We start from the raw sequence: 57,671 nt of genomic DNA on the forward strand, positions 1-57,671 counted from the left end.
CCCAAGAAACCGCCTCTGGCAAGCCAAAACAACCCCATAAAAAATAAAAAGACGCCCACTTTGTATCAAAATGAGCGTCCTAGTGGTGTAAATGGTCGGTTCAGTAAAAAAATGAGGATTTGCTATGACTATGATGGATGTTCCTGCTGAGGAATCTGCTGCTGGCGCATTGCGCCGTGAGTTTATTGATGATGATTTACTTGATCGCTTGGTGGCGTGTTCTGGTGAGCGTGGCGTGGAGTTGACTGGTGAAGGCGGGTTTTACCGGAGTTGATTAAAGCTGTTCTTGAACGCGGTATGAAGGCTGAGCTGAGGGATCATCTGGGTTACGACAAGCATGATCGGACCGGGTATGGTAGCGGTAATTCGCGTAATGGCACCACGGCTAAAACGGTTCATACCGGAGGTTGGCCCGGTTAAGATTGATCAGCCAAGGGATCGGGCTGGCAGCTTCAAATCGTGTCTGTTGCCGCCGGGTCAGCGGCGCTTGGCGGGTCTTGATGGCATAAAGCACGTGCTTGGCATTTGGGTGCAAGCAGCCGAGGGCGCTAAATTTTGGGCTGGTGTGTGCGCTGAACTGGCCAACCGTGGCGTCAAAGATGTGTTAATAGTCGCCTGCGACGGGCTAACTGGTTTCCCCGAGGCTATCGCGGCGGCTCCAAGGCCTATCTACACAGCGGTTAACGAAGACAGCGCGCTGGAGGCGTTGGATGTCTTCGAGAAAAGCCAGTGGGGCCAAAAATATCCGGCCACACTAGCGGCTTGGCAACGAGCCTGGGACAGGTTCATCCCGTTCCTTGCTTTCGGCCCGGCTACCCGTAAAGCAATCTACACCACCAACAGTATCGAGTCACTGAATTACCAGCTACGTAAAATCATCAAAACCAGAGGTCATTTCCCCTCCGATGCAGCCGCTGTCAAACTCATATGGCTAGCGATAACAAATATCGAAGACAAACGAGCCAGACACCGAGCAAGGTTGCAATTATTCCAATCGAAAGCGCAGGATACGTACAGTGCAATTCAGGGCACACTAGACGCGTCGGATTTAGATTCTAATTAAGCACGCCTTTGGTTATCGTGTGTATCTGATCGGCAAAGCTAGATGTATCCGAATCGTGTGTAACCACTATCACCGCGGCACCGTCATCAGCAGCTGATCGCAACAAACTCATTACCAGTCCGGTAGACTCCTCATCTAAATCTCCCGTGGGCTCGTCTGCTATGACCACCTCAGGGATGTTTATCAATGTGCGCGCTATTATTACACGGCGCGTCTCACCCCCAGATAGTTCCCGCGGGTAAACCTCACTTAGGCCCTCAATTTGCAAAGCTTTCATTAATGATTCAGCCCGCGCATTGACGTCGTAAGGTTTTTCTATACCCCGTTCTTTAGCGATCATCGCCGGTAACAAAATATTTTCACGAACGTTAAGACTAGCGATAAGCGTTTCCTGCTGCGTAGCATATCCAATGCTGCTGCCACGCAAAGTCGAAAGCTCAGAATCATCCAAGTCAGCTAAAAGCTGGCCGCATATGCGCACCTGCCCTCTAGTTGGTTGCAACAATCCAGCAAGCATATTAAGCAAGGTGCTCTTCCCATTACCGGATCTGCCCTGAATTATCACCAACTGCCCGCCACTAACCTGTAAATTTGCCTCTTCCACAGCGTTAAAATAGCTTCCACGCCGGTAAAACTCACGGGTTAATCCACTGGCTTGCACAACAATAGAATTCGCCATTATCCCTCCCTTACCTTGCCTCACGCAAAGTCAAATAAGTCTCATTTTTCAAGGTTTTACCAGCAGCTATTATCGCTGCAAGTATAGAAATGAGCAGGGCTCCGATTACACAGCAAGCAACTACTACAGACGCTGTTGCAAAACTTATATCAAGATAGGGAAGCTCCAACTTGGCACGTATAAGATTGGCAAAGGGATACATTATTATCGCCCCTAATACGCCACCAATCAATCCACCACCCAAGCCGATGAACAAGCACTCTTTACCTAGCATAAACATGAGGCTCTTACGGGTCGCTCCCATTATTCGTAATGATGCCAATTCCTTTTTACGTTCACCTACGGATGTGGCCACAACTGCTACCAAAACTATCAGGCCAACCAACCAAAACATTGCAACTATCAACCAAATGTAACCGATTATAGTTATTGCATTAGCCTTTACCTGCGATGCCATTCCCGCAGAGGAAACTACACCCACATGTTGCATTTTATTGGCCAAAGCATCCCCTACGGCTTCTGCCGGATAGTTCGGATCAACTTTTACCAAGATAGACGAAATTGCTCTACCGTTTGGAGGGTTGTGAATATATTCCACTTGTGAAGAATATTTAAACATTTTCTCCACTGTGTTTTGGTTTACGAACACAACGGTGTCATACGAAGTTCCTGTGCGCGCTAACTTAGCAGCAACATGCCAATACTCATTAAAAAGACGCACCTGCCCATTTGGGTCAGCAAACACGTCAGCGCCTATTATAACTTCGTCATCTTTAAGCTCACCAGCATATTCAGTGGCTATCCACGGTTGTACTACAAAGTCGGTTTTTGGGTTGAATCCAATGATCTGTACGTCCACCGCGCAACAGCCAGCATCAAGTGAGGTCAAGTAGGTTTCAGGGGTTGCAGCACTAACTCCCTCTACCTTACGCACCTCTTCCAATATAGAGTCATCGTTAAAATAAAATTTTTCTTTGGATTTACCAAGTAGAAAGCTTTCGGCTGCCTGCTGGTGTTCGTTTGGAAACACAATCAGATCAGCCCCCATGCGTTGCTCCATAGCAGAAAACCCTCGGCTAAGAGCTAATGACATGAAAGTACCGGAGAAAAAAATAACACTTAAAACAATTACTGTGATTGAAAGCCCTAACGTGCGTCCCGAGTAATATTTAAGATTTTCCTTTGGAAGCTTTCGTAGCCCGACGCCTACCGACGAACTTTTTCCTGCCATGGAACAACCCTTCTTGAGTGTCTATTTACAGTGTTTACACACTTTTATTTCGCGATCTTTTCGCTACGGCAATCAAACCATATAGCCACAAGCGCACACAGCAATGTCAAAACGCTCATTATTACGAGAGTTGGCAACATTACCTGCCTGCAATGCATGGTTGGCATACCACATACGCCTATGAGCACCGTAACCACTAATATTTCCAATACCGCAGCGGCTGCTACTGAGATATTTAGGCCAATGCGTGTTGGAGCCTTTACTAAGAAGTTAATAAGACCCAGTACGGCTATCATAGCGCCAATACCGAGCGAGGCTTTAGCGCTCCAGTGACAAGCCATCATCGGATGGTCACCATGAATTGGACAAGGCTGAGCGAATGTCATAGGCGCTATTGCTATCAACGCCCCAAAAAGAACTGCTGGGATTCCAGCGATATATTTGTTTTTCATGTGTCTCTTACTTCTACTTCAGTGTCGATTAGAAACGCGTTGTGCGAGTCTAAGGCTTTATCCGTCGCGACGCCAAAGCCATGATATCAAGTTAGGTAAGCCTTACCGGTACCTTTGTGGTATTTTGCACGAATCTAAATGATCATAAAAATAGCTTTCCCCTGCAAATAAACACATCACACACCAGTTCAAACCCCAACTAGTTACGCTTTTCACTTTGAAGCGTCCTGGGTTTTGTTCCTACTCGTTTTTGAGAGGATTAGGGATATGTCTAAGAGGTATTCTCAGGAGTTTAAGGATCGTGCGGTGCAAATTCGAAATATGCCAGCCTATTTAATACCGCTTTATTTAACAGTGTTTTAAATCAGCATTACACCCAAAACTTAAAGCTTTTTATTGAGTCCTAACTCGCTGTGCTTCCAGCCACTGCTGCACTCCCGGATGAGCAGTAATCTGCAAATTAGGACTAGCTAGCACCCGGCCATCTACCGTGAAAAAAACCGTGTCTATGTGCTGTTGAGCCGCATCCAAATCCATAGCTCTTTCCAAACCCAACACTAAGAACGCGGTTGCCCAAGCCTCACACTCCATACCATCAGCCGCACAAACTAAAACGGCAGCAAGGTCCGTAAATGCCGGCTTTCCAGTACTTGGATCTAAAACATGGCTAACGCGATTACCCGAACCTATTCGCGTAGCCGTATCAGCACTAACAGAAAGCGCCGGATGAGTAAGCAACAAGTGCCCAAACTCTTCCAATCCCTCCCAAGGGCTTTGCAGGCCAACGCCTACTGGGTCACCCGCAATCGAAATAGAGGAGGAACCAAATGACACCACCACATTTTTTCCACCCTTAGAAACTACCAAATCACGCACCTGATCTGCCGCATACCCCTTGGCGATACCTCCAAAATCAATTATGGAATCACCAAGCTCAAATTCTCTATCCGCCCTTTCAGCCACCAATTTTTTCAAATCATGCATTTGACGGCCCAAAAACGGGTAAAACGCGCCTTGAGTCAAATTCGCGAATTTTACGGCTGCTTCCATAACTCGTGCCAGATCGGAAGAAAACCGATTTGCTTGCAATATGTCTTCCAATCGGAAAAGTAATTCAGCTCCAGCATCATGATTTTCCAAACCAACTTCCACGCTCCCTGCCAAGGTGTAAATTTTGGAAGAATGCAAGATGGAGCTTCTGAATTTTTTCAAAATATCTTCCGAACCTGCATCTAAAATACGGCTAAGTGCAACCACCTGCGAAGTTTGCTTAAATATGCTAAGCCTATTTTCTAGTTCCCTAACTCGTTGACGAATAAGACGCTGAATTTCTTCAACATTCCCCGCCGGTTCCCAAGTGGCGTACACCAGCGTACCCATAGCGGAAAAGCTACATGAACCCTGCCCGATCACTCAGATTACCGCGTCTTACTTTTCGGCGCCGGCGTTAGCCACGGCGTCTTCAACCGCCTGCATGAATAATCTGTGTGAAACAGATCCACCAGCGATGCGCTTAACCTGATTTTGATCCGACGTCTCCTGGAACTCTTGCACATAGCTATGTTCGTACTTTATCGCGTCTTGCGCTCTTTGATAAAAAACCGAATCATGTGGTTTGCCATCGGCTCCCAAACCATAATTTTCATCATGGGGCGTACCATCAGCATCCTTTACTAAAAAGCTTGCCTTAGTGACTTTTCCTCCACTAATTGTGAAATTCACTGTGCCGTAAGAACCATCATATTCTTTTTGTGAAACTCCTTCATATTCCCCATCTGGCAAAGTGTTTACAGCCGGCACATCGGCAGAGCACCCGCCAAGTACTGCAACTCCCACAATCGCTGCCATAGCTAACAATCGGGAACTTCCCATAAGGCCCTCCAAGTTTTCTAACTTTTAAATATTTGGTATTTTGCGCTTATTCGGCTCCTGTTAAGAAGTTTCATCGAAACGTAATCCTTTTACAGGAGCATCGGTCAGATCGGTAACCTCTCGGGCAATTCGCCCGTGCTCTAAAATTATTTGCCGCTGCCCTTGTGCAGCCACTTCGGCGTCATGCGTTACCACTACCAAAGTTGTTCCCTCTTCATGCAGGCGATGAAAGAAATCGATAACTATTTTTTCATTAGTCTCATCTAAATTTCCGGTGGGTTCATCAGCGAGTATCACGGCCGGACGATTTATTAAAGCTCTGGCCACACAAACACGCTGTTGTTCCCCTCCAGAAAGTTCATGAGGTAGATGCGTAGCTCTGTCTTTCATCCCCACCTGTTCCAGTGCTTCAAGTGCTTCCTGCTCATCAGGAACCGAATGATAGTACTGCGCCAACATCACGTTTTCCACAGCGGTTAGGTGTTTAACCAGGTGGAACTGTTGGAACACTAGGCCGATTTTATGACGGCGTACATCTGCCAGCTCCACCTCGCCCATTTTATCTAGGCGGTCGCCTTCTAAAAGAACCTCACCCGAAGTGGGTGAATCCAAACAACCCAAAATATTCATCAGGGTCGATTTCCCCGAACCAGATGGGCCCACTATGGAAAGCCATTGACCACGCGGAATTTCCAAGCTCACGTTGTCGAGTGCGGCAAGATCGCCGTAGTGCCGACTAGCCGAGCGTACTGAATATATAGAATCTGCGGGCATTATTCTCCCCCTAGAACTTGTGAAGGATCTATTTTGGTGATCCTGCGTGCTGGCATCAAACAGCCCAGCATCGCTATGACTATTGAAAATATGAGTGTTATTGGCACGACCCACCAATTTATATTCAAGTGTATGGCAAACACACGGAGTGATATTTCCGCTGCGATCCACACCCCTGTAGCTGCACCTAACATCCCTCCAAATACCCCCAGCATCAGCGATTCTCCTACGAATTCGCGCATAACATCACCGGGCAGTGCACCAAGAGCCTTCTTCAATCCGATTTCCTTGGAGCGTTCAGAAATTATCGAATTAAGAGTTGTGGAAACCGCTATCAAGGTGAGCAGCGATATTATTGCCGAAACTATCCAAATTAAGGTACGCAAAGTGGCGGTGATTCCGGTTTCCGCCTCTGAAATACGGCGCACTACTTGAGCGTCAGCATTTTTTACTTTAGTGTTTATTTGTTTGGCGTATTGCGCAATCACTTTAGAGTCTGCATCTATTGAGTACTCTATGATGTCATAACCACGATCTCCTAAAAATTCACTTAATGTTTTAGTGCTCATTACTATTTGCTCGTCTTCCGGCCCTCCGGTGTGAATGATTCCAGAAACTTTCATCTGTTTAGAGACCGCATTTTCAGACGTGGGTTGCATCAGACCAACCTCATCCCCAATTGAGAAACGATAACGCGTAGCCACATCTGCGCCCACCAAGAATTCATCATCATTCGCAGGCATTTTCCCATCTAAGTTCCAATATGGGCGTACACCTTGCACAGCGTCCAAATCTGTTGCCATTACCTGCAATGGCTGCTGATTGTATAGTAGGTTTCCATACTGGTATCCGGCGCGTTTAAGTACGCTATTGCCAACTATGGAATCAGTTTCCTGCAATGTGCCATCCGTAAGGTTATCTGAAGAGTCAGGCAATATAACCATATTAGCACCGAACGCACGCAACTCCTTACTCATTTGGGCCGGAACAGTGAAGGCCACCAAACCCAATGCGGCCAAAGTTGTACCCCCCACCGCTATTGACAGGGAGGCAATGAAAACACGGGTAATCCGATTTAAAAATGCCTTCCAGATCATGCGCAAATACATCGCAGTATGCTTATTCTTCACGTTTACCTCCCGTGCAACACTTGGGCCGGCTGCACACGTACCAGTGAACGGATGGCAGGCAAAGATCCCAAAAGTACGGTTACAAACACAATTAACGTCATTAGAGGGGCCACAATTGGCCGCATAGCGATAGCAGATCCAAAAACAATGTGTCCGATTAGTTGAGCCAATCCGAAACCTAAAGCAAATCCAACAACTCCGCCAAACAACCCAACGATCAGCACCTCTGTCAATATGAGTCGAATAATTTCTCGGTTTCGTGCACCTATAGCCTTCATTAAACCAATTTCACGTGAACGCTCCATAACCGAAGCGAACACCAAATTCGCAATCCCTAAAGACGATCCAATCACTGCAAATAGGGCAACAAAAGACATAATAAGCTCAGTTTTATTAAGGATCTCCCCCTCAGTATCTGCAACTTGACGTACAGGCTTAGCCACTGCGTTGGTCATAACTTCCTCTATCTGATAGGCAATAGAGGAAACATAGGCCGTGCAATACCATGTTTCCCACTCGTCCAAAGTGAGCAATGTAGGATCTTCAGCAGCTTTACGAGACAGATCATTATCCGGCGTAGTAATTGCGCGTACCTCTACCCGATCAACCTCATTATCCCGCCCGGTAAGCTGTTGAACCAGATCAAGATCTGCATATATTTGCGAATCTTCCGCATCTCCGCCCGTAAAAATTCCGGAAATAACCACATCGGTAAAATCACCATTTTTATCACGAATTTGTAAAGTATCGTCAACTTTCCAATCATTCTTTGCAGCAATACGGGAACCCACTATTACCTCTTTAGGCGTCTTTCCCCAAGTACCTTCCCATTTCCACCATTCCCGCATGCCGTCCATACCCGTCATAACCTTTTCTCCGGTTGGAATGACGAGTTCTTTATCAAACCAGGTACCCCGCACCTGCTCATCCTTACCGTCTACTTCAAGCTTTGTTTCCAAATAGGGAGTGAAGTTTTCAATATTGTACGTCCAAAATATAGTTTTCATATTCGGTAATTCATCTTCCCGCAACGCGCCGCCACCCTGCTCGGAAGAGTCAATATTGTACAAATCCGCGGCCATTGCCCTACCTTGGGGAAGAACCTGCAAATTAGAACCATAAGAGCTGAGTTCTTCTTGCACTTTATCTCCAACATCAAGCATCACCGCCAGCATCGATGTGGTAAGGGAAGCACCCAACATTACTGTCACAGCTATCATCAGGCGTTTAACTGCTTGCCTACGCAACGCGCGGGCTATCATAATCCAGAAAAACATATCACCTAAACACCTTTTCGTGGCTTTCTAACTCTTCAACGGAAAACTTTAAGCGAGTATCTTCCACCTCATATTTGATTGGGATCGGGTTGCAACCGCCGGGGAATCCAATGGTTTGCACGTTCATCATCACGTCACACTTAGAACAAATTATTTTTCCCTTATCTTCGTAATATCCGGCATCTCCGCAAATTTCACAGGCATCTAAACCTACACCAAAAGCGACCCCATTTTTACGCACCACCAAAAATCTAACTTCCACTCCGTTTGCTGTTTTGTACCCAAAACGATGCAAGTGACCATCAGAAACCAGCAGACGATCCACGTATACAAAATCGCCTTCCAAGGTCGTGGCTTCCAAATCTGTTGGTTCAGGAACATACTCTGAACGTATCTTTCCATCCGTCAACGACCAGGCAAACGCAATTGCAAGAACCATAGATAAACCAAAAAATTTACGGCGGCTTATGGTGTCTGCTTTTTGTAAACGGCGCTCTGCAGGATTATGTGGAGGTTTTTTAACCTGCGTCCACAGCGCGATAAAACCAGGGAAAGCAATTAGAAACACTAGTATCAGCTGAGTCATCGCCTCGTTGCGTTGAATCCACAAAACTATGTCAAATAGACCGGCAAAAGACGGCACTATCCGCCTCGTAGCGAACTGTTGATACAGTAAAATCATGCGAGGCAGTATCATCGCCATGAAAACTACCGAAGTGACTAGGGTGCGCACCCACCAAGGAACTTTTTTCGCACATTGGACATATCCCCAACAGGCAACCACCACCAAAATTGTTCCTAAAGAAAACCCGGCCAAACGTAAAAGGGAAGCGGTTTCAAAAACTGATCCACCCGTGTGCACAATCGAATCGGTGGAATAAAAATATGGAACCGCATAATAAAGAGCAGAGGTACATATAGCCAATATCGCGGTTATGGTCAGCCCCCGGTGGCGCATTCCCTGGTTTATATCATGCAAATCCCTATCGCCAAACAACCAAAGCATTGCCAAAAACGCGAACACGGTAATAAACAGCGCGATTCCCGCCCAGGCGGTAAAAACAGGAATATCAACGTGCGAGGTGTTCAACCGCAACCATGTAAAAACACCCGCGCCCAAAAGGCCAATAGCGGTTGAAGCAAAAGTTAGTTTGGCAACCGTTTGTCGCTCCATAGGTGCATGAGCTCGACTGGCTACCAAAATACCCACCGCTAGGCACAAAGGAAGCGCCGTTTGAATTGAAACAATAAACAATTCCAGCATGTAAATCCCTGCATAAAAGTTAAAAATAGCTACTAAATTATTTAGTCAAAATAACCGATTATGAAACTGTACATAAGTGTGAGAGCTCGGCGGCAATGCCCCGAGCTCTCACACGCGGTTAGCTTAAAGCAGCTGGCCGTCCCACTTCCAGTTTTCGAAAGTGAACTTCAGTGGCTCGGTCCAGAAACGCCCGTGAACAGCGGAGGTATCTTTTCCAGTGTGCAGCATGAACTTGTCAGCAGGTGAAGGAATCTCAACTTCAACACGGTACTTGCCCGGTTTCAGCTTGATGTTATTTCCGTAGTGCGGGCCGTCAGAAGCCACCATGGGCATCATCGTCCCTAAATCCTTGACCAAGTCACCCGTGTCCTGATCATAAACTTTCACTTTGACATCCAAGTAAGGCATGAACTGATCGGCTTCATAACCGATTTCATCAGCCTTCTCATTGGTAGCAACGTCAACTTCGAAGTGCATGTCAGATTCGGAAGCCGGCGGTACTAGCACGGAGCCTTGCTCCATGTCGATTGCCTGGAAGTAAACCAAATCAACAGTTAACGGACCACTGGTCTGCGGGCCTGAATCGCCAACCGGAATTTCGTTAATTCCTACTGCCTGCCCTTTTTCAGCAGAGCCTTTCTTTTCGTCGGCGGGCTTCTGCTCAGAAGTAGCCTTTTCATCCTTGGGCTTGTCACCCGAATTATTCGAGCAAGCAGCAAGACTGAAGGTAAGCGCACATGCCGCTAGAAGAGCAACCATTGCTTTCTTTATCTTCATTTATTTTTCCTTTCGTGTTTCGGGATTTTCCCGCCAAAACTGGAGATATTTAGAACTGATGCAACGTTACTAACTAAACAGAAGTTGTATCTTTCACCGATCCCTGCTCATTATTTGTTGCGCTAGCACAGCTCTCCCGTTTTGTGTTTTTGCTGATGCGATATTGCACAACAGCCAAAATTATGAGAATTACAACCACAATTGCCTGTGCCACCAAAGTCTGAACAGTTGGATAAAGGCCAAGCACAGCTATTTCCGGTACGCCCGGAACTTCAGTTGCATGCAGCCAAGTTGCATCCTGGAACTCTTTAGCAGCACCACCCGCAATGGTAACTGCCAATATACCCAACAGAACCGAAGTCCACCGGAAGAACTTCCTGATTGGTAGACGAACTCCAAATACCCACACCAGTAGGAATAGGATTACCAAAATGACTAGTGCAGCTCCCACCCCAAGCCAAATGAATGCGTAATCCAAACCGGAACGCGCCGCGGTGAGTATAGGAGAGAAGAACAATATGGTTTCCGCACCCTCACGCAACACCGCCAGGAACGCAACCAAGGCTAGTCCGAATATGCCACCCGACTGAGTCTTAGATCCAGCAACAGATCGCATGTACTCATCCCATTTGGCCCCGTGAGACTTGGAGAAGATCCAGTTGGAAACGTATATGAGCATCAACACCGCAGCAATACCGGTAAAGCCCTCGATCAACTCTTGTGCCAACCCTGAAACATTTGATGTGAGGCGAGCCAGCACTATAGCTAGCATTACCGACAAGGCAATGGCTGCGACCACGCCAACCATGATTCCAGCTACCTGATCCTTACGCTTTGCCTTCATGGCATAGGTAATAACAGCAGCCACAACTAGAAGGGCTTCAGCACCCTCACGCAGCAGAATTAGGAACGAGGCAAAGAATCCCTTCCACCCAAGTCCCTCATTGAGACCAGCCAGCTTGTCCAGCTCAGTGGCGTCCTCATTCACCATTGACTTTAAGTTTTCAGCTATCTTGACAACTTCATCGTGTGCCAATCCGCCACGAATTCCCTGACGCAGATCTCGGAATCCTTTTTCAACTTCAGAAACTCGCCCCTGCCCTATGTAGGAGATTGTTGCCTTCTCTAGCCCCTCGGCTTCATAGTGTTGTAAGTAGGCAGCGGTAGCGTGCTTGTAGCCCTTATCCACATCACCCGCGCCGTACTCTTTAACAGAGGTGTCAATATTTTCCACGATTGCCTGGGCTACCCTAGTCCACTGATCTGAAATAGTCTTAGTGGTGGCAAGTTCGGCAACGTCTTTATTTAGATGGTCAATGGCAGTTTTTACCGCTTGTTCAACCTCGTCTTGAGATGCTCCCGCATTGGAAAGCGTGCGCACGGTTAGCAAAACTGCAACAAAGTCTTCTTGCCTATCCCGCCCAAGCCTGTGGCGAATTTGATCTTCAAGGCCGGAAACCTGGTAAATATCATAGTAAGCTTTTCTGATGGAATTCTGCACTGCCTTAGAATCTCCCGAAGCATACTCGGCAGGAATACCCTCCAGGCACTCTTCCATTTTTGTTACTACCGGCTGCCAATCTTCTTCTTGTGCATTCGCCGTAATAGACGAAGAAAGAGCGAAGAACACTCCCACAAAGAGGAAAATCGCTAAAACCTTCGATATTCGCACTCCCGATGCACTGTTAAGTGAAAACGCCCTCATACACCCTTCAGCTTTCGTTAGCCTAACCTAATAGCCGGTATCAGCATATACATTACCACTTCAATTACGCAAGGCCGGCATGTTGAAAATAGAATCTTTGAGAACAAGTTCTCAAAGGGACACTCCAAATGAGAGCTAACCTAAAGTGAAGTGTACTGGGTTTGTTCCTACTCGTTTTTGAGAGGATTAGGGATATGTCTAAGAGGTATTCTCAGGAGTTTAAGGATCGTTAGGAAAACCTGTCAATATTCTTTTACTTCCTGCCGCTATTTACATAGTTGTGTCAGTTTTAGCTTTAATCTTGCTTATCGCTACGCTGAAGCAAACAAATAGTGACATTAAAAAGAGATGGGTAAAAGTAATTCTCATGGTTGCGTTTCTTACAGGCACAGTAGCTTTTGCAGGGACTGTCATTAACATGGATAGTTACGGCATAGTTCCTTCTAAGCAAGGCGCTACCAATTGTCGAGTTATCTATTCGTGGGGGAATAGCTCGATGCATCACAGATTTGGGCGATTCTATACCGTGTCGAATAATTTTCATCTTGGCGTCAAAACGCCGTATTCGTGGTCGGCCAAAGGCTCAGGAAAAATACATGACACCGCTTGGGAAGTGCGCTGGGAATCAGGAATCGGGACACTTCATCCCCGCACAGATATAGGAATAGACCCTGACACAGATATCCCAGCGCGCTTCACCTGCGACGAGTGAATGTGGTTTAGCCTTTACTTAGACACGTTGCATAGATGTATGCAAGACGATTCGCTTCGCTTTGATCAGGCAAACGATTAGCATGAGCAGCCATAGTGAGCGAACCTCCCAGCTCTCGCAGAAGTAGACGGCCAGCTGCGCGTACTGGATCTCAAACGCGAACACGTACGCCAAGCCATCCGCCAAGCTGGGGAAGCTAAAATGCTCTACGCCTCGGATCTCGCACATGACTACCAGTAGAAAATAGAAAAAGGAGCTAAGAAGTCTGTTCACTCTACAAACTTTTTAGCGCCAGCAACACTTTTTAGCGTCTCCGCCCAAGCACGCACCCACTAGCTGAAATCAGCCTCAGGCACGTCGTCTCGATGACCCTAGCAGAGGCAAGCGAGCGCGCGAGTGAAACCCAGAAATCTGCGCTGACAAGCCAAACCGCCCCTCCGCACAACATAAAAACAGGACGCTCACTTTGTAGCAAAATGAGCGTCCTAATGGTACTAGTAATCCCTGCCGGGATTACGCACTATTTCGTCGTCCTTACTAATGAAAAAGCCCGAAGGCTTTTTCACCGTTCGGACTTCTCATAGTGGAGCTAAGGGGATTCGAACCCCTGACCTTCTCATTGCGAACGAGACGCGCTACCAACTGCGCCATAGCCCCAATGCCTATTTATGCTACCACGGAAGTTTTCCACTGCACTACTTCCAGGATTAAGAGGCGAGAAAAACCACACAGCACCGCGTTTTTCTCTTATATTTTCTCTTGTATTTTTCTCGCAATTCCCTAGTGCACTTCGCTCGCAATTTCTTGAAACACTACTAAATACTAGCCAAGGCCGCTAACACTAACCGAGTATTACTAGGCGCGCCGGCGAGCTAATAGATCGTCAAGAGTATTGCCACTACCCAGCAAATCTAGGCGTGATTCTTCCGATCCGCTCATCTCCGGTGCAGCATGCGCTGCCGCTACTTCGGCATTGCCGATTCGCTCTCCTGGGCGCTGCGGACGATACGGGACGGCCGCTTCTGCCACCGGACTCGGCTCATAGGGCTTTACGGTACGTTTCTGTATCGGCTCTCCCACCTGCCCGAGCGCACGCCCCTTTCCTTTCAAGGTATAGCTAGGCTTTGCGATTGCTGCAGAGCGAGATGAAGCAGCCAGCTGTTCTTTCGCCGCGCTGCCTGATTCAGTGCGCGCCGCCTTTTCCGAACGAGAACGGGAAGCATATTGACGCGAAGGAGCAGCCGCTTTTGCGCTCGCTTCGGTAGTTCTTTCCACACCTGCCGGCAAAGTTTCGCCAGCTAACGATGCCGATTCCGCCACTTCTTGTTCCGAAAGAGTAGATGCTGATAATTGCGCCCGCGCCTCCGCTATGCGTGCCATCTTCTGCCCGGCCGGCACTCTCCGGCGCGCCGGTGCAATACTGCGGGAACGCTGCGCGCGCGCTTTCGGTGCTCCGTGCGCACCCAAAATTTCGTCACTCCGCGCAATTATTTCTTGGTCTTTTAGCGTTTCCTGACCCCAAACTTGCTGGAAATGACGCAGAGCAACTCCATATCCCAAGCTCAAAACAATGCATATAACCGGCACTGCCCAAGAAAGCACCGATACTAGCAGCAGAACCCACGCTAAAAGCGTGATTCCTAGCAAAGCTGCCCCGCCTAGCATAGCTCGGCTTCTATATACAGAACGGCGCACAATTCGCGCGCGAGCCCGTGCTCTTCCGCGCGCTACTGCACGTAAATCACGGGTTTTTTCCCGTGGTGCCGGTTTTTCAGCCATTGCCTTGCGCTCCCTTATAAAAATAGTTCCGTATTCATGGCGTTCATTTACTGCCGCCGTAGGCACTGTATGAAGCAAACGCAACTGCGCTGAATACTTTTCTTCGCTGTGTACTTCGTTGAGCACACTGCGCCGCTGCCACAGAGCCGGAGCCAGATAGAGAAGAATCAGCACCACTGCGACTGCGATTGCTAAACCTTCTCCACCCATACTTTTACGCTATAAAACTCTACTCTTTTCCGCAGTATTCCCGCGGCGGTGTGTTGCTCGCTTTTCCTTATTCTAAGAACGAAAAGTGTCACTCCGTTATCATTATTCACAATACTCCCGCAGATATATTTTCAGACGGGTACACTCGCTTATGGCAAGATAAAATATTTAAGGAAATAAAGTATAAATACCGACCCGCGATAAAGTAATCGGAGCAGGAAATGGCGCATTCTTCTTTACACCTACCTAATATCGAGGATTTAGAAGAAGAGGACGCCAAGCAACTATTACGCGCCGCAGTGCGCGAGCATCGCCGGCAGCGCAGCGAAAAATCTCGCCAAGACCTATCCCAATTATGGATAAGTACGGTACTGGATTTTTTGGGCGATGCTAAGACAGTAGCGGGATTCGTTTCCACTGAATTTGAACCCCAAACTTTCGATTTATGTACGATGATTGCCGACAGTGGAAAACAACTCCTGCTGCCGAAACTCGGGCCCGGGCTTACCCGCTCCTGGGGATTTTTTAAGGGGCGCGACGACTTGACGCAGATGGCTCCGGGGCGTCCGCCCGAGCCCACCGGCCCAGCATTTGATAACGAAGTACTCGCCAGCGTAGATGCCTTAATTATGCCGGCGCTACTCGTATCGCGTTTCGGCGAACGTCTCGGGCAAGGAGGCGGGTGGTACGACCGCGCCCTAAAAGCAGCTAAACCGGGCACGCGGATTGGCGCAATGATATATCCGGAAGAGTACGTAGATTTCCACTTGCCGCAGAATGACCTCGATATGCTCATCCCTTATGTATTACTACCAGAGCAAATAATTACCACGACCATAGCTGCCTAGGATTGCCACACTTTTCTATCGCTGGCGTATTTTCTTAGCTTCTGTGCGGCTTTCGCACCCTCGCGCAAGTTCCTAGCCTTAGCTCTCGCCTGGCTTTCTTAGCTCTAGCTCCCAATCTCGTGCGGCTCTCCCGCCTTAGTTTTCCACTAGCGCAGAAACCGGAGAGCTTTTCCCCAGATTTCTGGTATCTACTTCTAGGAGCCGGACCTTTTTCCAGAATTTAAGTATGAAGAAATCAGCACTGCGAGCGCAGCGAACTGCTTTACCTGTGCGCGCCTTTATCTGGAGATGGAAATGGGTAGGGATTGCCCTCCTCCTCGCTTTACTTTTAGAAAGTGGTTGGACGGCTTTTACTGATTTACGCCCCGGCACAGTGCAAATCGCGGTAACGAAAAAGGCTCTCTACACCGGAGCGGAATTGACGGCGGGAGATTTAGAAATGGTGGCGGTGCCCGTAAATATGGCACCGGCGTCGAGCATAAAAAATATCCAAGAAGTACTCGGGAAATCGCTTATTACACCGTTACCTCCGGGAATCCCTCTCGCTGCCGAGATGCTATTAGATGGAAGTCTCCGCGAGCACGCGCCGCCGGGAATGGTGATAATTGCGTTAGCGATTAGCAATGCAGCGATACCGGATATGTTGCAAATAGGCGACCGAATCGATCTCTATGCAATCGGAAAAAACTATAAGTCTTTGGCAGCAGCTGGAACTGGTGAAACTAGTGGAGTTGCTGAAACAGGAGCGAAAGTAGATTCCGATAGAGCAGAGAGCGGCAATGGCGATAGTAGTGCTAGTAACAGCAGCACTATCCGAAAAAATGCGCAGATACTAAGCCGGGGGGCAATAGTGGTCAGTAAAATGAAAAAATCCTCTGATTCCTTGCTGGGGAAGCAGCTTCCCGATAACGAAAATAGTTTACTCGTGGCGGTACCCGAAGCAGATGCCCCCGCAGTGCTATCTGCCCAAGTCGAGGCACCTCTTTTTCCGGTTTTGAATACCGGTACTACTCCGTAAAGTTCTTGCTCAGAAGCTCATCATGCATAGAGTGTTAGAATTGCTATGCAACAGAGGAGGAAAAATGCTGCAAGGATTTAAGGAATTCATTAGCCGCGGGAATGTAATTGATTTGGCAGTAGGCGTGATCATTGGAGCTGCTTTTACCCCGATAGTGAGCGCACTTACCGATAACATCTTGATGCCGCTCATCGGAGCTATTTTTGGCAAACCCAATTTTGACCACATCTGGACTATCCATTTAAATGGCGCCACTATTTTACCGGGCACCTTCGTGACTGCCGTAGTTAATTTTCTGATAGTAGCAGCCGCTATCTACTTTTTCGTAGTAGTCCCGCTCAATAAACTTAATAGCCACAAGAAAGCTACGGCAGAGGCGGATAACGCTGCTCCCACGCCAGATCCCGAGGTGCTGTTACTGCAAGAAATCCGCGATTTACTGGCAGAGAATAACCACTCCGCACACTAATAGAACTCCGCACACTAGTAGAGTTCCACACTCTGACAAAATACTAGTTTCTAGCAAACTGTTGGTTTCTAGCTGCCTACTAGTTTTAACCGGACTTCTACTAGTTTTAACCGAAGTTATAGTTTCCCGAAATGCGGTGGGAGCTCCGCCAGAATCTCTTTTTCGCGCGGACTCAACTCAGCTTCGGCAGTAACTTTTTTTTGCCGCCAAGCAGCGCGCTCCGGAGCCGGAGCACTCTTTGCATCGTGAATATGCAAAGCCTCCTCTGGGCAAGCTATTTCACCACGTTCTAACCGCTCTCTATCGAGACGAGAAAGCGCCGTCACCCGCCGATGCGCCGCTTTCCTCTTCTCCGCTGCCGGCTCACTATTTACCGGAAAATCTTTACTCTTCGGCATCGTTATCTGCCACAGATTCTTCTGCGGCTTCGCTTGAATCCGCACTGATATCTTCCTCTAGGGCAGCATAGCAGCTCTCTAGCTTCTCGATTATTGCTCGCGTCTGCCCCGCAGGATCTATAAAGAGCGAAGTAGAGAAAGTCTGATACACCAACCAACCCGCTGCTTGGAAAGTTTCCTGCCGATATCTATCGCGCCGGCGCAGGGAAGCTTGGCTAGCGTAGGCTGCATCATCTAGCAAAACTGCCAAAGCCCAGGTACCAGGAATATTTTTATGCCCTACTACCAGCGGAATTACTTCCGAATCGCTATAACCATAGTTACAGGCAGTCATCCACCCTTTTTCTTCTAAACGGCGCGCCAAATCGGCTAACAATGGAGTAACTTCCCGATCCTTTTGGCTACTAGCAGGAATAGGAGTTGAAGCCGCTTCCCATTTACCGGGTTCTACCCCTTTATTAATCAACTCAGCCAACAACCGAGGGCCTGGCGCCGAAACTTTCTGTAAATCAATATCTCCCGGCGCGAGGGAGGTAACTACAAACAGATTATCGCGAGCCGCATTAATTGCCTCCACGAGTCCAATAAAGCCCGGCACCGTAGCCAATTTACCGAAAGAGTGCAGCACGCGGCCGTGCACCGTCTTTCCGAAACCGGGGGAGAAAATAATATTATCTCGCCGCAAACCCGCCGCTTGGAGAATATCTACCACTACGAAAGGTTCCTGTTTATTCAAATGCCGCAGCTGTGCCACATACTGCCCCGCCGCGCGGTGCTCACTCAAAGCTTTCCGTATCTCTTGCGCGTGCCGCGCAGACGCCGTCACTACTGCTAAAGAATCCGGATTCTGATCTATAGCGTAGCGCAGCACCGTCTGCACTACTTCTTCCACTTCGGCTTTCGGTGCTTCTACTGCCCCGCCACCGCTCGTAGCTGGCACGCCGCGCCCATCCACTACTTTCAGTAAAACCGTATCCGTCAATGGGCGCGCAGGATAGAGACTATAAACTCCTGCGTAGCCATTTTCATTCAACGCCCGCAGACTCAACTCTTCATAATGCACCCGCGTAGCTGGTAGCTGGATAATCGGCAGCACTTTCGCAAAATCTAGCAGCGCATTATTCTTTGCTTTACTATCCGCCCCTTGCGCCCGCTCAGCAATCATTTCCGCGCGGCGCACATCGCCGGCCAATACAATTTGCCGCCCTCTGACCAGCAAAGATACTAAAGAAGCGACGCTCGAAGTATCACCGGTATCTGCGATTACTAAATCTGCCCAAGGCATCGGCGGTATATATTCAGCCTCCACCACTGGCGGCACAATCCATACTGGCCGCGCCACCTGCATTATTCGCGGATAAGTAGCAATCATATCGCGCAAAGCCGTAATGCCGTAGCTAGCCAAGGCCTTATCCATCTGGATAGTTTCTTCTCGCCGCCCGCGCGCCGTATCGCGCATATTGCGCACCGCCGCCAAGAGTACCGGATCTGCCAGCGAATCTACGTGCTTCTTATCGGCGTCTAAAAATTCGTGGAGCATATTTTCAATATCGCGCGGGCCGTAAGCCGGGAGTACTTCTGATTTACTGAGGATGCGCTCAAAAATCGAAGACGTGTAGGCCAGATCCAGCTCGCTATCAATCATCTCTGCCGGTACTTGCCGGCGGCGTAAATCGGCAAGGAAATCTTCTAAGCCTATTTCGCGCAAATGGGCAAGCAACTTATTTCGCTCTGCCAAATTTTCCATCTGCGCCGCATCTACCGCCAAGCTTTGCAGCTGTTTCTGGAGCTGCGGGAAAGCGATATCTACATAAGCCTCTACGTTTTCACCAGCGCCGGTCTCTACCGCTAGCTTTGCCAACTCGGCCACTGCTTGGCTATAGGTGGTACGCGCCGCCACTAAACTGTGCGGCAATACGGGCCAACCGCCGTCTTGGGTATAACGCCGCCACACTTGCCGACGTTCCGCTACTCGCTGCAGCTCCGTATGTAAATCTGCCGGTACCACTCCGGGGCGGAGCATATCCTGCGCAGTTTGAATAATAGCTTTTCTTTCACTACGAGAAAGTTTATAGCCACGCTCTTTTCGCCATTCTTTAGATGCAGTAGCCGCTATGAAATCATCCGGAGAGTCGTCAAAAATATGCGGCTTAAAGATATCTAGCGAAGCAGAAATTCCCGCAAAGAGTTCTAGCTGCTCCTGCCACTGCGCAAGATTCTCCGCTGGCCGCAACCCGGTATCTTTAGCTATTTTTTCTGCGCTCTGCATAAGCTCCGGCAAAGTAATTTCTGCGAGCTCCGCCGCCCGCGCAAAAGCCGCTTGCGCTTCCTCTCCATCGGTGAGCGGAGAATTTTCCCACGCAGAAATCATTGCCGAATCACTGAGAATTCCTAATTCAGCGGCGCGCTGCAAATCAATCGCCACCGCCACGTATCCACTTCCCGCTAGCGAATCTAAAGCGATCTGCGGCAAGCGCACCTTCGTCTTAGGCGCTTTTTCCTTCCCCGTCAGCTGCACTAATTTCTCTAAAGCCGCGTATACCGAGATGGAATACTCTTCGTCTACTCGATGTAAATCTGCAATAAAGGATTGCAGCTGCGCCCGGGCCCGCACTAATTTATCGCGATTGGAAAGCACCCCGTCTAAATCAATAGCCGGTGGTTCTAAACGCAGACCCGTGCGAATTCGCGGCGGCACCGCTTCGATATCAGAAAAATCTAGTACCAGCTCTCCCAGCCCGATTTTTTCTAACTCATGGCGCAAAGCCTGCCCTGCTGCCGCACTAGCCGGCACAAATAGCATCGATTTACCCGAGGCCGCCGCATCGGCAGCTATTGCGGCAATAGTAGAGAATTTTTCCGTACCCGGAGGAGTATCCATAATCAGCGAACGCCCCGCCGCTACTGCTTCGACTACTCCAAGTTCCACCGTATCGTGGTCACCTGCTCCGCGCTCCGTTTCTGGAGAGCGATCTTCTTCTAAGACGGGCGGCAAGGGTTGCGCAGAAAGCGCGCGGCGCTTTTCATCTCCCGCGAGCGCAGTCAAAATTCCTGAGCTCTTTATATAAGGCTCAAGCGCTTCTAAATCATTGAGCATGATTTGGGCTGGATTGTGAAAACAGCCAATTAACGCCTGCTCACGATAGCTAAATCCCGGTAAGTAGAGCCGCGAAAGCGTAATCAGACGCTGAAAAATTTTCTCGACGCCGAGCGAACGCTGCACCAATTCGCGCAAATCCGCTATTTCTTCCGCAGAAATTCCATTTTCCCGCAAAGCCTTTAGCAAAATTGGATTCACCTCTGCCTGCGGCGAAAGCTGAATAGCACCATCTCCATCGGGCAAGAAATCTAGCCGGAGTCGCCGATAAACGGCGGGCGCACTCTGCTCTACGGCAGTTTTTATACCCAAGGCCGCCCCCGCCGCATCTTCTCCAGTAGCAGGAGCTGCCAGATCAGCATCCGAGCTATCCGCTCCCCCCGAATCCGCACCTAGGTTGGCACCCAGATTTGCCGGAGCTGCGTTGTCTGTGCTGGTCGTATTGCTGGTGTTGGCTGCGCTATCAGTGCTGGCTGTGCTACTGGTGCTAGCTGTGCTGGCCGAATTTTCTGCTGGAAGTGCTGTCCAAGAAATCAAACCCGCACTCAAAGAAATCGGGGCGAAACCGTGTATCGATTCCATCTCTCGCACTGTATCGTGCAGGCGAGAAAGTTGGATGCGCGCCGCCGCCAATGCATTGGTTTCCCGTATCAACGAAGAAAGCCGGGTCAAGGTGTGTGAATAAAGCTGGGCAGCTCCAGTGGGGTGCGGATGAGTAATATCGATAACTCCCATATTGACCGCTTCCGGGCGGGAAGCCATCTTTTCTGCTTCGGCACTGAGTTCGGCATACCAACTGGCATATGCTTCTTCCATCAATTCGCCAGCAGTTTTTTGCACCGCCGGGGCGGAGCTTTGTTCCGCCACTTTATCTTGCCGCTCTTCGGTTACTTCCACATTCTCCCCAGATGCCGGAGCAGTGCTCACAGAATTTTCTACGCTTTCTGCACTATCCGTGTTTTCTACGCTCTCCGTGTTTTCTAAACTCTCCGCACTTTCCGTACTAGAATCCGTAGCATTATTTTCGCCATCAGTTTCGGAATTAACGGCAACACTTTCCGAATCAGAAATTTCCGAATCGGCTGCACTGGATCCTGCGGTTACTTCCGGATTGGCTTCCACATTAATTTCAGAATTTGCCGCACTAGAGGCAACACTAGCTACCTGGTTTGTTTCTGGAATCGCTTCTACACTAGATGCTGCGCTATCCGAAGTTACTTCTGGAGCAGCGTCTGCTTCTACTTTCGCAGCGGATTTTTCCGCCGCGCGATCTGGGTTATGACGGGAAAAAAGACTCACAATTCCACCGTAGTGGTTTTCCCGAAAAACTGGGGGCTTACGCGCCGAAGACAGGCAGTTTGCGCCGGCGCGCCGCGTAGCGCGTACGCAGTGCCACCACTATCCAGACCAGCACAAAAATGACGCTCACCACCAGAACGATAGCCGCTCCGGTGGGCACGGCGAAAGCCCACGATACCCACATTCCTATTACTGCCGCGCAGATACCGATGAGCGGAGCTATTAGCATCATTGACGATACCCGCGGGCTTATCATTCGGGCAGCGGCGGCTGGCGCCACTAGAAGAGCAATCACCAAGATATTTCCGATAGTTGATACCGAAATCACCACAGAGATGGCGATGCAGAGATAGAGAAGTAGATCCGTGCGCAGCGGAGAATATCCGATGGCACGGGCGTAATCCCTATCGAAACTCACCGCCAACAAAGCCTGATGGTAATAAAGTAACAACCCTAGTACTGCTATTCCCACTGCTGCTACTACTAGCAAATCCCGACTCCGAACACCGGTGAGAGAGCCAAAGAGCAGAGACTCCAGCGAACCAGTGTAGTTCGGCAATCGAGAAATTATGAGTAAACCGAGAGCAAAAGCAGCCGTGAAGAAAATGCCGATTAGCGAATCTTCTCGCACTGCTTGGTTATATGCGAAAAGAGCTATAAGGACGGCTACCGCTATCCCGGCAGCCGCGCCTCCAATCAGCGTGGATGTGCCTAAGGCAAAAGAAACGGCAATACCGGGGAATACCGCGTGCGAAAGCGCATCTCCTACAAACGAAAGCCCGCGCAGCACTACGTGGGTGCCGACTACCCCGCACAGTACCGAGCTCATTACGGCCATGAGGAGCGCCCGCGGTAAAAACGCTAAAGCCGGATTACTCATATCGGTAAAGAAATCAATTATGCTCATTTTTATTTCTGCTCTTTTCCGGATCCTGCTCGAGATTTTGCTACAGTAGGCTTTTCTATCAGCGCACTCATCATGCGCACCAGAGGTGAATTTATATCTACACCGTACGACTCTGCCCAAAGCTGCGGGTCAGTTAGCTCAGCCAATGGAGCGAGAGCGCGTACGCGCCGATTAAGTATCAACATCCGGTCTGCTATTTCCGCGGCCTGCGCTAAATCGTGCGTAGACATTAAAATAGAAATTCCGGCCGCCTTTAACTGCTGGCAAAGCTCCGCCAGCAAATCTTGATTGGGGTGATCTAATCCCGTAAAAGGCTCATCTAGCAGTAATAACTCTGGTTGGCTCACTAGCGCCCGCGCAATTAATACGCGCTGTTTTTGCCCGCCGGAAAGCTCGCCGATATTGCGCTGGCGCAAATCTAGTAGCTGCACCTTTTCTAGCGCTTGATAGACTTTTCGCCACTGCGCAGCGGTAGCTAAAAAGCGAGGTTTCAGCGAAGTAAGTACTACTTGCTCTACCGAGATGGGATAGCTCCAATCTGCATCTTGCCGTTGCGGCACGTACCCCACCCCTCCTTGCAGCTCTATTTTCCCTGCTGCCAGCGGTAAAAGCCCCATAATAGCGCGAATTAGAGTAGTCTTTCCCGCCCCGTTAGGTCCAATTACACAGAGTAGTTCCCCCGGGGATATATCCAGATTGATATCGCGCAGTACGGCGCGCCCGCCCAGATTGACGGCTAAATCGCTGATATGCAGCAAGGGTTTTTCACTCATGCAATGCCTCCGCTTGCCGCGCCGCAGTACGCCGGCGCAGCGCTAGAGCCAAACCGAGGACACCTCCGGCGAGCACCAGCAAGGCCACCCCAATATAGAGGACAAAGCGCGAACTAAATTCCGAATTTTCTGCCTCTGCTCCACTAGCTGCTTCTGGAGCTGGCAAAGAGCCACTTTCTTCCCACTGCATCGCTAAGGCTTTTTGCCCGTCTGCCTTATCTCCCACAGCGAGATGAAGAATCTGCGTATCTGATACGGTCTTCCCCCCGATAGAGGCTTCGGCGGTCAAACGCAGTAGATGCTCCCCTGGATCTGTGAATACCCAGTTCACGTGGGTATGAGTATTAGGTTCAATAAATACGGGCTGTGATTTCTTCTCCGCTGCATTCCAAAGTTTCTGCGGACCAGAGAAATTACCGGCGTCTACGAAGGCACTAAAGTTTCCAGCTCCTTGGTGCCCACCAAAAATTAAATTCACTCCGCCTTTCGAAACGGCAAGTAATTCCGGATCTTGGGTATTCCAACCCAGCCAAACTACCCCGTCTAATTGTTGCTGCGGTATCACCCAAGCTTCTCCCTGTGCTTTGGTAAATTCGTATTCCTTACCGGCAGGTACTGCTAATTTTCCTTTATCGCTTACGCGCACCACCACATCTGAAATATGCCGCCAAATAGGAGTACCCGTGGTGTCGTCGCGCAGCATGAGTTCCATTTTCCCGTCGTGCATTTTTGCACCCATATCGAGATGCCCCGCCGAAATTTCTACTGCCTGCCCCCGAGGAGCTATTTTTTCGTCTTTGTCCACTACCTGGGTAAGAGCCGGATCCACCTCTCCAGCTGGAGAATCATCGGCAACCGCCAGCGGATGCACTCCCGCAATAATTAGAAACAATCCAAACAGTAAAAATACGGTAAACCACGAGAGCAAACCGGAAATCTTACTTAATTTTTTCACTTTTACCTCTATTTCCTCATTAACTGCGGTACTACTTACCGGCATTGGTCCTTGATGCGACACGGCGTACATCTTCCGGTTCCCACGCCGGCAAGGAGCCTGGATCTAAACAATTTTTCAAAGCTTTCCCGTTATATTTCAAGAGTGCCAAATAGTTGGGTACTTCCGGAGTGAGAGTATCGGCATATATATTGCACACTTCGATATTCTGCGCCGCCGCTAGATTCAACAAATCTTGTTTATGCCGCCGCGTAGTGGGCTCCACAAACACTGCCCGCACATGTAAATCCTGTAAAGTGCGCGCCAGCGTGGCTAACTGCTGGGAAGATGGCTCAATGGCCGGGTTAGGCGCTACCACTCCCGAAACTTCCAGACCGTAGCCCTTTGCCAAATAGCCAAACGCATCGTGAGTGGTCACCAGCTTGCGCTGCGCAAGTGGAATAGATCCGATTACCGAACGCATCCAATTATCCGTATCCTGCAATTTTTCTCGGTAACGAGCTGCATTCTTTTGAAATATCTCCGCTTTTTCTGGGGCGATACTGCTGAGCTCATCAGTTATGACATCTATATACGCCAAGCCATTTACGGCGTCTTGCCAAAGATGAGGATCAATTTCTCCATGTACGTGCTCTCCCAGTACTGCTTGCGCAAGTATCCAAGTATCTGCTTCCGGTTTACCGAGAAAACGCCAAGATTTTTCCACCGGGACTTTCGCCAGCGTGGAATGAGGGACGGCAATCAGCACTTCTGCTGGGGAGTATTCCTGCTTTTCTCCGTCTTTATCCGCCAGAATTTTTATTCCGTGCGGAGTCACCGTAATATCAGCATGCCCGGAATCGAGCACCGTACGCCCCTGCCCTTGCGGGTTCTCTCCCACTACGAAACGCAGCACTGCCGCCATTTCTTTCCCGGGCGAATCTGCCGCGCTTCCCTCTTCCTCAGCTGCAGAATCCGCCAGTTTTCCCTCTCCCTCCGCTGCAGAATCCGCCGAAGCGGTAGGGCGCGCACTTAAATGTAGATCATACACACCCGGAGCACTCATCGCCCACGACATATGAGTATGAGCATCGGGAGGAAGTGCCACTTTATCTGCGTCATCAAAGCCATCCCCGCTCACTATCCAGGGATGCGCGGTGCCGAAAGTAGCAGTAGTGAAAGCCGCCAGGGTACCTGGCCCCGTAAGGTCGGTGGCGCGAATTTCCATATTTTCTGCGATACCTTCAGAGCGGAATCCCAGCCAGAGCGTGGAGAGAGAAAAATCTTCTACCAAACGAATATGGTAACCGCCGTGCTCCGGAGCATGCGCGGCAAGTTCCACTATTTCGGCTTGCGCCGGCAAATTAGCTTTCAGAGTTTTTTGTAGAGCAGCGGACTCTAGTAACAGACCGTTGGTAAAGGCAATATCTGCCCAAGCTATATTGCGCAGTGCCGCCAGGGATGGTTCATAAGAATGTGGATCAGCTCCCCGGGGAATTAGCGATACTACTTCCGCTTCCTTTCCCGCTACTTGCTCCACCATATCAGCCACTATCGGCGTAGAAGCCACGATTTGCAAGCCGGATTTCTCGGTGCGGGCGGCGCAGGCACTGAGCGGAAAAACTAGGAGGAAGACGAGGAAAAAAATACTTTTTCTCCGCCACTTACTCGTAATTTTCGGTACTTGCATATGCGACTATCCTAGGAGTGACGCGCGGGTACGGCACGACGCTTAAAGACTACAATTACTCCGGCAGCAGCGAGGAGAAAAGCAGATACTCCCAACAGAAAAGTGGGCAGCCCGCTCTGCGGCAATCCCCGCAGTTCCGGAGGTAAAGCCGAAGGGTCAATAATTTTTCCAGCTGCCTGCAATTGCGCAATCTGTTCGGCACTGAGCTGGCAAGCTTCTCCGCTAGCTGTACGCCCGACGATTACTTTCTGCGGGCCAGCCGGCGAGCCAGTAAACCAAACTTTTCCTACTTTTCCAAAATTAGCTGATTCAAAAACTGCCATTCTTCCCGGGCCGCTAAAAGAAGTAATTTGCCAATTTACCGCTCCTTGGGTGCCGCCGTGCAGACTCGGATGCTGAGTATTAGCTCCCACCCACGGCACTCCTGCCTGTTGAGTAGAGGCAATCATCCAAATCGGACTTCCCGCCGCCGCCACAAATTCCATACCGGCCGGAGCAGTCGTGCGCGCATTTCCGGAAATTCCAAACACTAGCTCTTGGGGAGATTTCCAAGCGGCAGGCTGCGAACGGTCATCTTTAATAGCCATCTGCAAGCGTGAACCTTGTACGAGGGTGCCAACATCAAAATGCCCGGAATTGGCGTTGCCCGCTCCGCCTACCTGAAATACGAGCGTACCCGTAGTGCGAAGAATACCGCCGCTCCGCGCCCGCGCACTTTGCGTAATTCCTACTCGATAGGTGCCCGGAGCAGTAAATACCCAGTTCGGGTGGACGTGAGTATTGGCGGCGATAGTGTGCGAACCGCCAAAGCCACTATTTTTCTGCTTCGTAACTTCTACCGGCCGGCAAGCAGGAGCCGCTGGCTGCACAGAGTTATTAGCTGCCGGCGCGGGCGCGGAAGCAGCAGGAGTATTAGATAAACTCGGCCGCTTAGCACTCACTGCCGATTTCCCGATTTCCCACTGGAATTCAGCAGGGGCAGAAATCAGTTTTTGCCCATTCTTTTCCATCTCCACAACAGCGCGAATCTGATAGGTACCTGGGCGGGTAAAGAGCCAATTAGGAGTGGCAGCAGAAGTGCGATTAGTAGTGGAAGTGCGATCGGTAATTTTTGCACCTGCTTTCAGCTGATATCCACTATCTAGGAAATTCTGCGCCGTGCCGCCCTTATTATCTGCACCCCAGAGATATATCTCCCCGGGGCCACTCACTTCTGAAAATAACAAGGTAACGGCAGTAGCTTTTCCTTGCTCAGAGGCAGGGGTGGAGTTAGCGGCACTGGCAGTTTGATCCGCACTAGTAGCCGCAGCCGAGCTAGCGGCACTAGCAGCGAGCGCAGAAAAATCCCAACCAATTTGCAGCGGATTTTCGGCGCTTAGTTGGCTGCCCACGAAGTAGCCACGTTCCGGTACGCCCGCCGGTAGCGAAACTACTTTGCCGGCCGCACCAGCCGCACCAGCTACACTATCCGCCGCCGATAGCGAACGCAGTGCCGATTCTTTTATCGCTAGACTTATTTGCGCTGGATTGTAGTAATAAAATTTATCTCCCTGCTGTTCCCGGCTAAGCAGAGAAATACTACTGCCATTCGGCACGGGATAGAATATATCGATTTTTCCGCTGTGCAGCGCCGTGCGCGCCGCAGATTCTCCCCACGCAACGGGCAAACTCAGCCCCCCGAGCAAGAGGGCAGCAAATACGAATACGAATAACTTCCGGGAAAACGACATAGCTTAATAATAACTATTCTCATTATTGGCAGCAATGCCTAAATGCGTAAGATGAGCCACGCTTCAGCGCATACTTTCGCAAAAAACTCGGCATTTTCGCAAAAACTTTCCCCCTGCGTGCCCCCGGGCAGAATCGAACTGCCGGCACCCGCTTTAGGAGAGCGGTGCTCTATCCACTGAGCTACGAGGGCGCAAGTAATACTCTATCCGAAGCAGCAGCACGGGAAAAACTCAGAAACACAGCGAGAGTAATGCCGCGCGTATTTATCTAACTAGCTAGCGCGTATTTATCTAGCTATCTATATATCCGCTATCGCACTGTTGTATCGCACTGCGGTTTCGCTCTATTATTTCGCCCTGTTGTTTCTCGCTATTATTTTTCTTCTCGAAGCCGGCGCGGATCCGGGCCCACATCGTCTCCCGCTTTAATACGCCGCGGCACCACCATTACCGGGCACTCAGCATATCCGAGCAAAGATTGCGAGGTGGAGCCCAACAATAATCCGCGAAAACCACCTCGCCCGCGCGTACCTACAATCACTAAATCTGCTTCACGCGAAAACTCTGCCAATCTACCTACGGGATTACCTTGCCCGACGGTGATTGACGAATCGATATCTCGCCCTTCATCTACTTCCCGCAGCTGGCGCTCGATTACTTCGCGTACGTCGTCAAAAATATCGTTGGTGAGGGCGAACTGCGGCACCCAACTCACCGGATCGACGTTCACCGTATCAAAAATATTTAGGTGCGCATCCCAACGATCTGCTTCCCAAACTCCGCGCTGTAAGGCAATTTTCGCCGCCTCGGACCCATCTACCCCTACCACAATTTTTTTAATCGGCAGGCAGCGCTGCACACTTTCCGGAGGCACCACCACCGTAGGGCAATAAGCATAGGCAGGTACAGCCGTAGAAACTGTGCGCAAAATCCGATCAGCGATCCGGCCACTTTTCAGCCCGTGCCCACCTAAAACGATTAACGCCACTTCTTTCGACATCTCCACCAGAACTTCTGAAGGGTCGCCGTCAATAAGCTGCGAAGTTACTTTTACACCTTGCCCGCTTACTTCAGCCACCAATCGCTGCATATTGGCTTCCGCCGCCTCATAAAGTAGCTTTCCCTCTTCGCGCACCGCCTCCGGCACTATCGGAGTAATTTCTAAACCCAAACTCGGAGCACTGCCCATCTCTCCGGGATTATTATTGCGGGAAGTAAAATACGGGAGCTGATAGACGCAAATTAAGCGTAGCTCCGCCTCCCGCCGTTTGGCCTGCTCAAACCCCCAACGCAGCGCAGCATGAGCAGCTGGGGAGCCATCTACTGCCACTATGATTACATTTTCGTGTGCCATGATATTTCCTCCCTCTTTTCTCTATTCTCTCATTTTCCCCACCTAAAACAAAGGATTTTTATGACGTAGCTCTCATTCCCCGTTTAGAAAAGAAGCGAAGTAGAATAAGAGCCGAAGCGAGGAGAAGATATGCCAGTAAAGCACCCGTTAAAATTTTATGCACACGCCATGCAAGAAAAAGCTTTGCTTTCTAAACCGGTAGCGCTGGCCGGACTTCCCGAAATAGAGATAGAGAATCTCACCTATGATTCTCGGAAAGTCACTCCTCACACCCTCTTTATCTGCAAAGGACGCAATTTTCGCCCCGCATATCTGCAAGAGGCAAAAAAATCCGGCGCGGTGGCCTACGTATCGGAAGTGCCTTATCCGGAAGTAGATTTGCCGGCCCTACTCACCAGCGATATTCGCGCCGCCACTATTCTCCTCGGGCAGACCTACTACGCGCACGTAGATAGGCATTTCACCACGGTGGGGATTACCGGCACGAAAGGGAAAAGCACCACGGCCTATTATTTGCGCGCAATCTGTGATGCCTGGCAGCGTGCCCAAAACCGCCCACCCGTAGCTTTTATTTCTTCTATTAGCACTTTCGACGGCACAAAAGAAGAGAAATCGCATCTAACTACCCCTGAACCTCTCGATCTTTACGCACATTTTCAAAATGCCTATGACGCCGGCATCGAAAACCTGATAATGGAGGTATCCTCGCAGGCCTTAAAGTATGGGCGCGTAGAGGGGATAGAATTTGCCATCGGGTGCTTTCTAAATATCGGAATGGATCATATTAGCGAAATTGAGCATCCGAATTTTGCTGATTACTTCGCTTCGAAACTAAAAATTTTCCAGTCTTGCCGCACAGCCTGCGTAAATTCCCATTCAGAGCATTTGGCAGAAATCCTCGCCGCCGCGCAGAAAGCGGGAATTACTCCGCGTACTTTTGGCTACCAAAACGATGACGATGTGCAAATAAGCGAAGTGAACCCCACGGAAGAGGGCTCTCGTTTCCACATTTCCGGTAGCTTCTATAACGGCGATTTCACCCTTGCTATGCCTGGAGTCTTTAATGTAGAGAATGCGGCTGCTGCCATTACGATGGCGGGGATGCTGGGAATACCGGAAGAATACGTGCGGCGTGGCCTAGAATCTGCACACGTAACCGGAAGGATGCGAATCTACAAAAGCGCCGATAAAAACGTGGTTGTGCTGGTGGATTATGCACATAACCGCATGAGTTTTGAAGCGGTATTCGCCTGTGCACACGCCGAGTATCCCGAGTACGCGCCGGTAGCTGTATTTGGTTCTGCAGGCGGAAAAGCCTATTCGCGGCGCAAAGATTTAGGAGAAACGGCCGGAGAGCACGCTTCTTATGTGATACTCACTGAAGATGACCCCTATACCGAACCCGTGATCGATATTTGCCAAGAAATTGCGCAATACGTGCAGTGCCCCCACGAAATAGTGGAAGATCGCCAGCTAGCAATAAAGAAAGCAATTCTCGGTGAATATGGCTGCGAAAGGGTGCCGGCACGGCGGATCGTACTGCTCCTAGGAAAGGGAGAAGATACCGAAATGAAGCGGCAAAACGGTTGGGAAAAAGCACCTTCGGATGCCGAATTGGCACAAAAATATCTAGCTGCTCTGCCGGATTGTATTTAACCGCGCTCTTGCACAGTATCTAATCGCGGGACAGTATCTAATCACAGGACTGAATATTATCTAGCCGCGCTATTAATTAACTTTTAGTCGCAGTTGCGGAACTATCAGCCTATTTTATGAAATGGTAGAAACTACCAGCTTTATAACCGAAGTGTAAAACTACCAGCGTATTTTTAGCCGAATATTAGTTTATTTTTAACCGAAGCGGTAGAAAGAGGGGTTGCCGTAAAGTGGCCCTGCGTAGGTGCCACTAGACGGAGTCCGAGCTGCGATGTGCTGCCCATTTCCGAGATAGATTCCCACGTGCCCTGGCCAGTACACTAAATCACCGGGCTGAGCAGCAGAGGCGGGAATACGCTGCCCCCGAGCTGCCTGCATTTCCGTCTGATGCGGAAGATTAATGCCGAATTGTGCATATATGTACTGCGTAAAGCCGGAGCAATCCCAGCCAGCCGGCGTCGTCCCACCATATACGTAGCGAGCGCCGCTAAACTGCAAAGCGTACTCAGCGATTCCCGAGGTAGCAGCCGGCGGAATATTCGAAAAGTCGAAAGAGCTATTCCCGGCAGCTTCCGTATCCGCTACGTTAGAAGTAGCTGTAGGAGTAGGAGCAGCCTGCGCTTCTAAATCAATATGCGCAAATCCCCAGCCGGATCCATCATTGGAAAGATCGGAAGTCTGTACTTCGACAGCCGGAATCTCGTAATCCTTTTCTGCACTGCCAAGCGCTACCGTAGCGGCAGCTCTTTCTGGTGCAACTGCCGCAGCCTCATCAGCCGGAGCAGCGAAAGCAGCGGGAGCGCCTATGCCGAGCAGAGTGCCAGCTACAGAAGCAGTGGCAAATCCTTGCGCACCACGTTTCCACAGCATATTCGGCGAATCTGCCTTTAAGTGCCGTCCTGCCATTGAGTTCCTCCACAGTTAAATCGAAGTGTAGCTAATGCTGCTACTATTTCTATCCTCGTTAATCATAACGGGAAGAAACGGAAATGTCACAAATTTGTAACAGTGTAATGAATCACCGTTCCATAACGTAAATGTTATAAAAAACTTTCCTGTGTGTCTACAATAACGGCATAATGCCACGTAGAGACGTATAAATAAAATAACTTTTTGATAACGATTCCGCTTTTATACGCAAAAAATTACCGAAAAGTGGGAAATACTCACTCGAAAAATATCTCCGTTTTCCGAAAAATTGTAGCGCAGATTACATTATTTGCCGCTCTTTATAACTTTTATGCCTACTTATTAAACGCGGCACGTAGCTATTTAACGCGTATTTATTCGGCGCATATATATTCAGTACGCACTTATTCGGCACGCACTAAAATTCCCTGCGCAGTCTGCTCCGCTAGAGCAAACACTCCCGTCGGCACCTTTACATACACTTGGTAATCTTGCTTCCCCAGTACCTGCATCTTAGTTCCCGGCAATACCTGCAGCTCTTCTAGTACCCGCACTTCGCCTTCTTCCGCCTGTAGCGTTTCCACAAACTGCATGATTTGGCATTTTTTACCAAAGTCGGCGCCGGCTGCCAGGTCTTCTAAATCGACGCCGTCTGGAATAGCCACTGCATTGGCGAAATTGCTCAACGATTCCATACCCGGCACCCGCGCACAATCTTGCTGCGGGAATAGGCAATCATCACTAGGAATTGGATTCCCAAAAGGATCTTTCTCTGGCTTACCTAGCACCTCAAACATTTTTTCCGCCACTTCGTCGGAAAGCACATGCTCCCAACGGCACGCCTCCGCATGAATATCCGAAAGCGGAATATGAATTAAATCGTAGAGCACTCGCTCCGCTATCCGGTGCCGGCGCATTACGTGCGCAGCCCGCTTTCTACCTTCACTGGTAAAGACGATGTGCCGATTTTCCGCCACACGTAGTAAACCGTCTCGCTCCATACGCGCTACCGTCTCCGAAACGGTAGGGCCAGACTGCTCTAAGCGCTCCACAATGCGCGCCCGCAGAGCCGGTATATCTTCTTCTTCCAGCTCATACACAGTCTTCAGATACATCTCCGCGGTATCCACTAAGTTACTGCTCATCGCCCTCTCCCCTTATTTATAGTTTTCCTCACTATTTACTATCTTAGCGGTTAGCCGAGCCACATTCCGTTTTTCCCTAAAATACCGATTTTCAAAGCCTCTCGCGCCTTATTATCTCCAATTTTTCTCTCCCACACTGCGTCTACCTTAAAACACTTAGCGCTAGGTTAAATAAATAAATCTAGTAAAAAATGTAAAGATAGGAGTATGGACAATTTTTTAGAAAAAATTCTTCCGCGCGACGGCCGCTTCGGATCAGGACCTTCAAAGATACGCCCCGAACAGATGCAAGCTATAGCTGCCGCGCCTTTCGGCACTTCCCACCGTAAACCACCCGTAAAAGGACTTGTGGAAGATATTCGCTCTGGACTCACCGATTTATTTCAACTCCCCGCTGGCTATGAAGTACTTATTGGCAACGGTGGAGCGAGCGCCCTCTGGGATGCAGTAGCTTTCAACCTCGTAGAGAAGCGTGCTCAGTACGCCGTAATGGGAGAATTTTCTGGAAAAGCTGCCCATGCTGCACAAAACGCCCCGTGGCTAGAAACGCCAGAAGTGCGCACCACCGCACCCGGCACACTTATCACCAATGAAGCTACCGCCGGTATCGATACCTATCTCTATGCCCACAATGAAACCTCTACCGGCGTTTACAGCCCGCTGCGCCGCTACGGAGATTCTGCTGCTGGTGCTGGTACTACTGGTGGCGGCGATGCACCACTTACCATTGTGGACGGCACTTCAATTGGCGGCGGATATGTATTCCCGGCTTCCGAAGTGGATTTTTACTACTTTTCCACCCAAAAATGCTTCGGAGCAGAAGGCGGATTGTGGGTAGCTTTTGCCTCTCCTGCCGCGGTAGCGCGAATTGAAAAAATTGCCAAAGAACGCTGGATTCCCGATTTCCTTAATTTACAGATTGCGCTGGAGAATTCAAGAAAAAATCAGACCTACAACACCCCCGCTATTGGCACCCTCACCCTTCTGAGCTCCCAAATAAAGTGGATGCTAGAAATAGGTGGTATGGAAGCGACAGCGGCGCGGAGCCGAGCTAATTCCCAAGCGGTGTACGAATGGGCAGAACAGCATCCGCTGGCGACGCCGTTTGTAAAAGACCCTGCTTATCGCTCTCCAGTAGTAACTACCGTGGATTTTGTAGAGGAAGTGGATACCAAAGGTATTCTGCAGCGCCTCCGGGAAAACGGCGTATTAGATATCGATTCCTATCGCTCATTAGGGCGGAATCAATTCAGAATTGGCGCTTTCCCAGCCATCGACACTGAAGATATCGTTAAACTGCTCCAATGTATTGACGCCTGTCTGCCGCTCTACACCAAGGCCTGAAGTGCAGCGAAAGAGCCAATAAAAACAGCTGATTGGCATATTCTTCGAAAAAGACGTAAACTCTTTATCGATTCGCGGGTGTAGTTCATCGGTAGAATGGCAGCTTCCCAAGCTGCAGAGGCGGGTTCGATTCCCGTCACCCGCTCCACTTAGACGTCGGATTTGATAAGTACCCTTTTGCGTTAGCGAGTATCGCTTAGGGGGGTCAAAGCGTTAGCGAGTGTATAGCGCGTTTGCCCTGACCTGCGGAAACGCTTTCCTCTCTTTTGGTTGAGCGGGCGTCTGCGTTAGCAGGCGTTGATTTGGTCGAGGCGGACGCTATGGTCGGCGACCTCGGTAACGAGTTCAGCGTCGTGGGTGATGACGATGACGACGGCACCGGTGTCAGCGAGTTTACGCATTACTCGGGAAATCGCGACCAGGTGCTTGTAGCCAACACCGGACGTGGGCTCGTCGAAGATGTAAACTTTCTTGTTCGCAGCCAGTGCTGTAGCAATAACCAGGCGTTGGCGTTGCCCGCCAGAGAGTGCTTGCGGATGGTCAGCCTCGTGGTCGGCAAGGTCGAGTTCTGCAAGGATCGCGTGGGCATCGATGTGTTGCTTTTCGGCTTTGGTCGTGCCGAGCGTGACTTCGTCGATGACGGTATCTGAGAACAACTGTCGGGTAGGGTCTTGCATCACAAGGTAGGCGTCACGGCTGGTGAATTTTTGTCCGCCGAGTGTGATGGATGCATGTTTGGCTTTTTCTAGTCCGCAAACAATGCGTGCCAGTGTTGATTTGCCTGACCCGCACGGGCCGAGGAGTGCCGTGATTTTCCCTGCCGGGAAGAGCAGATGGCTGATGTTGAGAACCGTGTTTCCGTGGCGGTAGGCGAAGGTGAGATTGCTGATCTCAAGCCCATCTTCTGCCGGTTCCGGAAGTTGTGGCATGGGCACGGGCACTAGGGATCGCAGTCCAAGCTGTTTGCGCTCCTCATCCGAGGTAGCGTAGAACTCTTCGCCGGTTGCGGTGAGGGCAATCTTGCCTTTGTCGAAGCAGTAGACACGGTCAGCGATCCCGGAAAGGAAACTTAGCCGGTGTTCAGCAATGATGATGGTGTGTCCATCGGCTTTGAGCCTGGCGATGAGTGTGGCGAGTTGGTCGATAACGTCAGCGGACAAGTTCGCGGTTGGCTCGTCAAAGACGATCAGCGACGTGTTGTTGCACATGGCGACGGCGCAGGCCACGCGTTGCATCTGCCCACCCGACAGTTGTGTGACGCGGGATTCCAACAGGTTGGCGATACCTAACTCGGCGGCTACTTCATCAATGCGTCGACGAATCTCATGCGGGTCGCGGCCGAGATTTTCTGGACCGAAGGCGAGTTCTTGGCGCACGTGGGTGGTGTAGAACTGGGTGCGCGGGTTTTGAAACACTGTCGAACAGTGGTGGGCAAGGCGTGGCAGGTCTGTTTGTGCCACGTCAATGTCGTCGACTGTGACGCTTCCGGTAAGGTCGCCGTCGTGGAAGTGCGGGATGAGCCCGTTAAATAGCCGTAGTGCGGTGGTTTTTCCTGACCCTGACGCGCCACACAGCAAGGTGACGGTTCCGGGTGTGATGGTGATGGTTGCGTCGTTGATTGAGGGGTGGTCTGCTCCTCGATAGGTGAAGGTGACCCCAGTTGCTTGGGCTATTGTCATAGGACGATTCTCCATATCGCGAAGCCGATAACGATGAGCAGAATGACTGCGTCGATCACACGGAATTTCACGACTGTGACTGAGGTGGGCTTTGCGGTTCCGCCCAGTCCGCGCACGAGGGCAGCCGATGCCAGTTCGTCCCCGCTGCGTACCACGGTCGATAGCAGCGGGATTGTGAAGTATTGCGCCGCACGCAGGGAAAGCGCGGACATGCCGCGTAGTTTCATGGCATCTGAGATCGCTTTAACCTCGTGGCCGATCACGGGCAGCACACGTAAGGCAACCGAGATTGGGATCGTGAAACAGGTCGGGATCCGTGAGCTGGCGAGTGCTTTTTGCAAGGTGGCGGGTCGGATTACGCCGATCGCGTAGGCTCCCATTCCTGCGCTGACGCTGAATCGCCACATCCACTGCAGAAACAGCATGAGGAACGCGCTGGCTGTTGATTTCCAGACCAGTGGTATCACGAAGACGAGCCCGCTGAGGACCGCAAACGTGGCCAGGTAGACGGCCACCCAGCTCGGGCGCACGAGCGTGTTGGGGTTGATTGCAGCGCTCGTCAGCATCACGGCGGCGAATCCGCCCAGAGTACACACGAACCACGGCGAGTAGGCACTGTAGATCGTGGTGGAGACGATGACGAGCGCTGCGATAATGGTGCGCGGGTCGGGAAGTTTAGACAAGACCGGCCCGTTCAAAGTGTTTGCGCGCGACCCTGGTTCCCAACAGACCAGCAAGCCAGCCCACGATGAGCATCACGCCGAAGAAGCCCAGCAGAATCGGAATCGTGACGACCTGTGCCATCTTGGCGGCATACTCGGCACCCATTTGTTCGGCGATTTGCGACATATATGCGTCTTGGTTCATAAATAGCGGCATCCACGGTGACACGTAGATCGGCAGAATAAACAGTGCGTATGCCAGCGGAACGCGAACCTTAACGTTCTTCGGTCCCTTGGTGATGACTAGGTCGGCGAGCAGGCCGAATACAGCGGCCACCGCGATGCCTCCCACCCAGTGGCCGGTCACGAAAAAGAGGATTTCGATGATAATCAGCATGATTGTCAACGCCCCCATCTTCGGAGTGCGTGCTGTGAACAGCGCAAAGACGATGCCGTTAACGAGGATAGAAAGCAAGAAACCGGCATACATGGCGGCGGGGATGAACCCGAGCATTCCGAATGCAAACACGATGACGAACATCAAGGCGGTGAAGACGCCAATGTTGATGAAGTCGCGCGCGTTGAGGCGCGAAGATGTGGGTGTGGACATAGTTTTTCCTTTCATGTGCTTATACGTACTGTGTTTTAGACGAGTTGCCATCCGGCTGCGTTGATGCGTTCTTGCCAGAAATCACGGTATTGACCTGGCTGGTTGACCAACTCGTCGTGGAACCCGAGCTGAGCGATACGCCCACCGTGGGAGAGCACAATGATTTGGTCAGCTTGGCGAATGGTTTCAAGTTTGTGGGCGATGACAATCAGCGTGGAGTGTTTGCGTAGCTCATTCATCGCCGCAACAATATTGGCTTCATTTTCCGCGTCCAACGCGCTGGTGGCCTCATCGAACAGCACGATCGGGGCCTTCTTCACCAAAGCGCGAGCGATGGACACTCGTTGGCGTTCCCCACCTGACAGTGCACGCCCGCCAGCACCCGCCAATGAATTCCAGCCGTCTGGGAGCCGGTTGACGATTTCCGTCACGCCCGACAGGTCAGCCGCCCATCGAATCTCTTCATCGGTGGCTTCGGGGTTGCCAAGGCGAATGTTGGCTTCGAGAGTGTCGTTGAATAAGTAGACGTCTTGGAAGACGAGAGACACCTGGCGCATCAGGTCTTCGATGGTTTGCTCGCGCACGTCCACTTCGCCAACGCGCACGCTGCCGGACTGCACATCCCAGAAACGTGCAACCAACCGGGCGATCGTCGTCTTCCCGCACCCAGATGGACCAACCAGGGCACACATGCCGCCTTGCGGGACATGGAAGGAAATATCACGGAGAACCGGGATGTCCGGATCGTAGCTGAAGGTGACGTCCTCGAAACGAACATCACCAGGGGCGTTTATCGGTGTGGAGGCATCGGGTTCGGACAGTTCGGGGGCATCCATGACCTTGTCGACGTGGTTCATCTGCTGGCGGCGTTCTTCCAGCCCGGTCATGCAGCCACCGATGTCTTGGAGCATGGTGGTGAACCGCAGGCACATGCCGATTGTGACCACGGCGTTCAGCGCATTCATCTGCCCGCCGAGGGCGAGTTGGGCGGTCAGCCAGATCATCACCACAATGAGCGCTTGGACGAACATTCCATTAATCAGGTTCGCTAATGTTTCGATCCACAATGCTTTGCGGCTTTTGCGGTCAGCCTGTTTGAATGCCCAATCAAGGGCCGGGTAGTCGTCGGCGACATGGCAGGAGCGCAGCGCGCCTTGGCAGGTGGCGAATTCGACCATGCGAGCCGCCAACTCTGACTCGGCTGGTTCGGAAACCTGCTTACCTTTATCAAGAAGCACGCGGGAGATATGGAGGAAGGCGAGCATGATCGGGAAGGCGATTGTCAAGGTCAGTCCCAGTCGCCAATCCCAGAACCAGGTTCCCACAGTGATCACCAGCACGGCTGAGAGTTTTTGGACGAGGGAGAAAATGAAATGTGCCGCCGACTCGCCCAAGTTCATCATTTCCTGGGTGACCATGCGCGACAGCCGTCCAGAGCTACCCGAATCGAACACTCCCAACGGTAGGCGGGCTACTTTGTTACCTACTGCCTGGTGTACGTCGTGAATGAATCCGAGCGCGCCGATATAGCCGGTGCGCATGCCATAAAACTCCGTGCCCACGCCCAGCATCGCGATCACCGCCAAGGCGATGAGCCAGCCCGAAAACGATAACCCCCACACCGGCATTCCGGTCGCTAGGGCACTTGCTGCGGGAAGCAGAGTCAGCAGGGCAAAGCCGTGACACAGTCCTGAGACCGCACCCCACGCTTGACCGACCGAGAGGTCTCGCCACGAGGCGGGTTCCATCAAACGCTTAAAGCGTGGCAGCAATAGTTGATTCATCGTGTCATCTCCTCGCATGCACCTTGGGCAAGAAGTGCCTGATAGTGCGCATTACCCAACAGCTCGTCGTGTTTACCGACCACAGCAATGCGCCCGCGTTCCATGACGACGATTTGGTCTGCCCCTCTGATCGAGGCCAGTCGGTGGGCGATCACAATCACGGTTCTGCCTTTGGCAAGAGTCGAGAGAGCTTGTTGGATTTTCGATTCCGATTCCGGGTCCGCCATCGCCGTCGCCTCGTCCAGCACCAACACTGGGGCATCAACCATAAGCGCCCGGGCGATTGCGATACGGGCTGCCTGCCCGCCCGAAACGTGGGTATCCTCCCCCAACACGGTGTCGTAACCATCTGGCAGGCTCATGATGAACTCGTCGATCTGCGCTGCCCGCGCCGCCTGCCGCACCTGATCCAAGGTTGCGTCTGGCGCGCCCAGGGAAATGTTGTTGTGGATGGTGTCACGAATAAGCTGTGCATCTTGCAGAACGAATGCAACCGTCGAATACAACACATCCTGGGAAATGTTCTTTAGATCAACCCCGCCGATAGTGATCATGCCAGCGTCCGGGTCATCGAAGCGGGCCATTAGACTTGCCAACGTCGATTTGCCCGCACCCGACGGGCCAACCAGCGCGGTCACTGTGCCTGCCGGAATGCTCAGGCTTACCTCGTCTAATGCCTGGGTGTCGTCATAGGCATACGACACACCCCGAATCTCGATATCATGACCGTGTGGTGTCTGTGGTGCATCGGGTTGGCTCAATGCCGGTAGCTCCATAACCGCAACGAGGCGCACCGCAGCCGATCCCGCAAGCTGGTAAGACCAGGCGATTGTCGCGACCGTCATCAACGCTCCCGGCAGCACCAAGGCAATCAACGTCGTCGCTATCACCTCGTAGATGCTCACCCAACCGGCGTTCATCATCAACGCGCCACCGCCAAGGTTCACGATCAACAACACCGGAATCGACACCCACGAAAATGAGGCGACCGACATCGACACCAGCGGCATACACCACGCCCGGTAGAACTTAGAAAACTCGTTAGCTGCATCTAAATAGGCTTTATGTGCTTGGCCAACCTTGCCGAACGCTTTCACCACTGAGATACCGGCAACGAACTCGGCCATCGTTGCCGAAACCTGAGCGAGCTTGGTGTCCATTTGCGCGGTCTTCTCATTCATCCCACGCATCGACGTACCATACATGCCCACATAAAGCGGGATCGTCGCAATCGACAGCAACGCGAGTCGCCAATCCACCACAAACGCATACATCAACAAGGCGAGCGGGGATACGATCGCGTTCAGTTTCTCTATCGGCCCGTGCGCGATTACTGTGTGCACCGTGGCCGTATCATCCTGAATGGTCTTGCGAATCTTCCCCTCACCCTCGCGGGTAAACCACGACAGCGGAGCAGTCGACATTCGGGCGGCAATTTGCCGACGCATCTGATTACGCAACGACAGGTCAATAAAATGCGTCACGCCCAATGCAACAAAATATAGGGTCAACCGGGTCATGTATGCGCTGACGAGGAGCATGACGATCCAGTTCACCCGCGCCGGGTCCACCTGGTCTTGCATAAGTTCTCTGCCAAGCTCCACCAGAGCCACATACGGGGCAATAGCCAACACACCAGAGAGAAAAGCCAAAACCTGCGCGACGAACAGCTTGCCTTTCACCGGCTGCGATAGCTGACGAATCGCGTTCTGGCCAGCGACAGATTTTTCCTTCGCGGACCCATACTCACCTTCAACAACCTGATCCGTTACACTATCGTTCACGTAAACACCATCCTTCTTAGGCAAGGCTAACCTTATCAAATTTCTGGGAGGTGTGCCTAGCCGTGCACGTAAACCGATACGAGCATCACCCTTGCAGGACTATGCTCACCTGTTCACCGGTGTGGAATACGAACCGGATCGTATCCTCGCCTACGATGACGTGATAGATTAGGGCGTTCCAATCTACATCTGTAAGAACGAAGGTTCTTGGGCTAGAAGTTTGCTGCGCCTGCGAAATGAATCCATACCAATCAAGCACTTCAGGACTGTCCAACACGAACTTGAAGCAAGTCCGTCTACTGCTCAAGAGTACGAAACACTCACAGAGTTAATCCTCGAAACGCTCAATCAAGCCGGTATTGAAACGCTCCGTGTCCTCCAACCACTAGCTGAAAGCGACGACGCCCCCTAACCAGATACCCGCTAACACAAGCCCACCCGCAGACCCCCTCAACCAGAATCGCGCTCTAATCCAACGGGAAGATCGGCGTCAAGCACCAGATCGCCGAACCTCCAGCACCCCAGCGAACCGCTCCGAAAACAACAAAACCCCTGTTCAACAGGGGTTCAAGGGCTCAAGTGGCTTTTATCATTTTCGACGTCTAAGTATCTACCTTTTTGTTATAACGTCCACATCTCAGTCTTCCGTTATCACCCGTTTAGCGGCCTCTGCGGTATTTCGCCACGCTTCACGTACTTCTTCATCGTTCATTCCCGGTTCCCAAGACCTCAGTAAGGTAACAGAAACCAGCTCCACGGCTATTGAGAACGCTACCATGATTCCTGCTGACAACAGGGAGCTAAGTAGCACGTACGACGAGGCGAAATAAGTAATTGCTAAAAGAAAAAGCTTCACAAAGATGGGGCGCCAACCACCTGGAGAATTATGTTTCTTTTTTCTTGCGTAATACTTATCAAATATGGTCGATAGCGTTTCCCAAACAACCACACTTACTCCCACAATAATTATCAATAGATACACAGTCGCCTTGTGGGGTATCAGCCAAAACACAATGCCAGAGACTGTGAAACACATACACCAATAATAAAACCGGTGGTCATATGCCCCCACCAGGCGTAAAAAAACGATATGGGCTTCCAAGTCGTACTCATATCACTTCTCCGCTCTCACCCGAAGTAAGCGGAAATCACCCCATCGAATCCGAGGATCATCCTTAAACTCTTGGCTATAACGTTTCGAACTCATAATTGACATCCTTCCCCGCTCCCGAAAAAGAAGCAAGACTATCAGTCAACCAAACCTACAGCAGACCCAAACGTTATGAGGCAACTATGTGTCTACACAGACGATTGCCTTCTTCTGTTTTGCCAGAATCCATTCCACCAAAATAGCAGTACTCCACCTATATACGCCCCAATGCTAATTCTGACACAAATAGCAATCTTGAGCCAGACTTGATCAAATCGATTTACAAAATCCCAAGAAGACCAAATCGCTAGAGGAATGATGAATGGCATTGCAAACAACGAATAGTGGAAATACTTTCTGTTAAATTCCCCGGTCGAATAACTTTTGAACTGTTCCGCATCGTTTATTTTCAGTTCCAAATCCCCGGTACCAAAACCAGTTATTACCGGATCGGAAACTAAAAGACCAGGATTACTAATCGTGCCCGAACCGCTCAAAGTTAGCTGTTTAAGCCCGGTGCCCAGGTAGGTAAGCGGCTTTGCGGAATGCTTCCAGCCCGCAAAGCCGCTAGTTTCAAAGTTATTTCACTTACTTAGTTTTACCCTCAGGGGTGATTACGGGTTATGCCCGCTACGCTTTCCTCCTGGTCCTGCTGATCACCAACGCAATGCCAGCTACAGTAAACAAGGCTGCCGCATAGAGATAAACCAGCACATTAGCTCCGGTTACCGGAAGGGATGACGCTATCGGTTTATTGGGCTTCTTTTCCGGTACGGGGGTCACCACTTTTTCTACAAATACCGGGGTGATCTCCGTGTCCTCACTGAACTTATGCCGTTTCATGAAGTCATAAACTCCCAGTTTAGTTTGCCCCTCATTTTGGGCAGTTTTATTAGCTGACCAATGCTTAAACCCGCTTGCGGCCTTATCTTTATCGCTGAGGGCAATCTCGGGAATCTCCACCCAAGCCGTGGGGTTAACCCAATAGCTCTTAGGAGGCAGCTTGCCCAGTTGACTGGAGGGATTCACCGTCACCTTTACATAGGTTTTTCCATCCAAGAGTTTCGCCAAATCGCCATGAGGACCGGTTGCCTGCTTCAAGAAGTCTGGCATGGCTCCCGTAGGGGGCGCATCGTACCGGTTCTTATAAACCCTTATCGGCAGCTCGGTCTCTTCAATCTTTTCTCGGCCCGCAAACTTAACTTTCGCTTTGAGTTTCACGGTACGAAAAAGTTCGTTTGAATCCGGTTCTTCTTTTACCAGCTTGTAGATATCATCCTGGGTGGCTACGGGGGTACCGTTTTCATCTACGAACTCTACCGTCGCGTCATCGGGCAGCTTGGTTATCTTGGTTTTGTCTTTGCTCTGCAGCTGAATAGCTGCCCGCAGCTCATCCAGAGTGGGCACAAAATTATTGATCCAGGTGCCATCGGGTGCCTTAAAGGACTCGGTAGTCGCCACCCCTTTAGTCATCAGATCTGACCAATCGAACTGTGCGGTAAAGATATGATTTTCATTTATCTCCGTGCCCGGCAGTAAAAGTGGTTCATTATCCCACTTTTTAAAAGTCTTGCCTTCTTCCGGCGTGAGATAGTACTTGTTTTCATCCGGCTTTTTTCCATTCTCCAATTCTTGGGGAACTGGAAGCAGATCAGACTTAAGACCCTTCAGTACATCGTAATTAATTTCTTTGATGGGGTTCCCATCCTTGTCGGTACCGAAGGAGCCGCCCTCACTGGCCTTAAAGGTTACCCGGACGTACCCGTCTGGAGGAGTAGGACTACCTGAGGGCACCTCAATGACCCTGACATCCTGATAGTAGAAGGTAATCTCATCGGAACCGGTACCGTTGATTCCTTTGAATTCATTGGTATCTTCATCTACATCGTAGAAAAGCTGCTGCTGCGGATCTGAAGTCAGCCTCCAGCCGATTATCGGTTTGTAGTTTCTGGCGTCATAATGGCGACAGAGGCTAGTCACTGCTTCCTGGTCCAAGATGCGGTACTTCTCTATAATGTTTTTCTTTTCCGCATCGGTAGTGGCTTTCGCCAATTCCGCCTTAGCTCTTTGGTCCACATAGTTAACCTTGTAATCACGGGTCCGTAAGGGGCGATAGAAGAAGTGGAACTCATTGTCCTTGGCTTTCGGATTATCAACTAACTTCCCATCTTTTAGAATCTGTTTCGGTTCTACCCTAAACGTCTGGAAATAGGTGTTACCTTTCGTTGCCCGGTTACCAAGCTCGTCAGCCAGCTTTTGATAATCCTCATAGAGTTTTTTAGTTTCTTCGTCTTTGGTGTTTCGCAATTCTTCACCGGAAGCCAAAATCCAATTGGCATCTTGCTTAGAACCAGTGGCAGCCACGTATTTATCGGCGCGCTGGTTTCCTATAGTTTCTTTAGCCGGATTATCCGTCACGGTCTTATCAATTGCGAGATTGTTATCCAAGAAGTGATGGTAAACCCGCACATCCTCCATATCATTTTTTACCCAAATGGCTTTCAGGTAAATGGGACTTACGACGTCGTTACCGTAGGAGTAAAGCTCCGGAACTTTATAGGTGTCCCGATAAGAGGTATCCACTTTGTCGGTATATTCGCCGGTATTGGCATCCTTCTGATAGCGCAGTACCTCCCAACCCATGAAGCTATAGCCTTCTCGGGTTGGATTCTTTGGCTGTACCAGTTTTTGCCGCTGCACTACAGTAAAGACTTGCTTGTCCCCTTCGTTTTCACCCTTTTTCGCGTAGGTGACTTCTTTTTGGTCAGAGACATCGCCTTCCTTAATGGTCTTAGGCGCGGTGGTAACATTCTTCTCCTCAATGGGATCTAGCTTGCCCCCATTGGGGTCAAAGGTTACCTTCCACTTATAGTCTGGTTCCCCCCATTTGGCGTAGAGCACCAGGTTGTGCGCGGGCATAGTTTCCTTGTTTTCCCAAACCAGTTTCTGCCCAGCCGGGTCTAGCGCCCAACCCTTAAATACCATTTGGGGTGCGAGGCCATCAGGTCTCTTAATCCGATCATTTCCCTCGTCATCTTTTTCCACCAGATCCGTCAGACCTAGTTTCACTAAAGTTTGAGGATTATCTAGGTTTAAATCCTTTAAGGGTTTTTGGTAGAAGACGTCTGTCTGATTGGTCTCGTTGTACTCGCTGTCGTCCTTGAGTTTTGCGGGGTCATTGTTGAACCGCAACTTGTACTTATTCCGGTGGTACTGGAAGCGAATATAGCCATTTTTATCAAATGCATCGCTGCCATCGGCAACGTCCCCAAATTCATCAGCACGGTTAAAGAACGTTTTCATAAACTGCATGTAGCCCTTGGTTTTTTCGTTGCCATAGGGGTCTATTACCTTTTCGTTAGGAAGGGGAGTTGCATCTTCCCGCTCATCGTTCATAGCATCAAGCTCATCCTCGGTAAGCTGCTGGGAGGGTTCGTTTAGGCCGTAAGGGGTAAAGCCCTGCACCGTTGGGTACGGGTGACGATAGGCTGTACTGTCGGTATCCGCTTTGGTTCGATAAAGATTGTAGTCAATAATGGTCTCTCCGGGCTCAAACCCATCCATCCAAAAGTCCATGTGGTGAGGCATTGGCTGGGTATTTTCCCCGTCACCACCCCTTTGTTCGATACCAAAGGAAAGAGTAGTGAAAGTATACCATTTGAGGCCCTTAATGACGCCATTTCCGGCATCAATCCTCTTGGTGTAACCACCCCGTTTGTCGTAGTCTGCCATATCTAGGAACTCATCAGCCGATAGCCGGTAGGGAGGGGTGTCACGGTAAGTCCATTGTGGATTATCGAAGTTTGGTCCCCAGCCAAAACTTTGCTTACCCAGGGAAAACCCCTTGGTTTCCTGGGCGTCATCTGGCCACTCTGTCATCAACTGGTTAAACCGGGCCGTAAAGTGGTAGGGGTTTCCTGGCTCGCCTAACTTTTTGCCGTGTCTCCAAATTTCGGGATAGAAAGTAGCATCACCCGTCTTAGCATTCGACTTCGTAAAGTAAAGGTCATACACCTGACGGTCATAATAGATGTTATAAACGGTTTTGCCGGTGGAAGAAACCGCCTTTACTACGTTTGGGCTATTTGGATCAGCGTTTTCTTTATCGGTTAATTCTTTATTGTATTTATAGAATTTATCCAGTAAGAGGTTCTTACCCCGGTTAAATTTTTGGTTGTTCCATATTTTATCTAACCGTGCCTGATCTAAATCTGGAAACTCCACCCCTTTTACCGTCTCATTTGCAAGGTCTGGACGAGTGCCGGTGGCCTGATTCTTATACACGTGGGTACCCACAAAATCATATTTTTCTAAAAGAGACGCACCCTTAGGGTAGTCGGCCTTTTCCGTCCAAAATTGGATTGCATAGTCTGCCTTCTCGTTATCTTTCCACACCGCAGTGAACTTGACTTTTTCAGCCGGCATAATCAGCTTGGCGTTTAGATCTTTAATCGCATTACCGCTGCTGTCTTTAATAACTTTGTCAGCCTTAAAGGTCTTGCCAGATTCATCTTTTAAATCCACCGAAGGCTTCCAGCCTTGGAAGGTAGCTCCCACTTTTTCGGGAATATCTTTTTGCTCGAGGTTGGGGATGGCCTGCCCATAGTAGAGGGTGCGGGAAGGAACTTTTGTACCCCCATCGGTGTCGAAAGTGACGTCATAGTGGTTACGGTTGTAGCGATATTCCACGGTAAAATCCGTGGTATTTAGAGGAACTATAACCTCGATAGAATCGGTTTCCGGAACAAAACCTTTTATTTTATCCGCTTCTAAAGGTTTGATTTTCAGCTTCGAGCCTACGCTACCCTTTTCGGTAGTTATAGTCTCACCTGTTTTCCCAGGTTTATTGCCGGGTTTATTGCCGTATTTATCAAAATCACTGATGTCCTGGAAAACGTGTTTGACGGTAATTTCCTTTTCTTCCGCGTCATAATTAAAGTCTTGGAAGTTTTCGTAAATTATCCCGTATTCCGCATCCCCGCTTTTTTTACCCTTTTTAGCTTCCTCCACAACTTTTTGATAGTTGATAAGAAACTTCTCTAGCAAAGTACCGTTATCCTTAGGCTTACCGTAACCCGAGAAATCCGGCAGCTTAATAGGCTTATTTACCTTAGCTTTTTCCTCGTCGGTAGCGGCTGCCCCTACGGTCGCCACATAGGGCTGGTAGTTGATGGCGTACTCCCCATCTCTTTTTACTTTGTAATCGCTACGAAGAGTGTAGATATCTGGCTGCTTCGGATTTTTGACGAACTCTTCCGTCGTTTTGCCAGCAGGAAGCTTCGCTGGTTCCAGTTCCATGGAATTTTGGTATTTGCTGGTTTCCGCGGCGTCGGCTGTCAGCGGCAGGGAAAGCATCACTGCCGCCGGAAGTATCAATGCCAGTGCCAATAGTAGAACCAGGGCTTGCTTGAACGAAACTTTCATGGGGGACTTCCCGCCTCCGATGCCATAATTTATTTTTGAGGGCAAATATTGGTATTTCTACCGCTCAATTATTTTAGCCATAAAACACTGCTATTCTAGCCATAAAAACACTGCCTTGCCACCCACGCCATTTGCTTAGAAGGAGAATGGATACCGAAAAATCCGAGAATCCCATTCCAGATTGAAGACACCCAGTTAGAGACCCGGTTCCACAACCAACCCGTTAGTGACTGAATACCTTGCCATAACCCAGAAACCAGGGATTCTTCAGCGCTCATGCCGAACCCCATCAACGTTTGGGTGGCCTTGGCTAGATCCTCCATCCCAAACAGAGTACGAGCCGCTTCCCAATACCGCTCCACTGTGCGGGCTATGCATAAAACTGGAATAATTTATCGAGATATTGGTGTTTTGCTCGGAATCAGTCACCAACGAGTATCCCAACTAATAGCTGAGAGCAAATAAATGAAAACAATAAAAACTACCATCACAAAAAATAATGATTCGTGGATAGCCGAATTCGTTATTGACGGGAAAGAATACGGGACGCAAGCGAAAACTTTGACCGAATTGGAATTGATGGTTAAAGACGCTGCAGGGATTATGACAGGTACACCAAGAGAAGAATTCTTGATAGTTTTTGAGAACTATCCTTAGCACATAATAAAAATGGATGCTCCCGCAGGTGCGGAGACTAAATACGACAAATGAACAGTTAGTTAGGTGCCTTTTTATAAATATACGTATTACGGATATGTAAACTAGAATCTATCCTAATCTTAGGAGAAATTCTTCTCGGGATTGGAGCAATCCTAACAGGTATAGCATCCATCCTTGGACTAGGAACCCTAACCACGCAAATGCCCCTACCAGTGAAAATAGTCGGCGCTTTAGCCACACTCACTTTCGGCACACTCGCCCTACTCCAAGCTACAGGAAAATTAAAATGACTATAAAATACTTATCCCTAGCCGGCGTAGCCACCAGGCTAGGAATATCCCCAAACACCGCTAGAGCCTACCGTGAACAAGGCAGACTGCCCACCCCAGACGCCACTATCGGAGATGGACCTAGAGCTATGCTTGGCTGGCTACCCGAAACCATAGATACATGGCAGGTCAACCGTCCCGGGCAAGGAGCCAGAACCGACCTACAGGAGTAGGTGTGGATTTTATGCGGGAATTAGAGTTGCTGTTGTGCCGTAAGATTTCACTTGCGTATTAGTTAAAGTGTTAGATGTGAGGACGCCGTCTTTTTGTGTAGACACATAATCTATAAACATCCCGATAGATGAATACCGTGAAAAAGGTTCATTTATTAGATTCGTGGCATTTATTGTTAGCGCAGAATCCGCATTGATTACACCCGTGACACGTATTTTTCCGCTATTGGAGAGTGTGTACACTGTTGCGTTCCAGCCGCAGTTTTCTAGGCAGGTGAAAAGTTTTTCTAAAGGTTCAGATTCTAAGCAGGCAATGACGGGAGTCGCTCCCTGACTATCAGTCACTTTAAGGGTCAATTCACCCGAAAGGACACTATATAGAATATAATCTTCAAATTCGCTGCTGGTTATTTCCATCATTGCCCCCTCCCCATTTTTGATTCTAGTTCACTTTTCGCTTGTCTTGTGTATGTTATTGCTAACTTTAACGCTTCTTGTATGTCTGCTGCTGTGTTTAAGATTTTTAACGATTCTGGAGGTTTGCCGTCTCTTTCATCGTTTTTATAATGATGTACGTGAGCATTGTTGTGTGAGCAGTCTATAACGATATCTGTTTTCCATGGGCTGGTTTCTGTTTCTCGATATTGGACGCTGATAATGAAGTCTACCAATCTACCTTGTTTCCACATTTTTCCAGTAGTGCGGATCAATGGGTTGTCATTTATTAGGTATGTGATAGGGCTTTCTTCGCATTCGTTTCTTGGTGGTGGGCTGTAGTTTCCTTTAATTAAGGTGGTGGGCGGTTTTGCTGATTTGTTTTTGTGCCTATTTTTATTTAGTCCGCCCATAGTTAGAGATGTTATCAGGTAGGGTATTGGGGGTTCAATACGTTCAACTTTACTATTTCCCTGGGCTGCTAAGTTGCTAGTTTCTCCTGTGGAGTATGTTCTAGCAGAAAAGGTCTACGGGGGTAACGTGTTTCTTATTGCTGAGGAGTTGGGTTTGCCGGTGTGGGTGATGGAGGCTTATCGGGAAAGTTTAGAACTTAAGGCAGAAAATAGTCTGTGTACTGACGCACAAATGCAGGCTACATTAACTGAAAATTGCACAAAAATAAGCACTTTCACATAAGAAGAATTTTAGCCTTTTCCGCTGATATTTCAACGAAAAAGCCTATTTTTTACGATATCTAACCACTAGTTCGATTCCCGTCACCCGCTCCACTTAAGCACCGGATTTGATAAGTACCCTTTTGCGTTAGCGAGTATCGCTTAGGGGGGCGAAAAATCGCTTGCGTTAGCGGGTTTGGGTTTTGCGTTACCTAGTATCTTGTTTTCCCTGTTCAGATAGGATTTTAAGGTTTAACTCGCTAACGGATAATAGGTGGCGTTCGCTGTAGTGCTTGTGATGGTGGTTCTATTTCTATTTTTCGGTTGGATCTATTTTTCTCGCCTGTGTTTGGCTTTTAGTTAAGTTCTACTCTGTTGTATACGTAAGTGGCGGTGAAAAGTAGCGCAATGATTAGCAGTAGGCTGCTGGTGATTGGCCAGACCCAAGGTGCCTCGAGTGTGTCTTGAGCGAGGTTGTTGATTATGGGGGCGAGGCCAAGGGGAGTTTTGTTGCCCTCCTGGATAAATATCGCTGACATCGTTATTAGTAGGTAGGCTCCGAATCCGGCCGCAAGGGGCATGCCGATGCCTGGTTTAAAAGTGGCTGCGACCGTTTGTATTGCGTGAATGAGAATGATTTGTAGCGCCCATACCAAACTAGCCAATATAATCGGGGCGGGGTTAGCGCCTGGGAATAACAGTGATGTTCCTGCCCAAGCCAGGGCAGCGCTGAAGATGGCAAGGAATAAGGTAGATATCCAGCTGCTGATAGCAAAGCTGATGAGGTAGTGAGAGCGCTGCACGCTACCAGGGAAAATAAAAGGAATGTCACCATTGCCGGTAAGCACGCTGCAACGAAAAGAGTTCATTGCAACAAGGATTACGGTAAGAATTTGGGTAAGGTTCTTTATCCATCCCGCGTAGGCTTGCTGCCAGGAAGGTTCCGGTAGTGACTGTATTAGAGTGGTTACTTCTGATCCGGCCAGAAATCTGATGATTCGCGGCGTGTATTGGGTAAACAATCCCTGGGTGAGAGCAAGGATAACGAATACCCCACCTATAATCCATGTCCCATAGGAGCGTAGGAGCCATACAGCTTGATAGCGCCAGATCAATCTGAAACTCGAGGTATTCACGATTTTTTATCGCCGTCCTTAGTTAGTTTGGTGAAAAGTTCATCTAAGCCGGTAAAGGTGGGGTGAATCTTTGCGGCAGAATCGAGGTTATAGATAGCCTTAGCCACGGCGGTGGCAACGTCTGAACGCACCGTGACATCAAGGGTAACGTGCTTAGTTTGCTGATTGACTAGCTCGCCTAACTGTCCTTGAGCTAGCAGGCTACCGCGATGCAAGATCCCCACGTGGGTAGAGACTTTAGCGACATCGCTGAGGATGTGTGAGGAAAATACTATCGTTACCTGCCCGGTTAACTCGCGTAGTAGCCCCAGGATATCTGCTCGCCCGATCGGGTCAAGAGCGCTGGTTGGTTCGTCTATCAGTAGTAGTTTCGGGGCAGTAACGAGTGCTGCTGCTATTCCCATCCGTTGCTTCATGCCTCTAGAAAAGGAGCCGATTCTTCCGGGGGCTTTGTCGAGGTTAACCAGATTGAGTAGTTCGTCGCTTCTTTCGGCTGCAAGGTCTGGAGAGATTCCACCAAGGCGGGCGAGAGTGATGAGCGCATCCTTGGCTCTAAGCCAGGGGCTAATCTGGGGGACATCAGTCAGGTAAGACACGCCAGGGATCGGTTTGACCGGAAGTTTGCCTCGACTAACTCCCAGCACGGTGGCGCTACCACTACTGGCTCCGGCCAGTCCTGCAAGAATCCTCATGGTGGTGGTTTTGCCAGCCCCGTTAGCTCCCACAAACCCATAACAGGAGCCGGTAGGAACTCGAAGGTTTATGTTGTTTAGTACTTGGTGCTTACCGAAGGTTTTGGACAAATCTTTAGTACAGACTGCTAAATCCATGTTCATTCCTTCGGATACAGCTTGCTTACCACTGAACTCGCATCAACCTGGTGATGCTTGGCTGTAGCCTTCTGTTCATATTCACGCTGCACCTTAAGCTGTCTTTGTTCGTGAAAGTACATAACCAAAAAGACGATTGGCCCAATCAGTTGGCCAAAGAGGATAACCAAGAGCCACACTAGGCGATTTAAACCGGCAATGTGAGCTCGCTTATCGCGCAGCAAGCAAATCAAAGACCAGACCACCGCTACCAGTTGCAATCCTATAAGGATGCAAACTCCTATTAATGCTGGGGTCGGCAGATCCAACAGTTTATCTATAGGGTTCATTACTTGTCTCCTGAATTATGTAGCCGGGTTTTTACCCTGGCTAACGCGGTTTTTACATAAGCGAGTTGGCAAACGCCAGCAACGAGGGGCCATAAAGCAACAATGGGCACCATCGACCAGCGGCTCATTTTCCGCTTGTCGCCAGCCCGGCGCATTGCTGCAAGCCAGGCTATGGACATGGCTTCAACGCCCATCAAATCAGCCTGATTAGCCAAACGCACGGCATCTTCGGATTCTGGGTCATCGCGTCGGAAGACCTGTGGCGCTAGCGCTGCAACAGTCGTTAAAACCACTGGAGCTAGCGCAGCCTGCCTGCCGGTAATAAATTTTTCAGACCCTCCGCGTGTTGAGCGCTGAACGAGAACCTGCTCCTTGCGACTGAGCAGTACCGCCAAGAACCCAACCCCAATCCCACCAGCAATAGTGGTGAGCTTAATGCCGCGCTTTAGACTAGTGGGAACGTAGCTGGCCAAGTCCGGTAGAGAATCATCGGGCCGAATTAGCCCTAAACGCACACCAACAGCACCCAGATTAACGTCCCAACCCAGTCCGTATTTTCGAGGAATGAACAAGCGCGGATTCTCTGGTTCAAAACCATCCAACGCAGCATCAGAGCGCCCTAACCACAGCCCGGAGACAGGCATCCCCAAAACTCGCGCCTGCCCTTCTGCGTCCTTACCGAACCACTTCATTACCGTATTCCTTTCTGCGTTGTTCGCTTCACAGCACAATCAAGCGCCTCCCACTCACGGCGCATCTGCAATAAGCGATTCTTCCCAGATTTTGCGAGCTTATAAATCTTCCTCGGTGGTCCTACCGGAGACTCCTCCCAAGCCGTAACTACCAACCCTGATTTACGTAGCCGCGCAAGCAGCGGATATAACGTACCCGTAGAAATCTCCAACCCCGCTTCCTCACGAAAACGCTCTACAAGCTGCCCCCCGTAAGAAGGACGAGACGAAAGCAATCCAAGGACAACCAGTTCAACAGCGCCCTTGCGTAACTGTGACTCAGACACCAGCCCCTCCTTGCTTAACCATGTTCCTTGCATAACATACTACCGTGTGTCTAAAAGTCTAGCAACTACTTTTCCGCTAGGACATCAGGTATGATAAGTACCCTTTTGCGTTAGCGGGTTTGGGTTTTACGTTACCTAGTATCGTGTTTTCCCTGTTGAGCGTTATGCGTTTGAAATGTTTCTCTGAATGTGGAGTGTTTTACCTAATTCATCCAAGTGTTCATGTACACTATGAACACTAGGAGGTGTTCGTGGATATCATCGTTAGTAATGCAAGTTCTGATCCGATTTACGCTCAGATTAAGAATCAGCTCAAGGCGGCAATAATCAACAATCAGATAGCACCTGGCGAAAAGTTGCCGTCAATCCGGCGTTTGGCGTCACAGCTTCGTGTGTCAGTGATTACTACTAAGCGTGCCTATGACGAGCTAGAGCTAGAGGGTTTCATTGATTCCGTACAGGGACGAGGTAGCTTTGTTGCTTCTAAAAGCACTGAATTGCTCAAGGAAGAGCAGCGCAAAAAAGTCGAAGACTATTTGAAATCCGCCCTCGTCTCGGCTCGGGTTGCTGGCTTATCTGTTTCTGATTTGAAAGAGCTGATTGATTTATTAGGAGAATCCGATGAATGTGATTGAAACCAACGGACTCGTGAAAAAGTATCCAGGATTCACGCTCGGTCCGCTTGACCTTAAAGTTCCCCAGGGGGCAATTGTGGGTTTCGTGGGCGAGAACGGTGCCGGTAAATCCACAACGCTTCGTTTGATTTTAGGTCTTGCTCATCCCGATGCCGGGACAATAAACCTTTTGGGGCAGCCTGCCGGTGCAGATCACCCACAAGCACATGAACGAGTGGGGGTAGTTTTTGACGATATTAGCCTACCCGATAGTTTTACTGTTAAGAATGCTGGCGAGTTCGGCAAACGCCTGTACAAGAGTTGGGATGCGCAAACATACGCTAGTTACCAGCAGCGTTTTCATCTCGCTTCATCTAAGCGAGTTGGTGAGCTCTCTCGAGGTATGCGGATGAAGCTGGGGCTAGCGATGGCACTTTCCCATGCAGCAGATTTGCTGATTTTTGATGAGGCTACCAGTGGTTTAGATCCAGTGATTCGTGATGAAGTGCTTGATATCATGCTCGAATTTATCGAAGATCCGACCCACTCAATTCTATTTTCCTCCCACATCGTTTCCGATATTGAAAAAGCCGCCGACTACGTCGCTTTCATCCGTGAGGGCAAGTTGAAGTTCATGGAACAAAAAGATGAACTCTTAGATTCGTGGCGAATCGTAGCGTTGACCAATGAGCAGGCAAACCAGCTTGATGCCACACAAGTATTAGGGCGTCGCCGTCATGATTTTGGTCAAGAAGTAATCCTCCGCACCGGGGCAGTTCCTGCTGGTGTGCAAGCTGCTAGACCCACGATTGAGGACATCATGGTCTACACGATTAAAGGAGAAGATTAGTGAGAGCCGCATTTTATAAAGATCTTATTGCCAATCGTACATATATAGCTGTTTTAGGTTTGGTGCTCGTTGCGATCAGTGCTGTGGGGGTTTATGCAAACCAGTTGATTATCTTTCCGTTTATTTTTGGCATGATTGGGATGCTTTATTTTACGGCCACCTTTGCTCGTGATGCTGAATCCAAGGTGCACCGAACGATTCTTGCCGGGCCTATCAGCAGAAACGAGCTCGTTAATCTAAATTTTCTGATTACACTCGCTCTTGGGGTAGTGGCTTTCGCGGTTACAGGTGTTCTAGCCTATCTAATGGTTGATATGCCTTGGAAAAATACTGTTTTGGTGGCCAGTTTCGCCTTTGCCGTCACTCTGCTGTTGACCATTATTCAACTACCGTTGTTTTACAAATTCGGTCCGGAAAAAGCCAAGCTTTTTCTGGTCGCGGTATTCATCGTGGTATTCGCTGGATCATCCTTTGTTGGTTCCAACAAACAAGCAATCTTCGACTGGGCAGCAAAAGCCTTAACCTTACCCCCGCTCACCAGCGCAGGAATACTACTGACCGTGACGATCGTACTTACCGCAGTATCCCTTTCGATAAGTCGAAAGATTATGGCAGGTAAAGAATTCTAAGTTTTTAGAGCCCGATTTTGCATCCAATGTAGCGCCCTGCGTTCTTTTCAAAGCTTGACTTTGATTTCTTTCCCGGTCCTAAAGATGAACCGGATGTGGTTTGCGCCGATGGTGCGTGGTCGCTTAGAACGTTCCATTGTCAACGTAGAAGTGCGCGATGGATTTGCCAGCCAGCTGGACGTAGGCAATTTTAATCGCCATAGCCTTGGCTTTTTGGCTACTATCTACGTTCAGAGTTTATAAACTTAGAACGATATTGGCCTATTTCCCCTTCTCCTTTTGAAAGCCAATCGCTAACTGGCCTTTTTCTGGAATAGATTTACAATTCAGCTTTGCATTCTCAGAAACAACGCCGTCAAACTCTGCTGCAAGGAATAATGCGGCTCCAGAGCTGGATGGAAGATTAAAATGGGAATCATGGGCGCTAAAATTATCGCCATCTAATGTACATTGAGTGAAGTCATACCCAGTCTCAAACAAATCACGAGAAGCGAAAAGGTAAAGAGGTGTCTTATTGGCATATGCAGCGCCAAGATGGTCGCCACTCTTCAACTCGTCATACGCCCATGAAGAATTCAGCGCAAACTCTTCCTGCTCAGAATCGATTTTTCTATCCAGGAGCACGAAAGCAACAACGACTATAAAAGTGAGCAATAATATGCCTGCAATAAGCGCAACTATCCGTTTAGGTATACCTTTTTTCGCCATAATCAGCAATTTAGCATTTTTTTAGTGTTCGTACAGAGTTGAGCACTGGCAGCATTAGTTATCCCAAAAACCACTGGACCCAAGAATAAATACATCTCCATCTATCACACTGCCCGCAGCTGGAGCTGGCTCAATATCTCCTGGCAAGGCCGTGATAATAGGAAATCCACAATCGACCTCACAACACCACCACTGCTGCCCCGTGAGATGGTTAGTTTTCAGTTCCGCTTTTTCGACTACTCCTTTAAACACAGCATTAGCGCCGGCTTCCTCCGGCTTTGCATCTCCTGAATACAGTGCAAATAGGCAAGGGCTCGTAACAAATTTAGGACCTATATACATTTCGTCTGGCAAGTCTGGATCAAGCGAATCACTCATGTCAATCGGCGTCTGATTTTTCTTCCATTCATCTTCATTCGGATAAACCTGCACATCAAGCGCAACTGCACTCAAACGATAATCGTCATATTCAACAAGCACACCCTCTTTACCAAATTCATAAATTGGGTAGCGGTGTGGATCATCAACTACAGCCAATAAACGATACGTAGGATCTTCAATATCGCCATCTTCATAAATATCAAGCAGAGCTAAAGATGGATAAATTTGGTATGCCTTGACGTGATACCCTCGCGTCCCCTGTAAAGATGGCGAAGTGTAGGGAGGATAATCCTGATAGCGGAATATCGACACCGCCGCACCACTCTCATCTTGATAAATACTGACGGCTGCAAAAGGCCCAGCATCGGTAACGGTCTTCAACGGCCTTTCGCACATTGCGCTAACAAGATCGCCCCACTCAGGATAATCAAAGCCTAAAGAATGTAAATCAGGAGAAATCATGCTCCTATTATCGCAGACTTCGCCCCAAAAAAGTTAGAGTTTCTCCGGCTAAGCCACCGAGCACTAAGCCACCGGGCGGCGAGCAGCTTTCAGCGCGCCCACGCCAGCGAACAGTGCAAGCAGTGCCACAATTCCTCCCGCAAATACCGGGAATTCACTACCCGTACGCGGAAGGTTCTTAGCTGGCTGAGCTGGTGTAGCCTGATTTACTGGCTTTTCCGGCTTCTTGTACTCTACTGTCCACTGCAAATTAGCAGCCAGTTGCTTATAGGTGAAGGATGCTTTCCCTAAATCAGATGCCGAAATCCCTAACTCTGCATAAAAAGCAGCTAAATCCGCTTTCGGAATATCTACGCCGTCTTTCTTTGCGCTCCAGTTCAACACATAACCTTCTGGCGCAGCAGGAGCAGTCAACTGTACAGAATGGCCGGCACCAATTGCCTGCACTTCCGGAATGGCAGCATCTGGCGCCCCAAAAGGCATTTGCAAGGGGAAAGTATTAGTACCATCAAAATACTGAGCACTCGGATTTCCAGTTACTCCCGAATCATTCGCTACTAGAGCAGTAGAGACGGCATAGATTCTGCCAATTTCTGCCACAACTGACTTACCGGCTGACACTGGCATGATTTTACCGTCATTACCCTGCAAATAACCTTCAGCGCTGGTAGAACCAACAGCAGGCGTCAAATAACCCACATATTCTTTTGCGTCAATATTAGCTTGCGCGCTATTAGTGGTGAATGCGGAGAGTTTTCCCTCTTTAGTGGCATTATTTGTCCACTTGTAGGCCACCTTGCCAGCACCATTAAAGATACCCGTTGGAGTAACTGGATTATCGTCAGCGTCCATTC

At 49.7% G+C, this 57,671-nt stretch carries 50 protein-coding genes, 3 tRNA genes and 2 pseudogenes (1 of these 55 cut by a window edge); 11 read left to right on the forward strand and 44 right to left on the reverse strand.

Annotation, left to right across the window (positions count from 1 at the left end; all coding sequences use genetic code 11):
* Positions 1-124: 124 nt before the first annotated feature.
* A pseudogene (locus BQ7117_RS07510) lies at positions 125-979 on the forward strand (transposase); the annotation flags it as partial.
* A 76-nt stretch (positions 980-1,055) separates the two neighbouring features.
* On the opposite strand, the gene BQ7117_RS00055 reads toward BQ7117_RS07510, so the two are convergent.
* The 13 genes from BQ7117_RS00055 to BQ7117_RS00120 form a co-directional block, all read right to left on the reverse strand.
* Positions 1,056-1,742, reverse strand: a complete 687-nt coding sequence (locus tag BQ7117_RS00055; RefSeq protein WP_073995645.1) for an ABC transporter ATP-binding protein — start codon at positions 1,740-1,742, stop codon at positions 1,056-1,058.
* A 10-nt stretch (positions 1,743-1,752) separates the two neighbouring features.
* Positions 1,753-2,973: an ABC transporter permease gene (locus BQ7117_RS00060; protein ID WP_073995646.1), complete on the reverse strand. Its 1,221-nt coding sequence runs from the start codon at positions 2,971-2,973 to the stop codon at positions 1,753-1,755.
* 44 nt (positions 2,974-3,017) lie between these two features.
* Complete coding sequence (locus BQ7117_RS00065) at positions 3,018-3,425, reverse strand: DUF4418 family protein (RefSeq protein WP_073995647.1); 408 nt, start codon at positions 3,423-3,425, stop codon at positions 3,018-3,020.
* A gap of 393 nt (positions 3,426-3,818) precedes the next feature.
* On the reverse strand, positions 3,819-4,805 hold the full coding sequence (locus tag BQ7117_RS00070; RefSeq protein WP_073995648.1) for an FAD:protein FMN transferase: 987 nt from the start codon (positions 4,803-4,805) through the stop codon (positions 3,819-3,821).
* Between the two features lie 48 nt (positions 4,806-4,853).
* Positions 4,854-5,297, reverse strand: coding sequence for an FMN-binding protein (locus tag BQ7117_RS00075; RefSeq protein WP_073995649.1), 444 nt, complete (start codon positions 5,295-5,297; stop codon positions 4,854-4,856).
* Between the two features lie 60 nt (positions 5,298-5,357).
* Positions 5,358-6,071, reverse strand: coding sequence for an ABC transporter ATP-binding protein (locus BQ7117_RS00080; RefSeq protein WP_073995650.1), 714 nt, complete (start codon positions 6,069-6,071; stop codon positions 5,358-5,360).
* Positions 6,071-7,201: an ABC transporter permease gene (locus BQ7117_RS00085; RefSeq protein ID WP_084789771.1), complete on the reverse strand. Its 1,131-nt coding sequence runs from the start codon at positions 7,199-7,201 to the stop codon at positions 6,071-6,073. The genes BQ7117_RS00080 and BQ7117_RS00085 overlap by 1 nt, the downstream gene beginning before the upstream one ends.
* 2 nt (positions 7,202-7,203) lie before the next feature.
* On the reverse strand, positions 7,204-8,478 hold the full coding sequence (locus tag BQ7117_RS00090) for an ABC transporter permease (RefSeq protein ID WP_073995651.1): 1,275 nt from the start codon (positions 8,476-8,478) through the stop codon (positions 7,204-7,206).
* 1 nt (position 8,479) lies between these two features.
* Positions 8,480-9,742, reverse strand: a complete 1,263-nt coding sequence (locus tag BQ7117_RS00095) for a DUF2318 domain-containing protein (protein ID WP_073995652.1) — start codon at positions 9,740-9,742, stop codon at positions 8,480-8,482.
* A 123-nt stretch (positions 9,743-9,865) separates the two neighbouring features.
* The gene (locus BQ7117_RS00100) at positions 9,866-10,519 is read right to left on the reverse strand and encodes an iron transporter (RefSeq protein WP_073995653.1); all 654 of its coding nucleotides are present in this window, start codon (positions 10,517-10,519) and stop codon (positions 9,866-9,868) included.
* Positions 10,520-10,592: 73 nt separating this feature from the next.
* Positions 10,593-12,191, reverse strand: coding sequence for an FTR1 family iron permease (locus BQ7117_RS00105; protein WP_237563017.1), 1,599 nt, complete (start codon positions 12,189-12,191; stop codon positions 10,593-10,595).
* A 1,329-nt stretch (positions 12,192-13,520) separates the two neighbouring features.
* Positions 13,521-13,593, reverse strand: a tRNA-Ala gene (locus BQ7117_RS00115).
* A 198-nt stretch (positions 13,594-13,791) separates the two neighbouring features.
* Positions 13,792-14,925 carry a hypothetical protein gene (locus tag BQ7117_RS00120; RefSeq protein WP_073995656.1) on the reverse strand — a complete coding sequence of 378 codons (1,134 nt, stop codon included), beginning with the start codon at positions 14,923-14,925 and terminating at the stop codon, positions 13,792-13,794.
* Positions 14,926-15,146: 221 nt separating this feature from the next.
* Here BQ7117_RS00120 and BQ7117_RS00125 point away from each other — a divergent pair, with 221 nt between their 5' ends.
* From BQ7117_RS00125 to mscL, 3 genes are all read left to right on the forward strand, one after another.
* Complete coding sequence (locus BQ7117_RS00125; RefSeq protein WP_073995657.1) at positions 15,147-15,773, forward strand: 5-formyltetrahydrofolate cyclo-ligase; 627 nt, start codon at positions 15,147-15,149, stop codon at positions 15,771-15,773.
* 226 nt (positions 15,774-15,999) lie between these two features.
* Positions 16,000-16,791 carry an SAF domain-containing protein gene (locus tag BQ7117_RS00130; protein ID WP_073995658.1) on the forward strand — a complete coding sequence of 264 codons (792 nt, stop codon included), beginning with the start codon at positions 16,000-16,002 and terminating at the stop codon, positions 16,789-16,791.
* A gap of 64 nt (positions 16,792-16,855) precedes the next feature.
* Positions 16,856-17,260 carry a large conductance mechanosensitive channel protein MscL gene (mscL, locus tag BQ7117_RS00135; RefSeq protein ID WP_073995659.1) on the forward strand — a complete coding sequence of 135 codons (405 nt, stop codon included), beginning with the start codon at positions 16,856-16,858 and terminating at the stop codon, positions 17,258-17,260.
* Positions 17,261-17,376: 116 nt separating this feature from the next.
* Here mscL and BQ7117_RS00140 read toward each other — a convergent pair whose 3' ends face one another.
* The 9 genes from BQ7117_RS00140 to BQ7117_RS00180 form a co-directional block, all read right to left on the reverse strand.
* Positions 17,377-17,658 (reverse strand): hypothetical protein, encoded by a 282-nt coding sequence (locus tag BQ7117_RS00140; RefSeq protein ID WP_073995660.1) that lies wholly within the window; start codon positions 17,656-17,658, stop codon positions 17,377-17,379.
* Complete coding sequence (locus tag BQ7117_RS00145) at positions 17,645-22,054, reverse strand: hypothetical protein (protein WP_073995661.1); 4,410 nt, start codon at positions 22,052-22,054, stop codon at positions 17,645-17,647. The genes BQ7117_RS00140 and BQ7117_RS00145 overlap by 14 nt, the downstream gene beginning before the upstream one ends.
* 37 nt (positions 22,055-22,091) lie before the next feature.
* Positions 22,092-22,961, reverse strand: a complete 870-nt coding sequence (locus tag BQ7117_RS00150) for an anchored repeat-type ABC transporter permease subunit (protein ID WP_073995662.1) — start codon at positions 22,959-22,961, stop codon at positions 22,092-22,094.
* 2 nt (positions 22,962-22,963) lie between these two features.
* A complete protein-coding gene (locus tag BQ7117_RS00155) occupies positions 22,964-23,734 on the reverse strand; it encodes a metal ABC transporter ATP-binding protein (RefSeq protein ID WP_073995663.1) in 771 nt (256 codons plus the stop codon).
* Positions 23,727-24,689: a choice-of-anchor M domain-containing protein gene (locus tag BQ7117_RS00160; RefSeq protein ID WP_161939404.1), complete on the reverse strand. Its 963-nt coding sequence runs from the start codon at positions 24,687-24,689 to the stop codon at positions 23,727-23,729. The genes BQ7117_RS00155 and BQ7117_RS00160 overlap by 8 nt, the downstream gene beginning before the upstream one ends.
* A 31-nt stretch (positions 24,690-24,720) precedes the next feature.
* Entirely contained in the window at positions 24,721-26,358 is a 1,638-nt protein-coding gene (locus BQ7117_RS00165) for an anchored repeat ABC transporter, substrate-binding protein (protein WP_084789776.1), read from the reverse strand.
* A gap of 11 nt (positions 26,359-26,369) precedes the next feature.
* Entirely contained in the window at positions 26,370-28,088 is a 1,719-nt protein-coding gene (locus BQ7117_RS00170) for a choice-of-anchor M domain-containing protein (RefSeq protein ID WP_073995664.1), read from the reverse strand.
* 118 nt (positions 28,089-28,206) lie between these two features.
* Positions 28,207-28,279, reverse strand: a tRNA-Arg gene (locus BQ7117_RS00175).
* Positions 28,280-28,461: 182 nt separating this feature from the next.
* Positions 28,462-29,442: a universal stress protein gene (locus BQ7117_RS00180; protein WP_073995665.1), complete on the reverse strand. Its 981-nt coding sequence runs from the start codon at positions 29,440-29,442 to the stop codon at positions 28,462-28,464.
* A gap of 129 nt (positions 29,443-29,571) precedes the next feature.
* Here BQ7117_RS00180 and BQ7117_RS00185 point away from each other — a divergent pair, with 129 nt between their 5' ends.
* Entirely contained in the window at positions 29,572-31,098 is a 1,527-nt protein-coding gene (locus tag BQ7117_RS00185) for a Mur ligase family protein (RefSeq protein WP_073995666.1), read from the forward strand.
* Positions 31,099-31,293: 195 nt separating this feature from the next.
* Here the strand turns inward: BQ7117_RS00185 and BQ7117_RS00190 are convergent, their stop codons facing one another.
* Positions 31,294-32,004, reverse strand: a complete 711-nt coding sequence (locus BQ7117_RS00190) for a C40 family peptidase (protein ID WP_084789777.1) — start codon at positions 32,002-32,004, stop codon at positions 31,294-31,296.
* Between the two features lie 407 nt (positions 32,005-32,411).
* On the reverse strand, positions 32,412-33,152 hold the full coding sequence (locus BQ7117_RS07875; protein ID WP_073995667.1) for a metal-dependent transcriptional regulator: 741 nt from the start codon (positions 33,150-33,152) through the stop codon (positions 32,412-32,414).
* Positions 33,153-33,359: 207 nt separating this feature from the next.
* Between BQ7117_RS07875 and serC the strand changes: the two genes are divergently transcribed.
* Both serC and BQ7117_RS00205 read left to right on the forward strand, forming a co-directional pair.
* Positions 33,360-34,496: a phosphoserine transaminase gene (gene serC / locus BQ7117_RS00200; RefSeq protein WP_073995668.1), complete on the forward strand. Its 1,137-nt coding sequence runs from the start codon at positions 33,360-33,362 to the stop codon at positions 34,494-34,496.
* 74 nt (positions 34,497-34,570) lie between these two features.
* A tRNA-Gly gene (locus BQ7117_RS00205) sits at positions 34,571-34,644 on the forward strand.
* Between the two features lie 139 nt (positions 34,645-34,783).
* Here the strand turns inward: BQ7117_RS00205 and BQ7117_RS00210 are convergent.
* The 10 genes and pseudogenes from BQ7117_RS00210 to BQ7117_RS07945 form a co-directional block, all read right to left on the reverse strand.
* Positions 34,784-36,175, reverse strand: a complete 1,392-nt coding sequence (locus tag BQ7117_RS00210) for an ABC transporter ATP-binding protein (protein WP_073995669.1) — start codon at positions 36,173-36,175, stop codon at positions 34,784-34,786.
* Entirely contained in the window at positions 36,172-36,858 is a 687-nt protein-coding gene (locus BQ7117_RS00215) for an energy-coupling factor transporter transmembrane component T family protein (protein WP_073995670.1), read from the reverse strand. The genes BQ7117_RS00210 and BQ7117_RS00215 overlap by 4 nt, the downstream gene beginning before the upstream one ends.
* Entirely contained in the window at positions 36,851-37,447 is a 597-nt protein-coding gene (locus BQ7117_RS00220) for an MptD family putative ECF transporter S component (RefSeq protein ID WP_016444300.1), read from the reverse strand. The genes BQ7117_RS00215 and BQ7117_RS00220 overlap by 8 nt, the downstream gene beginning before the upstream one ends.
* Positions 37,448-37,482: 35 nt before the next feature.
* Positions 37,483-39,231 carry an ABC transporter ATP-binding protein gene (locus BQ7117_RS00225; protein ID WP_073995671.1) on the reverse strand — a complete coding sequence of 583 codons (1,749 nt, stop codon included), beginning with the start codon at positions 39,229-39,231 and terminating at the stop codon, positions 37,483-37,485.
* Positions 39,228-41,015, reverse strand: coding sequence for an ABC transporter ATP-binding protein (locus tag BQ7117_RS00230; protein WP_073996901.1), 1,788 nt, complete (start codon positions 41,013-41,015; stop codon positions 39,228-39,230). The genes BQ7117_RS00225 and BQ7117_RS00230 overlap by 4 nt, the downstream gene beginning before the upstream one ends.
* 85 nt (positions 41,016-41,100) lie before the next feature.
* A complete protein-coding gene (locus tag BQ7117_RS07805; RefSeq protein WP_154662958.1) occupies positions 41,101-41,274 on the reverse strand; it encodes a hypothetical protein in 174 nt (57 codons plus the stop codon).
* A 378-nt stretch (positions 41,275-41,652) separates the two neighbouring features.
* On the reverse strand, positions 41,653-41,964 hold the full coding sequence (locus BQ7117_RS00235; RefSeq protein ID WP_143273932.1) for a hypothetical protein: 312 nt from the start codon (positions 41,962-41,964) through the stop codon (positions 41,653-41,655).
* A gap of 350 nt (positions 41,965-42,314) precedes the next feature.
* Entirely contained in the window at positions 42,315-42,662 is a 348-nt protein-coding gene (locus tag BQ7117_RS07720) for a hypothetical protein (protein WP_073995673.1), read from the reverse strand.
* A 133-nt stretch (positions 42,663-42,795) separates the two neighbouring features.
* Positions 42,796-47,589 (reverse strand): InlB B-repeat-containing protein, encoded by a 4,794-nt coding sequence (locus BQ7117_RS00245; protein ID WP_073995674.1) that lies wholly within the window; start codon positions 47,587-47,589, stop codon positions 42,796-42,798.
* Between the two features lie 119 nt (positions 47,590-47,708).
* A pseudogene (locus tag BQ7117_RS07945) lies at positions 47,709-47,861 on the reverse strand (phage tail protein); the annotation flags it as partial.
* A 193-nt stretch (positions 47,862-48,054) separates the two neighbouring features.
* On the opposite strand from BQ7117_RS07945, the gene BQ7117_RS00255 reads away from it, so the two are divergent.
* Positions 48,055-48,246 (forward strand): hypothetical protein, encoded by a 192-nt coding sequence (locus BQ7117_RS00255; protein ID WP_073995676.1) that lies wholly within the window; start codon positions 48,055-48,057, stop codon positions 48,244-48,246.
* A gap of 514 nt (positions 48,247-48,760) precedes the next feature.
* On the opposite strand, the gene BQ7117_RS00265 is transcribed toward BQ7117_RS00255, so the two are convergent.
* From BQ7117_RS00265 to BQ7117_RS00295, 7 genes are all read right to left on the reverse strand, one after another.
* Complete coding sequence (locus BQ7117_RS00265; protein ID WP_073995678.1) at positions 48,761-49,171, reverse strand: hypothetical protein; 411 nt, start codon at positions 49,169-49,171, stop codon at positions 48,761-48,763.
* A complete protein-coding gene (locus tag BQ7117_RS07590) occupies positions 49,168-49,599 on the reverse strand; it encodes a hypothetical protein (RefSeq protein WP_143273933.1) in 432 nt (143 codons plus the stop codon). The genes BQ7117_RS00265 and BQ7117_RS07590 overlap by 4 nt, the downstream gene beginning before the upstream one ends.
* A gap of 617 nt (positions 49,600-50,216) precedes the next feature.
* Positions 50,217-50,996: an ABC transporter permease gene (locus BQ7117_RS00275; RefSeq protein WP_073995680.1), complete on the reverse strand. Its 780-nt coding sequence runs from the start codon at positions 50,994-50,996 to the stop codon at positions 50,217-50,219.
* Entirely contained in the window at positions 50,993-51,832 is an 840-nt protein-coding gene (locus BQ7117_RS00280) for an ABC transporter ATP-binding protein (RefSeq protein WP_337189412.1), read from the reverse strand. The genes BQ7117_RS00275 and BQ7117_RS00280 overlap by 4 nt, the downstream gene beginning before the upstream one ends.
* A complete protein-coding gene (locus tag BQ7117_RS00285; RefSeq protein ID WP_073995682.1) occupies positions 51,829-52,155 on the reverse strand; it encodes a PLDc N-terminal domain-containing protein in 327 nt (108 codons plus the stop codon). The genes BQ7117_RS00280 and BQ7117_RS00285 overlap by 4 nt, the downstream gene beginning before the upstream one ends.
* A complete protein-coding gene (locus BQ7117_RS00290; RefSeq protein WP_073995683.1) occupies positions 52,155-52,847 on the reverse strand; it encodes a DUF5808 domain-containing protein in 693 nt (230 codons plus the stop codon). The genes BQ7117_RS00285 and BQ7117_RS00290 overlap by 1 nt, the downstream gene beginning before the upstream one ends.
* Positions 52,847-53,173, reverse strand: a complete 327-nt coding sequence (locus BQ7117_RS00295; protein ID WP_073995684.1) for a PadR family transcriptional regulator — start codon at positions 53,171-53,173, stop codon at positions 52,847-52,849. Before BQ7117_RS00295 ends, BQ7117_RS00290 begins: the two co-directional genes overlap by 1 nt.
* A 251-nt stretch (positions 53,174-53,424) precedes the next feature.
* Here BQ7117_RS00295 and BQ7117_RS00300 point away from each other — a divergent pair, with 251 nt between their 5' ends.
* From BQ7117_RS00300 to BQ7117_RS00310, 3 genes are read left to right on the forward strand one after another with little or no spacing between them, the layout of a single operon-like run.
* Positions 53,425-53,808, forward strand: coding sequence for a GntR family transcriptional regulator (locus tag BQ7117_RS00300; protein WP_073995685.1), 384 nt, complete (start codon positions 53,425-53,427; stop codon positions 53,806-53,808).
* On the forward strand, positions 53,795-54,637 hold the full coding sequence (locus BQ7117_RS00305) for an ABC transporter ATP-binding protein (RefSeq protein WP_073995686.1): 843 nt from the start codon (positions 53,795-53,797) through the stop codon (positions 54,635-54,637). Before BQ7117_RS00300 ends, BQ7117_RS00305 begins: the two co-directional genes overlap by 14 nt.
* Positions 54,637-55,266: an ABC-2 transporter permease gene (locus BQ7117_RS00310; RefSeq protein WP_237563018.1), complete on the forward strand. Its 630-nt coding sequence runs from the start codon at positions 54,637-54,639 to the stop codon at positions 55,264-55,266. Before BQ7117_RS00305 ends, BQ7117_RS00310 begins: the two co-directional genes overlap by 1 nt.
* Positions 55,267-55,527: 261 nt before the next feature.
* Here BQ7117_RS00310 and BQ7117_RS00315 read toward each other — a convergent pair whose 3' ends face one another.
* The 3 genes from BQ7117_RS00315 to BQ7117_RS00325 all read right to left on the reverse strand — a co-directional run.
* Positions 55,528-55,974 carry a hypothetical protein gene (locus BQ7117_RS00315; RefSeq protein WP_084789781.1) on the reverse strand — a complete coding sequence of 149 codons (447 nt, stop codon included), beginning with the start codon at positions 55,972-55,974 and terminating at the stop codon, positions 55,528-55,530.
* Positions 55,975-56,028: 54 nt separating this feature from the next.
* Complete coding sequence (locus BQ7117_RS00320) at positions 56,029-56,817, reverse strand: hypothetical protein (protein ID WP_073995687.1); 789 nt, start codon at positions 56,815-56,817, stop codon at positions 56,029-56,031.
* A 63-nt stretch (positions 56,818-56,880) separates the two neighbouring features.
* Positions 56,881-57,671, reverse strand: the final stretch of a protein-coding gene (locus BQ7117_RS00325; RefSeq protein ID WP_073995688.1) for a hypothetical protein. Its footprint extends 880 nt past the window's final position; the window shows 791 of its 1,671 coding nt (coding positions 881-1,671); the start codon falls outside the window, past its right edge; it ends in the stop codon at positions 56,881-56,883.

This window comes from Arcanobacterium urinimassiliense (genome assembly GCF_900119495.1).
Lineage (GTDB): Bacteria > Actinomycetota > Actinomycetes > Actinomycetales > Actinomycetaceae > Arcanobacterium_A > Arcanobacterium_A urinimassiliense.

Excerpts from the sequence above, each read along its gene's own strand:
- BQ7117_RS00055 (WP_073995645.1), bottom strand. The coding sequence starts at position 1,742 with ATGGCGAATTCTATTGTTGTGCAAGCCAGTGGATTAACCCGTGAGTTT.
- BQ7117_RS00060 (WP_073995646.1), bottom strand. The coding sequence starts at position 2,973 with ATGGCAGGAAAAAGTTCGTCGGTAGGCGTCGGGCTACGAAAGCTTCCA.
- BQ7117_RS00065 (WP_073995647.1), bottom strand. The coding sequence starts at position 3,425 with ATGAAAAACAAATATATCGCTGGAATCCCAGCAGTTCTTTTTGGGGCG.
- BQ7117_RS00070 (WP_073995648.1), bottom strand. The coding sequence starts at position 4,805 with ATGGGTACGCTGGTGTACGCCACTTGGGAACCGGCGGGGAATGTTGAA.
- BQ7117_RS00075 (WP_073995649.1), bottom strand. The coding sequence starts at position 5,297 with ATGGGAAGTTCCCGATTGTTAGCTATGGCAGCGATTGTGGGAGTTGCA.
- BQ7117_RS00080 (WP_073995650.1), bottom strand. The coding sequence starts at position 6,071 with ATGCCCGCAGATTCTATATATTCAGTACGCTCGGCTAGTCGGCACTAC.
- BQ7117_RS00090 (WP_073995651.1), bottom strand. The coding sequence starts at position 8,478 with ATGTTTTTCTGGATTATGATAGCCCGCGCGTTGCGTAGGCAAGCAGTT.
- BQ7117_RS00095 (WP_073995652.1), bottom strand. The coding sequence starts at position 9,742 with ATGCTGGAATTGTTTATTGTTTCAATTCAAACGGCGCTTCCTTTGTGC.
- BQ7117_RS00100 (WP_073995653.1), bottom strand. The coding sequence starts at position 10,519 with ATGAAGATAAAGAAAGCAATGGTTGCTCTTCTAGCGGCATGTGCGCTT.
- BQ7117_RS00120 (WP_073995656.1), bottom strand. The coding sequence starts at position 14,925 with ATGGGTGGAGAAGGTTTAGCAATCGCAGTCGCAGTGGTGCTGATTCTT.
- BQ7117_RS00125 (WP_073995657.1), top strand. The coding sequence starts at position 15,147 with ATGGCGCATTCTTCTTTACACCTACCTAATATCGAGGATTTAGAAGAA.
- BQ7117_RS00130 (WP_073995658.1), top strand. The coding sequence starts at position 16,000 with ATGAAGAAATCAGCACTGCGAGCGCAGCGAACTGCTTTACCTGTGCGC.
- mscL (WP_073995659.1), top strand. The coding sequence starts at position 16,856 with ATGCTGCAAGGATTTAAGGAATTCATTAGCCGCGGGAATGTAATTGAT.
- BQ7117_RS00140 (WP_073995660.1), bottom strand. The coding sequence starts at position 17,658 with ATGCCGAAGAGTAAAGATTTTCCGGTAAATAGTGAGCCGGCAGCGGAG.
- BQ7117_RS00150 (WP_073995662.1), bottom strand. The coding sequence starts at position 22,961 with ATGAGCATAATTGATTTCTTTACCGATATGAGTAATCCGGCTTTAGCG.
- BQ7117_RS00155 (WP_073995663.1), bottom strand. The coding sequence starts at position 23,734 with ATGAGTGAAAAACCCTTGCTGCATATCAGCGATTTAGCCGTCAATCTG.
- BQ7117_RS00165 (WP_084789776.1), bottom strand. The coding sequence starts at position 26,358 with ATGCAAGTACCGAAAATTACGAGTAAGTGGCGGAGAAAAAGTATTTTT.
- BQ7117_RS00170 (WP_073995664.1), bottom strand. The coding sequence starts at position 28,088 with ATGTCGTTTTCCCGGAAGTTATTCGTATTCGTATTTGCTGCCCTCTTG.
- BQ7117_RS00180 (WP_073995665.1), bottom strand. The coding sequence starts at position 29,442 with ATGGCACACGAAAATGTAATCATAGTGGCAGTAGATGGCTCCCCAGCT.
- BQ7117_RS00185 (WP_073995666.1), top strand. The coding sequence starts at position 29,572 with ATGCCAGTAAAGCACCCGTTAAAATTTTATGCACACGCCATGCAAGAA.
- BQ7117_RS00190 (WP_084789777.1), bottom strand. The coding sequence starts at position 32,004 with ATGGCAGGACGGCACTTAAAGGCAGATTCGCCGAATATGCTGTGGAAA.
- BQ7117_RS07875 (WP_073995667.1), bottom strand. The coding sequence starts at position 33,152 with ATGAGCAGTAACTTAGTGGATACCGCGGAGATGTATCTGAAGACTGTG.
- serC (WP_073995668.1), top strand. The coding sequence starts at position 33,360 with ATGGACAATTTTTTAGAAAAAATTCTTCCGCGCGACGGCCGCTTCGGA.
- BQ7117_RS00210 (WP_073995669.1), bottom strand. The coding sequence starts at position 36,175 with ATGACAATAGCCCAAGCAACTGGGGTCACCTTCACCTATCGAGGAGCA.
- BQ7117_RS00220 (WP_016444300.1), bottom strand. The coding sequence starts at position 37,447 with ATGTCCACACCCACATCTTCGCGCCTCAACGCGCGCGACTTCATCAAC.
- BQ7117_RS00225 (WP_073995671.1), bottom strand. The coding sequence starts at position 39,231 with ATGAATCAACTATTGCTGCCACGCTTTAAGCGTTTGATGGAACCCGCC.
- BQ7117_RS00245 (WP_073995674.1), bottom strand. The coding sequence starts at position 47,589 with ATGAAAGTTTCGTTCAAGCAAGCCCTGGTTCTACTATTGGCACTGGCA.
- BQ7117_RS00255 (WP_073995676.1), top strand. The coding sequence starts at position 48,055 with ATGAAAACAATAAAAACTACCATCACAAAAAATAATGATTCGTGGATA.
- BQ7117_RS00265 (WP_073995678.1), bottom strand. The coding sequence starts at position 49,171 with ATGATGGAAATAACCAGCAGCGAATTTGAAGATTATATTCTATATAGT.
- BQ7117_RS07590 (WP_143273933.1), bottom strand. The coding sequence starts at position 49,599 with ATGGGCGGACTAAATAAAAATAGGCACAAAAACAAATCAGCAAAACCG.
- BQ7117_RS00280 (WP_337189412.1), bottom strand. The coding sequence starts at position 51,832 with ATGAACATGGATTTAGCAGTCTGTACTAAAGATTTGTCCAAAACCTTC.
- BQ7117_RS00285 (WP_073995682.1), bottom strand. The coding sequence starts at position 52,155 with ATGAACCCTATAGATAAACTGTTGGATCTGCCGACCCCAGCATTAATA.
- BQ7117_RS00290 (WP_073995683.1), bottom strand. The coding sequence starts at position 52,847 with ATGAAGTGGTTCGGTAAGGACGCAGAAGGGCAGGCGCGAGTTTTGGGG.
- BQ7117_RS00305 (WP_073995686.1), top strand. The coding sequence starts at position 53,795 with ATGAATGTGATTGAAACCAACGGACTCGTGAAAAAGTATCCAGGATTC.
- BQ7117_RS00315 (WP_084789781.1), bottom strand. The coding sequence starts at position 55,974 with ATGGCGAAAAAAGGTATACCTAAACGGATAGTTGCGCTTATTGCAGGC.
- BQ7117_RS00320 (WP_073995687.1), bottom strand. The coding sequence starts at position 56,817 with ATGATTTCTCCTGATTTACATTCTTTAGGCTTTGATTATCCTGAGTGG.